The sequence below is a fragment of the Shewanella sp. 4_MG-2023 genome (assembly GCF_030548015.1).
Taxonomy (GTDB): domain Bacteria; phylum Pseudomonadota; class Gammaproteobacteria; order Enterobacterales; family Shewanellaceae; genus Shewanella.
Map to the genome: position 1 here is coordinate 57,672 of NZ_JAUORL010000003.1, position 57,671 is coordinate 115,342.

The 57,671-nt window shown below is 41.0% G+C and carries 53 protein-coding genes, 1 pseudogene and 1 riboswitch (2 of these 55 cut by a window edge); of the genes and pseudogenes, 41 read left to right on the forward strand and 13 right to left on the reverse strand.

Going from position 1 to position 57,671, the window contains the following annotated elements; genetic code table 11:
- The 30 genes and pseudogenes from bioB to Q4546_RS02330 all read left to right on the forward strand — a co-directional run.
- Nucleotides 1-657, forward strand: the 3' portion of a protein-coding gene (bioB, locus tag Q4546_RS02190; protein WP_102438017.1) for a biotin synthase BioB. It extends 396 nt beyond the left edge of the window; 657 of the gene's 1,053 nt are visible here — the last part of the coding sequence; its start codon lies off the left edge, out of view; it ends in the stop codon at nt 655-657.
- Between the two features lie 34 nt (nt 658-691).
- Nucleotides 692-1,876: an 8-amino-7-oxononanoate synthase gene (locus Q4546_RS02195; protein ID WP_303445603.1), complete on the forward strand. Its 1,185-nt coding sequence runs from the start codon at nt 692-694 to the stop codon at nt 1,874-1,876.
- Nucleotides 1,876-2,667: a methyltransferase domain-containing protein gene (locus Q4546_RS02200; RefSeq protein ID WP_303445604.1), complete on the forward strand. Its 792-nt coding sequence runs from the start codon at nt 1,876-1,878 to the stop codon at nt 2,665-2,667. The genes Q4546_RS02195 and Q4546_RS02200 overlap by 1 nt, the downstream gene beginning before the upstream one ends.
- A 45-nt stretch (nt 2,668-2,712) precedes the next feature.
- The gene (bioD, locus tag Q4546_RS02205) at nt 2,713-3,429 is read left to right on the forward strand and encodes a dethiobiotin synthase (protein ID WP_303445645.1); all 717 of its coding nucleotides are present in this window, start codon (nt 2,713-2,715) and stop codon (nt 3,427-3,429) included.
- A 699-nt stretch (nt 3,430-4,128) separates the two neighbouring features.
- Nucleotides 4,129-6,378 carry a TonB-dependent hemoglobin/transferrin/lactoferrin family receptor gene (locus Q4546_RS02210; protein ID WP_303445605.1) on the forward strand — a complete coding sequence of 750 codons (2,250 nt, stop codon included), beginning with the start codon at nt 4,129-4,131 and terminating at the stop codon, nt 6,376-6,378.
- A gap of 666 nt (nt 6,379-7,044) precedes the next feature.
- Complete coding sequence (gene htpX, locus Q4546_RS02215) at nt 7,045-7,908, forward strand: protease HtpX (protein ID WP_102438007.1); 864 nt, start codon at nt 7,045-7,047, stop codon at nt 7,906-7,908.
- 286 nt (nt 7,909-8,194) lie between these two features.
- Entirely contained in the window at nt 8,195-8,530 is a 336-nt protein-coding gene (locus tag Q4546_RS02220) for a cytochrome c3 family protein (RefSeq protein WP_102438005.1), read from the forward strand.
- A gap of 377 nt (nt 8,531-8,907) precedes the next feature.
- Nucleotides 8,908-11,712, forward strand: a complete 2,805-nt coding sequence (locus Q4546_RS02225) for a nitrate reductase (RefSeq protein ID WP_102531571.1) — start codon at nt 8,908-8,910, stop codon at nt 11,710-11,712.
- A complete protein-coding gene (gene cobA / locus Q4546_RS02230) occupies nt 11,712-12,569 on the forward strand; it encodes a uroporphyrinogen-III C-methyltransferase (protein ID WP_102438001.1) in 858 nt (285 codons plus the stop codon). Before Q4546_RS02225 ends, cobA begins: the two co-directional genes overlap by 1 nt.
- Entirely contained in the window at nt 12,562-13,737 is a 1,176-nt protein-coding gene (locus Q4546_RS02235) for a glycosyl transferase (protein ID WP_303445606.1), read from the forward strand. The genes cobA and Q4546_RS02235 overlap by 8 nt, the downstream gene beginning before the upstream one ends.
- A 4-nt stretch (nt 13,738-13,741) precedes the next feature.
- Nucleotides 13,742-14,386, forward strand: coding sequence for an ANTAR domain-containing response regulator (locus Q4546_RS02240; protein ID WP_102476412.1), 645 nt, complete (start codon nt 13,742-13,744; stop codon nt 14,384-14,386).
- 398 nt (nt 14,387-14,784) lie between these two features.
- The gene (nirB, locus tag Q4546_RS02245; RefSeq protein ID WP_102476411.1) at nt 14,785-17,400 is read left to right on the forward strand and encodes a nitrite reductase large subunit NirB; all 2,616 of its coding nucleotides are present in this window, start codon (nt 14,785-14,787) and stop codon (nt 17,398-17,400) included.
- A complete protein-coding gene (gene nirD, locus Q4546_RS02250; protein ID WP_102476410.1) occupies nt 17,397-17,723 on the forward strand; it encodes a nitrite reductase small subunit NirD in 327 nt (108 codons plus the stop codon). The genes nirB and nirD overlap by 4 nt, the downstream gene beginning before the upstream one ends.
- Before the next feature lie 600 nt (nt 17,724-18,323).
- Nucleotides 18,324-18,854 (forward strand): curlin, encoded by a 531-nt coding sequence (locus Q4546_RS02255; protein ID WP_303445607.1) that lies wholly within the window; start codon nt 18,324-18,326, stop codon nt 18,852-18,854.
- Between the two features lie 33 nt (nt 18,855-18,887).
- A complete protein-coding gene (locus Q4546_RS02260) occupies nt 18,888-20,471 on the forward strand; it encodes a curlin (protein ID WP_303445608.1) in 1,584 nt (527 codons plus the stop codon).
- 129 nt (nt 20,472-20,600) lie between these two features.
- The gene (locus tag Q4546_RS02265) at nt 20,601-21,233 is read left to right on the forward strand and encodes a LuxR C-terminal-related transcriptional regulator (RefSeq protein ID WP_102439587.1); all 633 of its coding nucleotides are present in this window, start codon (nt 20,601-20,603) and stop codon (nt 21,231-21,233) included.
- Nucleotides 21,230-21,883, forward strand: a complete 654-nt coding sequence (locus Q4546_RS02270) for a curli production assembly/transport protein CsgE (protein ID WP_303445609.1) — start codon at nt 21,230-21,232, stop codon at nt 21,881-21,883. The genes Q4546_RS02265 and Q4546_RS02270 overlap by 4 nt, the downstream gene beginning before the upstream one ends.
- A 15-nt stretch (nt 21,884-21,898) precedes the next feature.
- Nucleotides 21,899-22,306 carry a curli assembly protein CsgF gene (locus Q4546_RS02275; protein ID WP_102439588.1) on the forward strand — a complete coding sequence of 136 codons (408 nt, stop codon included), beginning with the start codon at nt 21,899-21,901 and terminating at the stop codon, nt 22,304-22,306.
- 2 nt (nt 22,307-22,308) lie between these two features.
- Complete coding sequence (locus Q4546_RS02280; RefSeq protein ID WP_076536135.1) at nt 22,309-23,160, forward strand: CsgG/HfaB family protein; 852 nt, start codon at nt 22,309-22,311, stop codon at nt 23,158-23,160.
- Between the two features lie 581 nt (nt 23,161-23,741).
- Nucleotides 23,742-24,098, forward strand: a complete 357-nt coding sequence (hinT, locus tag Q4546_RS02285) for a purine nucleoside phosphoramidase (protein WP_102439590.1) — start codon at nt 23,742-23,744, stop codon at nt 24,096-24,098.
- Nucleotides 24,099-24,108: 10 nt separating this feature from the next.
- Nucleotides 24,109-24,492: pseudogene (locus Q4546_RS19175) on the forward strand (PaaI family thioesterase); the annotation flags it as partial.
- A gap of 171 nt (nt 24,493-24,663) precedes the next feature.
- The gene (locus Q4546_RS19180; protein WP_347230783.1) at nt 24,664-25,134 is read left to right on the forward strand and encodes a PaaI family thioesterase; all 471 of its coding nucleotides are present in this window, start codon (nt 24,664-24,666) and stop codon (nt 25,132-25,134) included.
- Between the two features lie 88 nt (nt 25,135-25,222).
- Entirely contained in the window at nt 25,223-25,612 is a 390-nt protein-coding gene (locus tag Q4546_RS02295) for a YcfL family protein (protein ID WP_102531778.1), read from the forward strand.
- Between the two features lie 158 nt (nt 25,613-25,770).
- Nucleotides 25,771-25,879, forward strand: a riboswitch (TPP riboswitch).
- Nucleotides 25,880-26,027: 148 nt separating this feature from the next.
- Nucleotides 26,028-28,223 (forward strand): TonB-dependent receptor, encoded by a 2,196-nt coding sequence (locus tag Q4546_RS02300; protein WP_303445610.1) that lies wholly within the window; start codon nt 26,028-26,030, stop codon nt 28,221-28,223.
- A 170-nt stretch (nt 28,224-28,393) separates the two neighbouring features.
- Nucleotides 28,394-28,654: a hypothetical protein gene (locus Q4546_RS02305; protein ID WP_076536145.1), complete on the forward strand. Its 261-nt coding sequence runs from the start codon at nt 28,394-28,396 to the stop codon at nt 28,652-28,654.
- A 40-nt stretch (nt 28,655-28,694) separates the two neighbouring features.
- Nucleotides 28,695-29,345 (forward strand): nicotinamide riboside transporter PnuC, encoded by a 651-nt coding sequence (gene pnuC / locus Q4546_RS02310; RefSeq protein WP_102439594.1) that lies wholly within the window; start codon nt 28,695-28,697, stop codon nt 29,343-29,345.
- 14 nt (nt 29,346-29,359) lie between these two features.
- Nucleotides 29,360-30,370, forward strand: coding sequence for a phosphotransferase (locus Q4546_RS02315; RefSeq protein WP_303445611.1), 1,011 nt, complete (start codon nt 29,360-29,362; stop codon nt 30,368-30,370).
- A 44-nt stretch (nt 30,371-30,414) separates the two neighbouring features.
- A complete protein-coding gene (locus tag Q4546_RS02320) occupies nt 30,415-31,263 on the forward strand; it encodes a DUF6279 family lipoprotein (RefSeq protein WP_102531781.1) in 849 nt (282 codons plus the stop codon).
- An 80-nt stretch (nt 31,264-31,343) separates the two neighbouring features.
- Nucleotides 31,344-31,931 carry a DoxX family protein gene (locus tag Q4546_RS02325; RefSeq protein ID WP_102476402.1) on the forward strand — a complete coding sequence of 196 codons (588 nt, stop codon included), beginning with the start codon at nt 31,344-31,346 and terminating at the stop codon, nt 31,929-31,931.
- Nucleotides 31,932-32,069: 138 nt separating this feature from the next.
- Complete coding sequence (locus Q4546_RS02330) at nt 32,070-32,618, forward strand: NAD(P)H nitroreductase (protein ID WP_102439615.1); 549 nt, start codon at nt 32,070-32,072, stop codon at nt 32,616-32,618.
- A 187-nt stretch (nt 32,619-32,805) separates the two neighbouring features.
- On the opposite strand, the gene Q4546_RS02335 is transcribed toward Q4546_RS02330, so the two are convergent.
- Both Q4546_RS02335 and Q4546_RS02340 read right to left on the reverse strand, forming a co-directional pair.
- Nucleotides 32,806-33,012, reverse strand: coding sequence for a hypothetical protein (locus tag Q4546_RS02335; RefSeq protein ID WP_076536156.1), 207 nt, complete (start codon nt 33,010-33,012; stop codon nt 32,806-32,808).
- A gap of 202 nt (nt 33,013-33,214) precedes the next feature.
- A complete protein-coding gene (locus tag Q4546_RS02340) occupies nt 33,215-33,904 on the reverse strand; it encodes a glutathione S-transferase (protein ID WP_303445612.1) in 690 nt (229 codons plus the stop codon).
- A gap of 290 nt (nt 33,905-34,194) precedes the next feature.
- Here Q4546_RS02340 and Q4546_RS02345 point away from each other — a divergent pair, with 290 nt between their 5' ends.
- The 4 genes from Q4546_RS02345 (at nt 34,195) to Q4546_RS02360 (ending at nt 37,913) form a co-directional block, all read left to right on the forward strand.
- The gene (locus Q4546_RS02345; protein WP_102439599.1) at nt 34,195-35,175 is read left to right on the forward strand and encodes a rhodanese-related sulfurtransferase; all 981 of its coding nucleotides are present in this window, start codon (nt 34,195-34,197) and stop codon (nt 35,173-35,175) included.
- A gap of 249 nt (nt 35,176-35,424) precedes the next feature.
- Nucleotides 35,425-36,789: a molecular chaperone gene (gene yegD, locus Q4546_RS02350; protein WP_303445613.1), complete on the forward strand. Its 1,365-nt coding sequence runs from the start codon at nt 35,425-35,427 to the stop codon at nt 36,787-36,789.
- A 143-nt stretch (nt 36,790-36,932) separates the two neighbouring features.
- A complete protein-coding gene (locus Q4546_RS02355; protein ID WP_303445646.1) occupies nt 36,933-37,388 on the forward strand; it encodes a CreA family protein in 456 nt (151 codons plus the stop codon).
- Between the two features lie 42 nt (nt 37,389-37,430).
- Nucleotides 37,431-37,913, forward strand: a complete 483-nt coding sequence (locus tag Q4546_RS02360) for a zinc ribbon domain-containing protein (protein WP_102439601.1) — start codon at nt 37,431-37,433, stop codon at nt 37,911-37,913.
- A 122-nt stretch (nt 37,914-38,035) separates the two neighbouring features.
- On the opposite strand, the gene Q4546_RS02365 is transcribed toward Q4546_RS02360, so the two are convergent.
- Both Q4546_RS02365 and Q4546_RS02370 read right to left on the reverse strand, forming a co-directional pair.
- Entirely contained in the window at nt 38,036-39,517 is a 1,482-nt protein-coding gene (locus tag Q4546_RS02365) for a peptide MFS transporter (RefSeq protein WP_303445614.1), read from the reverse strand.
- A 398-nt stretch (nt 39,518-39,915) separates the two neighbouring features.
- Nucleotides 39,916-40,632 (reverse strand): YrhK family protein, encoded by a 717-nt coding sequence (locus Q4546_RS02370; protein WP_303445615.1) that lies wholly within the window; start codon nt 40,630-40,632, stop codon nt 39,916-39,918.
- A gap of 328 nt (nt 40,633-40,960) precedes the next feature.
- Here Q4546_RS02370 and Q4546_RS02375 point away from each other — a divergent pair, with 328 nt between their 5' ends.
- Nucleotides 40,961-41,305, forward strand: a complete 345-nt coding sequence (locus Q4546_RS02375; RefSeq protein WP_303445616.1) for a hypothetical protein — start codon at nt 40,961-40,963, stop codon at nt 41,303-41,305.
- 128 nt (nt 41,306-41,433) lie between these two features.
- Here Q4546_RS02375 and Q4546_RS02380 read toward each other — a convergent pair whose 3' ends face one another.
- The 3 genes from Q4546_RS02380 to pdsR form a co-directional block, all read right to left on the reverse strand.
- On the reverse strand, nt 41,434-42,630 hold the full coding sequence (locus tag Q4546_RS02380) for a cystathionine beta-lyase (protein WP_102439604.1): 1,197 nt from the start codon (nt 42,628-42,630) through the stop codon (nt 41,434-41,436).
- Nucleotides 42,631-42,710: 80 nt separating this feature from the next.
- A complete protein-coding gene (gene pdsS / locus Q4546_RS02385; protein ID WP_102439605.1) occupies nt 42,711-44,876 on the reverse strand; it encodes a proteobacterial dedicated sortase system histidine kinase in 2,166 nt (721 codons plus the stop codon).
- Nucleotides 44,876-45,568: a proteobacterial dedicated sortase system response regulator gene (gene pdsR / locus Q4546_RS02390; protein WP_303445617.1), complete on the reverse strand. Its 693-nt coding sequence runs from the start codon at nt 45,566-45,568 to the stop codon at nt 44,876-44,878. The genes pdsS and pdsR overlap by 1 nt, the downstream gene beginning before the upstream one ends.
- A gap of 217 nt (nt 45,569-45,785) precedes the next feature.
- Here pdsR and pdsO point away from each other — a divergent pair, with 217 nt between their 5' ends.
- The 3 genes from pdsO to Q4546_RS02405 all read left to right on the forward strand — a co-directional run bounded on the left by pdsO (nt 45,786) and on the right by Q4546_RS02405 (nt 49,600).
- Nucleotides 45,786-46,595 carry a sortase-associated OmpA-like protein PdsO gene (pdsO, locus tag Q4546_RS02395; RefSeq protein WP_102439607.1) on the forward strand — a complete coding sequence of 270 codons (810 nt, stop codon included), beginning with the start codon at nt 45,786-45,788 and terminating at the stop codon, nt 46,593-46,595.
- A gap of 81 nt (nt 46,596-46,676) precedes the next feature.
- Entirely contained in the window at nt 46,677-48,989 is a 2,313-nt protein-coding gene (locus Q4546_RS02400) for a marine proteobacterial sortase target protein (protein ID WP_303445618.1), read from the forward strand.
- A gap of 26 nt (nt 48,990-49,015) precedes the next feature.
- Nucleotides 49,016-49,600 carry a class GN sortase gene (locus Q4546_RS02405; protein ID WP_102476395.1) on the forward strand — a complete coding sequence of 195 codons (585 nt, stop codon included), beginning with the start codon at nt 49,016-49,018 and terminating at the stop codon, nt 49,598-49,600.
- Nucleotides 49,601-49,648: 48 nt separating this feature from the next.
- Here the strand turns inward: Q4546_RS02405 and Q4546_RS02410 are convergent, their stop codons facing one another.
- The 3 genes from Q4546_RS02410 to Q4546_RS02420 all read right to left on the reverse strand — a co-directional run bounded on the left by Q4546_RS02410 (nt 49,649) and on the right by Q4546_RS02420 (nt 52,439).
- The gene (locus Q4546_RS02410; protein ID WP_102476394.1) at nt 49,649-50,668 is read right to left on the reverse strand and encodes a GGDEF domain-containing protein; all 1,020 of its coding nucleotides are present in this window, start codon (nt 50,666-50,668) and stop codon (nt 49,649-49,651) included.
- A gap of 188 nt (nt 50,669-50,856) precedes the next feature.
- Nucleotides 50,857-51,744 carry a hypothetical protein gene (locus Q4546_RS02415; protein WP_303445619.1) on the reverse strand — a complete coding sequence of 296 codons (888 nt, stop codon included), beginning with the start codon at nt 51,742-51,744 and terminating at the stop codon, nt 50,857-50,859.
- A gap of 317 nt (nt 51,745-52,061) precedes the next feature.
- Entirely contained in the window at nt 52,062-52,439 is a 378-nt protein-coding gene (locus Q4546_RS02420) for a diacylglycerol kinase (RefSeq protein WP_102439618.1), read from the reverse strand.
- A 186-nt stretch (nt 52,440-52,625) separates the two neighbouring features.
- Between Q4546_RS02420 and Q4546_RS02425 the strand changes: the two genes are divergently transcribed.
- Nucleotides 52,626-53,540: a DNA ligase gene (locus tag Q4546_RS02425; protein ID WP_303445620.1), complete on the forward strand. Its 915-nt coding sequence runs from the start codon at nt 52,626-52,628 to the stop codon at nt 53,538-53,540.
- A 43-nt stretch (nt 53,541-53,583) separates the two neighbouring features.
- Entirely contained in the window at nt 53,584-54,111 is a 528-nt protein-coding gene (locus tag Q4546_RS02430; protein ID WP_303409991.1) for a low molecular weight protein-tyrosine-phosphatase, read from the forward strand.
- Between the two features lie 129 nt (nt 54,112-54,240).
- On the opposite strand, the gene ylqF is transcribed toward Q4546_RS02430, so the two are convergent.
- Together ylqF and Q4546_RS02440 are read right to left on the reverse strand one after the other, a co-directional pair.
- Nucleotides 54,241-55,185, reverse strand: a complete 945-nt coding sequence (ylqF, locus tag Q4546_RS02435; protein ID WP_076536189.1) for a ribosome biogenesis GTPase YlqF — start codon at nt 55,183-55,185, stop codon at nt 54,241-54,243.
- A 130-nt stretch (nt 55,186-55,315) separates the two neighbouring features.
- Complete coding sequence (locus tag Q4546_RS02440) at nt 55,316-56,155, reverse strand: isopenicillin N synthase family oxygenase (protein ID WP_102439613.1); 840 nt, start codon at nt 56,153-56,155, stop codon at nt 55,316-55,318.
- 184 nt (nt 56,156-56,339) lie between these two features.
- Here Q4546_RS02440 and Q4546_RS02445 point away from each other — a divergent pair, with 184 nt between their 5' ends.
- Nucleotides 56,340-57,254 (forward strand): bifunctional methionine sulfoxide reductase B/A protein, encoded by a 915-nt coding sequence (locus Q4546_RS02445; protein WP_102530768.1) that lies wholly within the window; start codon nt 56,340-56,342, stop codon nt 57,252-57,254.
- A 78-nt stretch (nt 57,255-57,332) separates the two neighbouring features.
- Here the strand turns inward: Q4546_RS02445 and Q4546_RS02450 are convergent, their stop codons facing one another.
- Nucleotides 57,333-57,671 carry the 3' end of a SulP family inorganic anion transporter gene (locus Q4546_RS02450; protein ID WP_076536194.1) on the reverse strand. Its footprint extends 1,221 nt past the window's final position, so only the last 339 of its 1,560 coding nucleotides appear in the window; its start codon lies off the right edge, out of view; the stop codon is at nt 57,333-57,335.

Consider the following 57,671-nt stretch of genomic DNA (forward strand, 5'->3'; position numbering starts at 1 on the left):
ACACTGGGTATGCTGTCAAAAGAACAGTCTGACGAACTTGCCAAAGCAGGTCTTGATTACTATAACCACAACCTTGATACCTCACCTGAATATTATGGCGATGTGATCACCACCCGTACTTATCAAAACCGTATTGATACTTTAACCAACGTGCGTCAGTCAGGCATGAAAGTGTGTTCTGGCGGTATTGTCGGTATGGGCGAAAAAGCGACAGACAGAGCAGGTTTATTACAACAGCTAGCTAATTTAGAGCAGCATCCTGATTCAGTACCGATTAATATGTTGGTTAAAGTTGCAGGTACGCCATTTGAAAAGATAGATGACTTAGATCCCTTTGAATTTGTGCGCACCATTGCCGTTGCACGTATTATTATGCCTAAATCTCGAGTGCGTTTATCAGCTGGGCGTGAAAGCATGACTGATGAATTACAATCTATGTGTTTCTTTGCTGGTGCTAACTCTATTTTCTACGGTTGTAAGTTACTGACGACACCCAACCCTGAAGAAAACGATGATATGAGCCTATTTAGACGTTTAGGGCTACATCCTGAGCAAGGACCATCAGCTGACATTGAATCTGACACTGCGTTATTGGCTAAAGCCAATGCAAAAAAAGATAAAGCAACGCAACAATTCTTTGATGCCGCGGCGTTATAAAGCGATGCACATTTGTCAGTAGAAGGCAGTATTCATGGCAAATCACCCAATATCATCACGAATAAGTCATCGTTTGCAGCAACTGCAAACCGATGGCTTGCTGAGGCAAAGAAAGTTAGCTGAGTTAGACAAGGCATCGGCTAACAACTTAGCTCGAACAATTCCCAATATTATTGATTTCAGTCACAACGATTACCTTGGGCTGGCCAATGATCCTGAGATGATTGCCGCTATTCATGCTGGCGCGATAAAATATGGTGTTGGCAGTAAAGCATCGCCATTAGTATCTGGATACAGTGAAGCCCACCTAAAGCTTGAACAAGGTTTATGTGAGCTGACCGGTCATGAAGCAGGGCTATTATTTTGCTCTGGATTTAGTGCCAATCAAGCGTTAATCAAAACCTTATTTGAAGCAGGCGATGTGATTATTGCTGATAAGCTTATTCATGCATCAGTGATAGACGGTGTAAAAGACAGCGGCGCTGCACTTAAGCGCTATAAACACAATGATATAACCCATGCAGAGCAGTTACTTAATCGATTTCCTAATAGCGCCTTATTTACCGAAAGCGTTTTTAGTATGGATGGCGATCGTGCGCCATTAGATGCGTTATCGAACTTGTGTAAGCAGCATAATAGTTGGTTAGTGGTTGATGATGCCCATGGTTTTGGAATCAATTATGAAGAGCTTGCTAGCAATCGCTTTAACGTCAGCAGAGCGGCAGTTACACCACAATGCGATATTCAAGTCATTACCTTTGGTAAAGCCCTCGGCTGCCAAGGCGCCTGCGTTTTAGCGTCACAGCAAATTATTGATTATATGGTGGCGCAATCACGGCATTACATTTATTCAACCGCACTGTCACCTGCCAGTGCTCATTTAGCGTTAACAGCGGTTAATTTAACTCAGTCGCAACCTGATAAAGCATCAACATTGTTTGCCAATATTGCCTTCTTTAGGTCGCTTTGTAATGCTAAAAACATTGCGCTAACAGAGTCAACAACCGCCATTCAGCCTGTAATTATCGGTGACAGTGAACGAACTTTAGCAATAGCAAAGGCATTAAAGCAACAAGGTTTACAGGTCGGGGCAATCAGGCCGCCAACAGTGCCTAAAGGGCAGGCAAGGCTGAGAGTGACCATTAATGCCAGCCATAATGCCGAGCAAATAACCCAATTAGTTGATGCACTAGCAGTGCAGTTACCAAGAGAATATTAATGAATCTAGATAACCCCGTAGCGGTTAAATTCTCCCAAGCTGCAGCTACCTATAAACAACACGATGTATTACAGCGCATCACGGCTAGCAGGTTAATAAAACTTGCTAATACTGAGTATAATGCCGATAAAAAAGCAGGTTTAACCGGGCATTTATTGGATTTAGGCTGTGGCCCAGGTACTGACTTTGAATCAAATCACTGCCAGCTAACTAAGGTCACGGCAGTTGATTTATCGCCTCAAATGCTAAATGTGGTGCAGCAGTCTTTTCCGCAATATCACACTGTTTGCGCCGATGCGGCAAACTTACCTATAACTGCAAATAGCATGGACAGTATTTATTCAAACTTAGTTCTGCAGTGGTGTGATGAATTAACCCAAGTATTTAATGAACTTAATAGAGTCATAAAACCTCAAGGCCAAGCCTTTATTAGCGTGGTGAGTGATGGCAGTCTTTCACAGCTTGAAACCCTAGGGCTAGGCCATAATAGTTTTCGTCATTTAGATGACATTATCGCCGCGATAGATACCGAAAAATGGCAAATACTCTCTGCTGAGACCACTACCGAGCAAGTATATTTTGCCGATTTAAAGGCATTACTTTACTCAATTAAAGGGGTCGGGGCGTCAGTGAATGAATACCAAGATAAAAACTTAACGGATAAAAATAGTAGCCGTTTACGAGGTCGTAAAGATTGGCTCGCGTTAATGGATAAAGCGGAAAGCTTACGTGAAGCAAACGGCTTACCATTGAGCTATAACATCAGCTATTTACAACTTGGTAAGCGTTAAATTTTTAGACAATTGGATATAAACAGTGAAGGGGTTATTTCGATGATTTATTTTGTTACTGGCACTGATACTGACAGCGGAAAAACCCTGATTTCATCGGCGCTACTTAATCTTGCAACAAGAAAAACGGCTCTAGCTAAAATAACTGTCGCTAAAACCACAGAAGCTAAAACCCTCGGCGTCAAACCTATTGCCTCAGGTTGTATTGAAACAGACTCAGGGCTTAGAAATAGCGATGCGCTAAGCCTAATTGAACAATCAACTATCACGCTCGATTACAATCAAATTAACCCTATCGCATTTAAACCCGCCATTGCACCGCATATTGCCGCAAAGCAACAAGGGGTGAGTTTAACTGCCAATGGCGTTGTTGATTTATTGCCACTTGAAGCACTAAACAGTGCCGAGTTTGCATTAATTGAAGGTGCTGGTGGCTGGAGATTACCTTTAAGTAAAGGCCAATATTTATCGCAATCAGTACAGCAGCTGGCTCAGCAAAATGATGTTGGGGTTATTTTAGTGGTGGGCATGAAGCTTGGTTGTCTTAACCATGCATTATTAACCCAAGAGGCCATTGAAGCTGACGGGCTTAATATTGCAGCTTGGGTCGCTAACCAAGTTGACCCTGAAATGAGTGAAATAGAAGAGAACTTATCAAGTTTAAAAGAGTTAATGACAGCGCCATTCTTAGGTTATGTGCCGTACTTAAGTGAGCCAACAGCTATAAATGCCGCTGTGCATATTGATAACTCGACCTTATAGAGACTTAAGTTTTGATTTTTAGCCTTTGTCTTTTCGCTTACAAGTAGTTGTTTTAGCATTTGATATTTTCAAGGAGAGAAATCATCGAATTTGCACCAGAGTTTACCAAGGCAGAAAAAATACGCAGGGTGGTATTGTATGCCTTGCTGGGCCTTTTCATTTATATCACCCATCAAAAGTGGCTATTTCCTTTTATTTCTTGGTATACGACTACCGCTCACTGTCACACGCCTTTTGGTTTTTCTGGCATCAGGTCAACTCATACCCACCAATGTATAGCGTTCAGTTCGCATGGGAGTATTTATATTATACGATTTTAGATTAGTCGTTTTATCAAGGTAAACTTACCCTTTAAACATGTATTTTGGCTTTTACTGTTCACTCCCCCGCATATTTTTAACATCGCTATGATCTTCTCTTTAAAACCTTATGGAAACCCTACGGCATTGGCCAACCGCTTTGGGTGTTGGGAACTTGAGTTGTTAATGATGCTCAACTGTTAATTATTGTTAGCTTTATTTTGCGGCTAATTAAATATCCGTGACCGCTGACAATGTAAAAATAAGAAAACCCTTAAGTTTGAATATCAACAATGAATATTGAGATCATGATCGCTATGTGAAAATTTGTTCATGCTAGAATCCTGCGCCATTAAAGATGAGATTAATTCCTATTAAGGTTTTTTTAAGGATAGTGTTGATGAAGCAACTTTCGATCAAGTTAATTAGTGCCGCGATTGCCGCGGCATTGTCCCCTCAAGTTATTGCGGATACTGGTGAAATTGTATCGCAAGAAGAAATCAAACAATCTATTTCAAATTTTCATGATGTAATTGTGATTTCTGGTTCTCGTATGGAGCAAACACTTGATCAAGTTGCCGGTTCGGTTGTGGTTATTGATGAAGAATCGATAGCGCGTAATATGAGCACCGACTTTGCTTCATTATTTAGAACAGAAGCTGCCGTTGATGTTAAAGGCGGCGCAGGTAAGCCAAGCTCGGTGACTATTCGTGGTATTGGCGGCAACCGCGTGATGATGGTTAAAGATGGCGTTCGGGTTAATAACCAGTATGCATCACCATTAGGCCCTGGCGCTGAAGGCACTGGCCGCGGATTAACTGAAGTTGAAGGCTTAAAGCAAGTTGAAGTGTTAAAAACTGCGGCATCGACTATGTATGGCTCCGATGCGTTAGGTGGCGTGATGGTCATGACCACTAAAGATGCGGATGATTACTTACGTGGCAGTGATTATTATTTCTCTGCAAATGGCGGCTACACAGGTATGAACGATGAGTTCAGCGGTGGCTTTACTAGCGCATTTGCAGCAGGTGATTTTGATAACCTAGTCAGTTATCAACGTCGTAGTGGTGAAGAACAGCAAAACTACTACAACACATTACCAGATAGTGACTTAGTCACTGACAGCTTATTACTAAAAAGTAAGTATCACTTTAATGATGATACTAATCTGCAGTTAACCGTTGATTACATGAACCAGCAGCTTGACCGCTGGGAAAAATATGCTGATAAAGATGAGTCAATTGATTATGACCGCCAAACTCAAGCGTTAAATACCTCATTACGTTTACGCTCAACGAAAGACCGTATCATTCATGACAATGTTGATTTCGTACTCTATTACGGTAAAACCGACCAAAGTGAGAAGCGTAACTACTTTAATGGTATCAGTGGCGCAGACCGAGCAATAACGCAGCACCGTGATTACCAGTTTGATGAATACCGTTTTGGTTTTGCCAGTACTTTTAGTAAGGCATTGTCACTACCCGGTCATGACCACAATATTATTTATGGCGTGGATGTAGAGCAGTCTGAAATGAGCCGCCCACGCAGCTATCAAGATATCGATGAAAATGGCAATTCAACGCCATCTGAAACCGATACCTTCTCATTTGCTGATACGAAAAGTTTACGCGCTGGCATATTTGTTCAAGATGATATGACCTTTTTAGACGGCAAACTAAACGGTATTGTGGGGCTGCGTTACGATTACTTCAAAAACAGCCCTGATCAACAGCAAGCTGAAGATGCTGGCCGTGATCCTGAAGATTTTGCCGCGATGAGTGATGGTTTTTGGTCACCTAAGCTTGGCCTTGTATACCACATGACTGAAAACGTGAATGTGTATGCCCAATATGCTTACGGCTACAAAATGCCAACCCCAGATCAAAAGTGGGGTGAGTTAGAAGTCAAAGATGGCGCTATGCCATTCCCTGTTATCATTGAGGCAAACTACGACTTAGAGTCAGAATCAAGTAACACCATTGAAGTGGGTGTTCGTGGTGATCATGGCGACACACGATATGAATTTACCACTTTTTATACTCAAGCTGATAATTACATCGATTGGGAATTTGTGGGGTGTGGCGGCAGGTTCGGCTGTGCAATTCCAAGTTCATTAGAATATCGTTATATCAACTATGACAAAGTGACTCTTTATGGCGCTGAAATGTCTATGAGTCATTGGTTTACTGATGAATTTGAACTATGGGGTAACATTGCTTACACCCATGGCGAAGATCAGAACGGCGATTACTTAAATAGCGTAAGTCCATTAAAAGGTAACTTGGGAGTAAATTATTATACTTACCTAGGTAACACTGAAGCTAACTTTGGCTTAACCATGCGCTTTGCTGATCAAATGGATCGTACAACGGATTTAGATATTTTCCCTATTGCACTGCCAGGTATGGATTTCAACGAAGTGTATAACACGGCAGGCTACGCAGTATTTGATTTGACGGCTAACTTCCATGTGAATGATAACTGGACGGTACGCGCTGGCGTATTTAACCTGTTTGATAAAGAATATATTGAGTATTCTGATGTAGCGGGTCAGTCAAAGTTCTTAATGGGTAATATGGGCGTGACTGAAGAGACTTATTCTCAACCAGGTCGCTACTTTAACGTTAAACTGAGCTACACTTTTTAATGAATTAGAGTCAGTTTACTGAATGAGTTCACTGGATTGAGTGATAAAGAAAGCGTTAAATTCTTATGGGATTTAACGCTTTTTTATTGGCTGATACTCTTATGTAGACATGAGTGCTCCACTCACTTAAATGGGTATTTATAAGTTGACGGCATGCTGATTAATGTCAATGACCGGGAAGCCCCATTATGAATGAATAGCCATTAGCTAAACTTAACAGTTAACTCACTCGCAGCGTTCAAGGTAAGGTTATGAATAAAAGGGATACTGGGCTGAATGAGGGTTATAAATTGCTAACTAATTAAATTAGTTATTGTTCTGCTCCTTAGTGACGATATTAACAAAGATTAATCGCCATCTATCCGCTAAACACTAGGCTTTCTAGCAAATGCTGGTTAGATTTAAGTTTCGATTAATACTAGCTGCCTAGACTCTGCCCGCTACTAAGTTAAGCATTTAGCTGAGGTTAGGCTTAGTGTGGTATTTTTAACTAATCTGTCATTTTATGTCATTTTATGTCAGTTTTTTCTATTAGACGCTTGAAATATCTTTTTTAGGACATATTATGTCGTTAAGTGTTTAATAATATTTTTGCGTTCAAGTCAGCTTGAGCATTGAGCTCAGGCGTTGAGTTTATGTCGGCATGAATGCCAGATAGGAGTTGTAATGTTACGTATCGGTTTACTAATCGCCACCAACTTAGCCATTTTGCTAGTTGCTTCGATTGTTATGTCTTTGCTAGGTGTAAGCACATCAAGCATGAGTGGTTTATTAATTTTTGCTGCAATGTTTGGTTTTGGCGGCGCATTTATCAGTTTAGCTATCTCTAAGTGGATGGCGAAGAAAACCATGGGTTGTGAAGTGATTACAAACCCTCGTGATAATACTGAACGTTGGTTAGTTGACACCGTTGCTCGTCAAGCGCAGCAAGCTGGGATTAAAATGCCAGAAGTGGCAATTTACCAATCTGAAGAGATGAACGCATTTGCAACGGGCCCAAGTAAAGATAACGCGCTAGTTGCTGTGAGTTCAGGCTTACTTTACGGTATGACCCAAGATGAAATCGAAGGCGTACTGGCTCACGAAGTTAGCCACGTGGCTAACGGTGACATGGTCACCTTGACCCTTATTCAAGGTGTCGTGAATACCTTCGTTATTTTTGCCGCTCGTGTTGTTGCAGGTATTGTGAATAACTTCGTTGCGAGTAATGATGAAGAGGGTGAAGGTCTTGGTATGTTTGCATACATGGCTGTGGTTTTCGTACTTGACATGTTATTTGGTATTTTAGCGTCTATGGTTGTGGCTTACTTCTCTCGTATTCGTGAGTTTAAAGCCGATGAAGGTGCGGCCAAGCTTGCTGGCAAAGATAAGATGATTGCGGCATTAGAGCGTTTAAAAACTGGCCCAGAAACGGGTGCAATGCCAGCGCAAATGTCAGCATTAGGTATTAACGGTAAACGTTCAATGACTGACTTTTTAATGAGCCATCCACCACTAGAAAAACGTATTAGCGCCCTTAGAAATAGTTAATAATGTGATCTTGGTTATAAAAGGAGCTTAATAGCTCCTTTTTTATTGCTTCCCTTTTTATTTTAACTCGTTAATATAACCTTCTTTTCAAGGTGATACATTATGTAACGCTTTTTAGGTGTCAGAGATGATGATTGAATTTTGCCGCTGACTATTTAGTGTTGCTAAATTAACCAGTGTTAGCTAAGTTTATAACTGAGCCTAAAAAAGTCGTTCTGAAAATTGATATCGATTAAAGGTCTCTCTATTAGAGCCTTTTTGACTATCGTAACTGGAGGGTATAATAGTGAGCAATAAAATACTTGTAGCAATGTTTGCAGCAGCTTTAGCTGTAGTAACTTTGTCATCAAATGCATTCGCTGCAGATGAAGTTTTAGCTGATTTCCACGCTGAAATGGGTGGCTGTGAAAGTTGTCATGCTGATGGCGAGCCATCTGCTGACGGTGAGCATGAGTTCGCGCAGTGTCAAGACTGTCACGGAACACTTGCGGAAATGGATGAAAACCATGCGCCACATGATGGCATGTTAATGTGTCAAGACTGTCACGCACCACATGACATGAATGTTGGTGAAAAACCGACTTGTGATAGCTGCCATGATGATGGCCGCGTTGCTAAATAACTGATGATTATTTAGCTTTAAGCAAAGTTTAAAAGCGCTGAAATTCAGCGCTTTTTTATTGCCCCAGTTTTGCTGTTTATAAATAACTTTTATATTTCCGCCGACATTAGCTCAAAGAATAATTCCACATGAATATTCAATTCATGGCTTAGCATTTATCACACTACCTATACGGTATACCTCTAAAGTGGTATTAATTTTCTTTTGTTTTCAACGACATGTGCGTTATTGGTGCGGCTTGGTGCACTTTTGTTGAACAAAAGTAGCGATTTTAAATTTGCCTTATTTGTAAACGGTTTGTAAATCATTAAGTTAGCAATTGGCACGAGATTTGCGACGTTATTGTCATTGAATTTGAGTCAGTGAAGGGAAGTTGCATGTCTAATATCCAATCTAGTTGTGCTTATTGCGGCGTCGGCTGCGGAATAAGTGTAACCCCTAGCAGTCTTAACGACATTGGATTTGAGCTTGAAGGTGATCGTACTCACCCAGCCAATAAAGGTCAGTTATGTGCCAAAGGTGAGCGTTTATTAGAAAGCTTAGTCCAGCCAAATAGTTTACGTTATCCCAAATATAAGTCTGGTAAGTCAGTTGCTTGGCCTGAAGCTATCACGACAATTGCTGACACCTTTAAACAAACTATTGCGCAATATGGACCAGACTCAGTTGCATTTTATTTATCAGGGCAACTTTTAACTGAAGATTACTATGTGGCTAATAAATTGGCCAAAGGCTTTATTGGCACGGCGAATGTTGATACCAATTCACGCCTTTGTATGTCTTCTGCTGTAAGTGCGCACATGCGCGCATATGGAGAGGATGTTGTAGCGGGTTGTTATGACGATTTTGAACAGGCACAAGTAATAGTATTAGTGGGTTCAAACGCAGCGTGGACCCATCCGGTTTTATTTCAGCGGATGATTAAAGCCCGCCAGCGTTATGGCACTAAAATTGTCGTAATTGACCCAGCTAAAACTGCTACGGCAAGCCAAGCAGACTTACATCTTCAAATCGCGCCGGGGACAGATACGTTATTATTTAATGGCTTACTGAATTTCATTGCCAAAAATGAAGCGTTAAATCAGCCATATATTGATGCGCACACTGAAAACTTCACTCAAACCTTAGCACACGTTGCCAGTCAAGCCACTGATGTTGAAACACTTGCCCAAGCGTTATTAGTGCCTATTGCTCAGTTGCAGGATTTCTATCAGTTATTTATCTCTCACGCAAAAGTCATGACAGCTAGCTGCCAAGGGGTAAACCAATCTATTGCAGGCACTGACACTAGCAATGCGATAATCAATTGTCACTTAGCTCTTGGTCAGGTTGGTAAGGAAGGTTGTGGTTTCTTTTCACTTACAGGCCAACCGAATGCCATGGGTGGGCGTGAAGTGGGCGGTTTAGCGACACAACTTGCTTGTCATATGGGGTTTTCTGAGCCGGAGCGTCAAGTGTTAGGAGATTTTTGGCAGTCTGAGGTGATCGCGACTGATAAGGGTCTCACAGCCGTTGAATTATTTGATGCTATGGCAGATGGAACAATTAAAGCGGTGTGGATTATGGGCACTAATCCAGTGGTGTCATTGCCTAATACTGCAAAAATAACTGCGGCATTAGAAACCTGTCCTTTTGTGGTGGTGTCTGAGATAACACAAGACTCTGCGACTGCGCAATTAGCCGATGTGTTATTACCTGCACAGGGTTGGTCTGAAAAATGTGGCACTGTCACTAACAGTGAGCGAGTGATTAGCCGCCAACGTGGCTTTATACAAGCTAAAGGCACTGCAAAAGCTGATTGGTGGGCCTTGGCAGAAGTCGCAAAAGCGATGGGTTTTGAACAAAGTTTTAGCTTTAAAAACAGTGCTGCCGTTTTTAAAGAATTTGCCCAGTTATCTAAGCTTGTAAAGCAATCTTTTCCAGGCAAGCAGTTTGATTTAAGCGGTTTGGCTGATTTAACGGATGAGCAATATGATGAGTTACTACCGACGCAGTGGCCTGCTGCTAACCATGGTGCCATAGGGGGCAATAAGCAAAGATTGTTTGCCGATGGCATATTCGCCACCGCATCATCAAAAGCGCAATTTATTGAAACCACTGCAGATTGCCAAATAGCCCCTTTGCCAGCTGGGCAAGTACGCTTAAACAGTGGTCGCAGCCGAGATCAATGGCACACCATGACCCGCACAGGTCATATTGCGGCGCTTAGAGCCAGTATCCCAGAGCCTGTTATTGCTGTTCATCCTTCGACTTTAGCGCAATTAAAATTAATTGAAGACGACTTGGTAACTTTTGCTGCCCCCAATTTATCAATAACCAATTTTGCCGTGGCAAGAGTGGTTGCAGATGACTCCCAAGCGCCAGACTTGGGGTTTATGTCAATGCATTGGTCTGAGCAGTTCTCGTTAGGTAAGGGCGTTAATACCCCACTTGATAGTCAGTTTGACCCTTACTCAAAACAGCCAGCGTTTAAATGCCAACCCGTGTCGTTAACTAAAGTTGCTGTGACATTGCAAGGGATCGTTTTTGGTCTGCATGATCCACACATGCAAGGCCTGAACTGGAATGTTCAGCAAACATTAACCACTGGCAGTTGTTATCACATCGGTTTTGAAAATACAGATGCAGCATTTGCTTATCAGTCAACGGTACACGCTTTAAAATGGACAATTTCCCTTGCTAGTCAGCAAATTATCCATGTGCATTGCAATATCAGTAACGGCTTGTTGGTATCACTGAAACTGTTAAGTCGCACAAAGGTCGCTGTTTCCCTTGAAGCGATGAATTTGCTTATTGGTCAAACAGTAGATGTTGCATTAATGCGTCAATTACATCAGCTGATTAAAGCTGGTAACAGCCCACTAATTTGCGCCTGTACCGGTGTCACACAAGCCAATATTGAATATGCCATGCTGCAAAAACTTGATAATGCAGTATTCAGTAAACGTGCTTTAGCATCTGATTTTACTAGCGCCACAGCGATTAACACTGATATCACACAAGCAGATTTTGATAAGGCGTTAGATGAAACCCAAACAGAGCTAGGCTGCGGCAGACAATGTGGTAGCTGCCACAGTGAAGTGGGTCAATGTGCCAATGATATTTGGCATATTGCTTTAGCTGAGATAACGACTGAGTTGTCAGAGCAAGAACGTAAATCAGCCCAAGAGGAGGTGGCGTAATGAGTCATACATTGAATAAGCTAATTAACTTTAATAGCGCAGCCGCTAATAATGATTTGATTTCGGGTGATGTCGAAATTGTCGGTGCAGGTTGCGGGCAATTAGATTTAATGACCATTAAAGCCGCCAGAATAGTGTCTCAAGCTGAGGCGCTGGTTTATGACAGCTTGGTCAGCAGCGATATTCTTTCATTAGTCTCTGCAGATTGTCAGCGCCACTTTGTGGGTAAACGTTGTGGTCAGCCAAGTTATAAGCAAGATGATATAAACGCTTTACTAGCAAAGCTTGCCACACAAGGACTCAAAGTTGTACGTTTAAAAGGTGGCGATCCGCATATTTTTGGGCGCGGGGCTGAAGAGTCTCTGTATCTTGCTAAATTAGGGATCGCTAGCCGATTTACCCCTGGTATTACAGCAGCTTTAGGCTGCGCCTCAACCACAGGTATTCCGCTAACGTACCGCGGCATGGCTCGTTCAGTCACGTTAGTCACTGGTACCCGCATTACAAATGATGGGCTAGATCAGGCTCCAACTCATTGGAAAGGCTTATTAGAAGCACAATCTACCTTAGTTTTTTACATGGGCAAGGAGCAAGCAGCAGCAATTTCAGCAGGACTTATGTCTGTTAAAGCTGAGGCAAACTTACCCGTGGCACTTGTCACCAATGGCGGCAGACCTAATCAGTTAATCACTTATGCCAATGTTAGCAATATGGCCAAGCAAGCGACATTAATTAAAGACAGTGGCCCAACCTTAATCATCATTGGTGAAGTGGTTGCAGTGGGTCAAGAATTAGCTGGCTTATTGTCTGATATAAAAGCCAAGCCAACAGATTTTGTGGAGGTGGCTTATGGTTGAGCAACAAACGCAAGATATGCTTAATGCCGCTGATTTTGATAGCCGTAAGCTCATCAAAGCAATGGGCAAAGGGGTTAAAGGTAGCCGCAGTTTGAATTTTGCTGAAGCCGCTTACTTGATTAAAGGTTTTGCAAGTGGTGACATTTCTACTGCGCAAATGGCGGCAGCGATGATGCTTATGCGAGTGCGAGGTGAGTCAGTTGAAGAACTTGCTGGTGTAGCGTCTGGGCTAAAGCAGTTGGTTTCTTCTCAGTGGAAAACTATTAAAGCAGATATTGATTGGCCGGTATATGCCGGTAAGCGCGAGCAGTTACCTTGGTTATTATTAGCGGCAAAAATGCTGGCTAAACAAGGTAAAACCATTGTATTACATGGAGATAGTCAATCATTACCTCATCGTCGTCATGTTGAATCATATATTGCGGCTTTAGATATTCCTAAATGTGACAACGCCGAAACCGCCGCAGAAATGTTAGCGAAAACAGGGCTGATTTACCTTAACAGCGCAGATGTTATTCCAGTATTAAATGATTGCCGCGCTTTACATCAAGAGTTGGGTTTACGAAGTTTTATTCAAATGTCTGTTCGCTGCGTTAACCCGTGTAATGCAGCATTTAGCCTACGCAGTTATTTTCATCCTGGATTAGATAAATTGCATCATCAAGTGGCAGCGCTTTTGGCAAAGGATAGCTGCCAAAGCGAAGCGGCAGATATTGCTATTTTTAAAGGCCTGCAGGGGGAGACAGAAATCAACCCTCGTGTCAGTACTCGGGTAGGTTTACTGCGTTTTAATGGCCAACATGAAGCTAACTTTGCAGAGATTAATCTGCCTACCCAACTTGAGGCATTTGTGGGGGCAAAGCTTGGTCAAGCTGATTTGTCTGCTGCTGTACTGGCGCAACTTTGGCGGGCTGAAGACATTGCTGAGGCCGATTTATCAACGGCACAATTACAGCAAGCGATAGCCAGTGTCACCGCCACGATAGCGCTGGTAAATGTGCTATGTAATAAAGGATTAGCTATTAGTGATGCCTTAGAACATGCCAAAAAAGTCTGGTTTGAGCGAAATAAATATGTCATTCAAGACTCAAATGTCATGGGGTCGTCCCTTTGGCAACATATTGAAAATAACGTTATTCCGTCAACTCGTCATGCAGTAAGGAGTTAAGCATATGGTTAATTATATCTATTGTGACCCATCATTTAATAACAATGCATTGCTGACAGATTATAAAATCCAACTAAATCAGTTTCAGGCATGTGTAGAAGTAACAAGCCTCAGCCAACTAGAACAAAATGTGCTTAAAGGAAACGGATCATGTTTAGTATTTCTAACCAATGAGTTACAACCCTTGCAGCAAGCATTTATTGAGCGTTTGTTATCGAATACGGCTTTACCCATTATTGTGAATGCTCAGCATTGGGATGAAAATCATCTAGCCAGTTTGTTACTTTGTGGCAGGGTGACTTTCGTACCCGAGCAGCTGTCAGCAAAACGCTTAAGCTCTTTAGTTAACCTAGCAAAAATTCGCTTTGATAATGCTTCAAATATGCTCGAAAAAGTGAAGCAATTAGATGAGAAATGTGTCGCGATGAAGCTGGTGTCAAAAGCCAAGTCGTTACTGCAATTGCAGGGTATTAGCGAAAAAGTAGCGCATGAATTGATCCAAAAACAGGCTATGAGCAAGGGGGTAACCGTAGCTGAAATGGCAAAAAGTATCATTGCAGCGGCAAAACAAATTGAAGCAAATCAAAGAGGGACGAACCGAATGCAACAATTTGGTGCGAGTGCGCCTGTGGTGACCAGTATAGCCTAGTATCTTTTTAGGCTAATACATTATTTTGTATATTTACAATGACTTATGATTTTATGTTTGTTGGCATAGTCAATGCTTAGTATTTGCTAGATCGTGTGAGCAATTAAGTTGTGTGAAGCATTAGCTGGCATTAATAAATCGCTGTGTAAATAAATAACCGTGGAAATAAAGAGTTTAGGTCAAGCGTTATCATCATGACAAACTGTAGCTTGAATCTCTAACTTCTAAATGCAATGGCGCGTGCACGTAATCGTCGTTAATCGAGACGCTATAACAGTGTAGTTTAAACAGTTTATAGTTAAAATTTGAAGGCTTTTGGCAATGGCGCCAGCTCTGTTAACCCAGAGGCTGGCGCTTTTTTGTTTTTAGGGCTTTAACAAAAATTCAAGGAGCCTTCTATGGCAAATGCAAAATCCAAGCTGGTAGTAATAGGTAATGGCATGGTGGGTCATCACTTTATCGAGCAATTATGTAGTCAAGGGTTGCAGCAGCAATTTGATATTGAAGTGTTTGGTGAAGAGCCCCGACCTGCATACGATAGGGTGCAACTGTCAAAATATTTTGAAACCGGTAGTGCCGATGAATTGATGCTAACTAGCGCTGAGGATTATCAAGATTGGGGGGTAAAGTTGCACCTTGATAGCCGAATTACCGTGCTAGATACCGCCAATAAAACCGTGACCACAGAAGCGGGCATAACGACAGCCTATGACAGTTTAGTCCTTGCAACAGGATCTTATCCATTTGTCCCACCTATTGCTGGTAACGATAGAGAAAGCTGTGTGGTGTACCGCACCATAGAAGATTTACAAGACATTGAAGCTGCGGCGAAAAAATCTAAAGTTGGCGTGGTAGTCGGTGGCGGCTTATTAGGCCTTGAAGCGGCAAATGCATTAATGGCCCTTGGCGTAACAACTCATGTTGTTGAATTTGCACCACAGTTAATGCCAGTACAATTAAATGATAAAGCGGGTGACTTACTTAAAAGTAAAATTAATGACTTAGGTGTATCAGTACATACCTCTAAAGCCACCACCGCCATTATCGATGGTGAGAGCGCACAGCACCGCATGACATTCAACGATGATAGTTTTCTTGAAACTGACATGATTGTGTTTTCTGCCGGTATTCGACCTCAAGATGCATTAGCGAGAAGCAGCGGTATGCAAATGGGTGATCGCGGCGGCATTGCAATTGATGATAACTGCTTAACCTCAGCTCCCGATGTTTATGCCATCGGTGAATGTGCATTATGGCAAAACCGCATTTTTGGCCTAGTTGCCCCAGGTTATCAAATGGCGCGAGTCGCTGTGTCGCATTTAGCGGCAGGAGTTGCTAAGGCGCCTGCGCCATCATTGGCATTTACTGGTGCGGATATGAGCACCAAACTCAAGCTATTAGGTGTTGATGTTGCCGCTATTGGTGAAAGCCGCGGTTTCGACAATGCGCAATTTGTGGAGTTATCTGACAATCAATCAGGCATATATAAAAAGCTGTGGTTAGATGAGTCGGGTCAATATCTTAAAGGCGCAGTATTAGTGGGCGATAACAGTGATTATGCCCGTTTACTGGATTTGTATTTATCGCAAGATGCAATTGAAGGCAATGCGGTTGAATTATTAATGACGGGTGATGAAACGGCGCTTGAATTAAAAGACAGCTCAATAGTTTGTTCTTGTCATCAAGTGACTAAGGCTGATATCGCCACTTCAGTGACCAAAGGCAATCATACCATTGCTGAAATCAAGACCTGCACCCGAGCCGCATCTGGCTGTGGTGGTTGCGCGCCATTGGTGAAGAAAATCATGGATGAAGCGCTCGTAGCAGAAGGGGTTGAGTGCAATACTGGCATTTGTGAGCATTTTGAACAGGATAGACAGTCTTTGTATCACTTGTGCCAAGTTGAAAACATTACTGACTTTGAGACGTTAATTACTCGCCATGGTAAACACGCTGGTACCAATGCTGGGTCGACGTTTGGTTGTGACATTTGTAAGCCCGCAGCAGGGTCAATTTTTGCTTCATTGCAGAATAAATATGTTTTAAACCAAGAGAGCAGTCATGTTCAGTTGCAAGATACTAACGATGCCTATCTTGGCAATATACAAAAAGATGGTACTTACTCTGTGGTGCCGCGAATTGCAGGTGGTGAAATTACCCCTGATGGTTTAATTGCCATTGGCGCCGTAGCCAAAGAATATGACTTGTACACCAAAATCACTGGTGGTCAGCGAATCGACTTATTTGGCGCAAAATTATCAGAGTTACCGAGTATTTGGGGCAAATTAATTGCTGCCGGGTTTGAAACCGGTCATGCCTACGGTAAATCGCTGCGTACGGTTAAATCTTGTGTGGGTAGCACTTGGTGTCGTTATGGTGTTCAAGACTCTGTGTCTACAGCCATTGATTTAGAGAACCGCTATAAAGGCTTACGTGCGCCCCATAAAATTAAGTTTGCTGTCTCGGGTTGTACTCGAGAATGCGCAGAAGCCCAAAGCAAAGATATTGGTGTTATCGCAACCGATAAAGGTTGGAACTTATATGTTGCTGGGAATGGCGGTATGCGCCCACGTCATGGTGATTTATTTGCTACCGATTTAGATACCGATACCTTAGTCAAATATATCGACAGAGTTCTGATGTTTTATATTAAAACCGCTGATAAATTACAACGCACTTCAGTGTGGATGGAGTCGCTTGAAGGTGGTTTAGCATATCTACAGTCGGTGGTGATACAAGATAGTTTAGGCCTTGCTGCAGAGCTTGATAGTCAAATGGCCAAAGTGGTCGCGGCTTATCAATGTGAGTGGAAAACCAGTCTTGAAAAACCTGAATATCTTGCCCGTTTTAATGAGTTCGTTAACCCTGATGCTCAGCCTGAAGGTGAAACACACCTGTATCATCGCGCCCGTCAGCAGCGTTTTCCTGCTATGTCGTCTACCGGTGCAGGAAACATTGCGATTAAAGAAATTGAATCAGAATTAGAATCAGAAATTGCGGAGGAGTTGGTATGAGTTGGGTGAATGTATGTAATGAGTCAAGCTTACCTCAAGGCACGGGGATTGCGGCGTGGGTTGCAGGTAAAGCCGTCGCCATTTTTGATTTAGGTAAACACGGTTTGTTTGCCATTGATAATATCGATCCGGCGACAGGGGTAAGTTTGCTTGCTCGCGGCTTGATTTGTGACGTTGAAGGTCAGTTATGTGTGGCTTCTCCATTATATAAGCAACATTACAACTTAGTGACTGGCGTGTGTATTGAAAATGAAGCGATGGTGGCTTCACCCTATGAAATTAAAAAGGAAGCTGGCCAAGTATTAATACTGGCTAAATCATAGGGGCATATTATAAGCGTTTGAAGCATTTAATTACTTTTTATGCAAACACGAGTAACACTCATCAGCGTTAACTCACTTTAGGGTCGGTAGTGCTGTTGAGTTTACGCTATTCATAAATGATAAGACTAATATTTTTAATTGTTTCTATGTTTTTCAATCCGCAAAGAAATTATAAATGTCGGGGATTACAAATAATGCTGGTAATTATTAATTAAGCATTTTTTACACTGTTCACTAATAACTTTCCTTATTTCACCTCATATTTTTCATTAAATTATTTACCACTTTAAAGTTTTTAATTTTATTTAGATTAAAGTTTAATGCTAAAAACAGCCCGGTTTAAGATTAATGGTTGCATAATCTTCTGAACTAATCTTATCAGTTTAATGGTCTGTTTTTATTAGTTAAATTTAAGTGAAAGGTTGGTAAGTGGTTTTATTTTTTTATACTAAAGTGGGGGGGGGGGAGGATTTTATAGCTATTAGTCTATGAGGTTTTAATACTCGTGGTGGATTTAGAATAGATTTTATTGAGCAATACTTTACCCACTGAAAATGTGAAGGGAATTCTCCTTTCAGTCAGTTGTTAAAGGCAGAAAGCATGGACGTATTAAAAAGTAAGTATTTACATCGCTTAACTAAGATAATAGCAATTTCATTTGCCTTTGTCGTCTGTCTAGCTTCATTTCCTACTTTCAGTCAGTCTGATTTAAGTGATTTTGATGAACTTGCCAGTGGGGCTAATTTAGCTCGAGTTTCACAAGATGGCAGTGATAGTTCATTAAGCTTATATCAGTCTGGTAGCGCTAATCGTTTTCAATCTCAACAATTCGGTTTTAATAATTCAATAAATGTTAATCAGCAAGGCTCGCAACATATTGCAGGCCTTAGGCAGTCTGGTGCCAATATTGAGGCTGAAATCTTGCAGATGGGTTTTGGAAATGCGGTTGTTTCGTTGCAACGCGGAGAAAATTTATACCTCGATGTGATGCAAACAGGAACTGGGAACCTAGCTTTAATTAAGCAAAGTGGTTACGACAATTCGATAGAGATCCAGCAGCACGGGTCTGGAAACGCAGTGGGTGTACTTCAATGGGGAAACTCACAAGATGTTGTGATCACCCAAAGATAATTTATCTAACTAAACGTATAGGGAAAGACAATAATGAAACATTCAAAATTAGCTTTATTAATTTCAGCGGTATTATTTGCTTCAACTAGTGCCCATGCCAGCGATAATAATAAGGCAACCGTCGATCAAGTTGGTAATGATAATGCTGTCATGATTACGCAACAAGAAAATAGCGAGTCAAACGAAGCTACAGTGGCTCAAACTGGTAACTTGAATAAAGCAGAAGTAACTCAAGCTAATACTCGCGATACTACAGCTTTTATTACTCAAGTGGGTAATGGGAATGAAGGGGCAATCTCTCAGCATAATTCAACCGCTACAGCATCAGCGACGATTGATACTGAAGGTAGTTTGAATAAAGCGAATATAGTGCAGAAATATTACAATGCCCAAGCTGCAGAAGCGGCAGTAAATCAAGTGGGTGATAGTAATACTGCAACTATTACGCAAGAAAATGCCGATGGCGCATCATCGACCATCAATCAGTTAGGTGATGGTGATACTGCAGAAATTAACAATTATGTGTCTGACTTTGCCGATGCCACCATTAATCAGTCTGTTGGCACTGGTAATGATGCCTACATTGAGCAGGATAATTCAGATGGTGCAGAAGCGACCATATCGCAGGCTGGAGCTGGCAATACAGGTAGCATATTTCAGCAAACAAATACGCTAACAGATAATGCTTTGGAAGAGACAGTCGCGGTAATTGATCAATCTGGCGATAATAACTGGGCAGATATTGTACAAACAGGCTTGTCGAATGATGCTGCAGTGATGCAAATGGGCAATGGTAACGAGGCATTTGTTACTCAATCTAATTTGAATAATGAGGCTGATGTTAACCAGACAGGTGATAGCGGTTTGGCTACTGTGATGCAAAGTGGTGTTGATGGTCAAGCTACTGTTGAGCAATCAGACTTTAACCAAACTACAACCGTAACTCAGTCTGGTGACGGTCAAATGGCATTTGTTAATCAAAGTAATGCTAACAATACTGCAATTGTTACCCAAAGCGATATGAGTAACTTAGCGACAGTTAATCAAGCTGGTAACGGTGATACTGCAACTGTTGTTCAAGCAGGTATTTCAAACGAGGCATTAGTAGATCAAACGGCTGGTAGCGTATCAAATACAGTATCTGTATACCAAACTGGTAATGAAAACTATGCTGGTGCAAAAACAGGGTTTAACGCTAACAACACTATTACTATCACTCAAACCGGTAATAATAATTCAGTGACAGATAATGCTAATGCAAGTGGTTTTTATGGAACGGGTTTTGGTGCCGGTGTTTGGGGAAGTGATAACACTGTGAATATCTCTCAAACTGGTAATGACAATACTGCTTATGCCGATGGTTCAAGTAATGGCTCTATGGTTGATATTGTACAGGTAGGCAGCATGAACGAAGCGATTGGAGAGTCTTGGTTTGGTTCAAATAATGACCTTGATATTAGCCAAACCGGTACAAATCACTTTGCTGATGTTTATATCAGTGGCAGTACAAATGTTATTGCAGTAACACAAACTGATATGGGTAATAATTCGTCAGTAAACACCTTTGGTAATGGTAACTCTGTGACCATTAATCAAGGCGCAGTGATGATGCCATAGTAGTACAAAAGTATATTTAAAATAATTTAAACACTCTTTTGGCTAATAGTATATGTCAGGTTGGCTTGCTAACCTGACTTTATACAATTTCTACAGGTTTGTTTAAGTAATAACATGGAGTGAAGGGTGATGTTTAAAGTTATCAATTGGATGATCGTTTCTCGTTCGCAATTGCTTGTTGACCTACTTGATTGTCGTTGGCCCCAAGAGTTTTTGGTCAAGCTAGCTAAAGCAACTCCAGCAACTATGAGTACTAAATTAAATTCACATGAAATCTCTTTAGTGGTGTTTGATTTAGCTACCATAGATTTACAACAAGCTTATCAATTACAGCGTTTAATCGAACGCGAACACAGCTCGGTGAAAACGGTATTTATTAATTTCCCCAAACAAGTTGATGCAAAATTTTTGATCCACCCAGCTACAACGTTTGGTGTATTTTACAGTGATGCTGAACTTACCGCTATTAGCAGTGGATTTAACGAAATACTTAAAGGTCGCAGCATTATACCCCATGATTTACATAAATCAGTCACTGGTGATGAAGCTGACGATGATAGTGAGCATTTAACCATACGTGAAAGAGAAGTACTTCAAGCGTTACTGGCTGGCAGTACAAATTTGGATATCGCCAATCAATTGTTTGTCAGCGAGAGTACAATTAAAACTCATTTATATCGCGCTTTCAGAAAAATTGGGGTATCCAGTCGCGGTCAAGCAATAGCTTGGGCACAGACTCACATGCATGAGGTTAGAGTATGAAAAGCATCTTATTGATGTTTTTTCTGTTCATCTTTTCAAGTCATGTCATTGCCGCTGGTAATTCAGTAACAAAACCTTTAGTTACTGAATCAAGGTTATCTACAGAGTCAACACTAGATATTAAATCAACTTTAGTGACTGAACCTTCTTTAAAGCAAATCAGCACTAAAAATAAACCGCCAATAGATCAAAGCCACGCAGAAAAGCTTAATAATGCCAAAGAGCCAACAACGTCAGCGACAGATAAGAATATTCAAAAAGCTCCCAAAACTAAGCCTATTAATATTAATGATGCCGTCCCTAAGGATGAAGCTGATTTAATTGATGGGTTAATCTTAAACCGTGCGATGACCCGACTCGGCCATCGCTTTTACCGTGAATTTGTCGCGGCATACAGAGATATTGGTGGCGAGTCTAAACATACCGGGCTCACCGTTATTGAACAAGCTACAGCAAGAAGTGGTAGCAAAATATTAATACAACAAAACAGAAAAACCGTTTTTGTGACTTTTGTGTCGCCTATTAGTCGGAATATAGATGACCAAGCCAATTATGCCGCTAAACGCGTTAACTCTGCGGTAGTTAAGCAAAATGAACAAGCCGTTTTAGGAGCGTTGTTTGACCCAGATCTCGCACCTGACGAATTCTAAGCATGGAAAGCCAAAATGAAAAAAATAACATTTACTTCAATATTGCTCATTCTTTCAGTTGATTGCTTTGCCACTCAACTTATTTATCAACCAGTAAACCCAGCCTTTGGTGGCAGCTATTTAAATGGCTCATATCTACTGGCTAATGCAGCTGCGCAAAATGACCATGAAAGTAGTGGTGGCTCAGGTTATGTGGCCCCAACAGCATTAGAACGTCTCTCAAGTTCGTTACAGTCTCGGTTGATGAGCCAACTTTTTAATGATGCCGCCAATGGGGGGGAAGGTTATCTATTAACTGATGATTTTGAAATTAATGTCGTTAATGAAGACGGCTCATTGATTGTTCATATTACCGACGTATTAACCGGTGAAACCACCATTATTGAAGTTGGCGGTATTGTTGATGACAGTGTCGGGGGTTAATAATGAAAAAATTAATTATTAGCTTGTGCCTACTATCTTTAACAGCTTGCTCATCAATTGATGAAGAATTTGAAAATATAGATGCCACTTCAAGTTTAATGCCTAAAGGTGAAACTTATTACGATCTAACCAGTTTACCTTTTCCACAAGGTGCGATGGTTGCTGCAGTATATGATTTTCGCGATCAAACAGGACAATACAAGCCCATTCCATCAAGTAACTTTTCAACGGCAGTGCCACAATCCGGTACGGCATTTTTAGCCCAGTCACTTAATGATTCAGCATGGTTTATACCCGTTGAGCGTGAAGGACTGCAAAACCTATTAACAGAACGTAAAATTTTACGGGCAGGACTTAAAGGTGATGCCAGTAAATTACCGCAACTTAATAGTGCGCAGGTATTAATGGAAGGTGGCATTGTTGCCTATGACACAAATATTAAAACGGGCGGTGCTGGAGCACGGTATTTAGGCATTGGCGCTTCAGGTCAATACCGAGTCGATAGCATTACCGTTAATTTACGCGCTGTGGATATTCGAACTGGCCGATTACTCAGTAGTGTTACCACCACCAAATCGGTGATATCAAAAGAAATTACCGCGGGTGTATTTAAGTTTATTGATGCACAAGATTTGTTAGAGGCTGAAGCGGGTTATACTTCCAATGAGCCTGTGAGTTTATGCGTAGTCGCAGCCATTGAGAGCGCTGTTGTGCATCTTATTGCCGATGGCATTTGGAAAGGGGCTTGGAGGCTAGGGGATGCCACTACAGGTTTGCAAAATACTACCTTGCAAAAGTATTGGTTAGAAGCCCATAAAGAAGCGCAAGTCAGTGCCAGAATTAAGCGTGGCTAATTATCCGTCCTGAATAAATAGCCCCTAATTAACAGTCCCTTATGTTTCAATCACGATAAAGGTGCCAATGGCGCCTTTTATGTTTTCTGGGGGTAAACTTCTAGATACACAGACGCAGCCCTTAAGGCGATAACCACATAAGCAGCTTAGCTTTCATTATGGTTAAGTTAATCCAAGCTTTCATTATGTGGTGATCAAAAAGATGCCTAAGAAGTCTAATTGCATAAGGTTTAAAGGTAACCACCAAGAAATATAGCGCTTTTTTTAGCGACTTCAATGTTAATTGCTGGGGATACTTCAAATAAATCCCCTTTAGCATTGATAACAATGATGTGATAATGCCTAGATAAACTCTAAGTAAGTGAGCGTTGCTATAGTTAATCGAGCTGTCAAAATTGGCTTGATAGTGCCAACAACATTCAACAGTGATTAATAGCAAAGTGTTAAACTTGCTTGGCTTAAGTGACAAATGCAACAGTAGCTATTATATAGTTAAGCAAGCGCTTAGTTGGCTGCTTGATTAGCGCATTCAACAATGATTTTCACTACTTCGATTATAATAACCAAAAGGATGATCAATCATGGCTGAAGAAACCATTTTCAGTAAAATTATACGCCGAGAAATTCCTGCCGACATTTTGTTTCAGGATGAGCTCGTCACCGCTTTTCGCGATATAAACCCACAGGCACCAACACATATTCTGATTATTCCAAACCATTTGATCCCCACAGCCAATGATGTAAAAGCATCTGACGAACTGGCATTAGGGCGAATGATGACAGTTGCGGCAAAGCTGGCTGATGAAGCGGGTATTGCACAAGATGGTTACCGCTTAATCATGAACTGTAATAAACACGGTGGCCAAGAGGTTTACCATATCCATATGCATCTACTTGGCGGTAAGTCACTTGGGCCAATGCTAAGTCGGTTGGATTAATACTAATAACATGAAAATAAACAGTGATTTTTTTCCGTTAACCGGCGTAGCAAGCCGATTTGTTAATCAGCTTGCCCATTGCCGTCGATTGAATATTAGTGCGTTAGAAGCCAGTGAACATCACGTATTACTGGAGTTGCCTTATAGCCAAGATATCATTGGTGACCCAGATACTGGGGTGATACACGGCGGTGTGGTGACTACGATCATTGATACCGCATCCGGCACTTCTGTTGTATGCGCTATTTTAGAGAAGTATAAATCCTTAGAAATATCGCCAACCTTAGATTTACGGGTTGACTACATGAAACCGGCTGAGCCAAACAAACCGCTGTATGCATTTGCAGAATGTTATCGTTTGTCTGCCAATGTGGCGTTTACCCGTGCGATTGCTTATCAAGACAGTATTGATGATCCTATTGCGCATGCTGTTGGCTCATTTATGCGTATTAGTCCAGAAATGGTGGGTGAAGAGTTTAGACAAGCTTTGATGGGCTGCGCTGATGAAGCAAGTGCAGTCAATTCAGCTGCTAATAACCAGCCTGATACTCAAAGTGTTGAAGTTATGCAGGCTGGCAATGCCAGTTTAACTGTGGGCGATATTAATGTTCATGATGTGGTTAAGCGGGCCATTGATTTAAATGACTATAGTTATTTATTAGAGAAAGTCCCTTATACCCAATTTATCGGGATGAGTGTTGATCGCTTTGGTGATGAAATGGTATTTAAGCTGCCAACTAAAGATGACAACATTGGTAATCCTATTCTGCCAGCCATACATGGCGGGGTTATTGCTGGATTTATGGAAATGTCGGCGATTGTGCAGTTAATGGTATTTATGCAAGCTAAGAAAGTGCCAAAAATTATCGATTTTTCAATTGATTATTTACGTGCGGGTTTACATCAAGATACGTTTGCTGAATGTAAAATTACTCGTCAAGGACGCCGAGTTGCTAATGTTAGCATTAATTGCTGGCAGAAAAATCGTAAGCAGCTAATTGCTACTGCGAGAGCGCATTTCTTGCTTGATCAGTAGAAGTAACACACAGTTGATGCATAGATGAGCAAGCTGTTTGACACTGAGCCGACCATTTATTTTTAATACTTAAAAAAAGGAATTAATGATGACATTAAGAGTAATAATGATATCGCTAGCGTTAATGCTATCAGCTTGTGCTAATCATACCGCGGGAGTCATGGTTAGCTCTAATAGCGAAGTGAGAGTTGATAATAACTCTTTTGCGAGAAAAGTCGCTGTTGAGCAAGTCAATGTCAGAACGCAAGCGGATTTATTGCAAGGTTCTGCATTAATCATTAGCAAGGTGTCAACGGATTTAAGGCTGCAATATAAGTTTACTTGGTTTGATGTTGGTGGCTTTACCATTGAAGATGAAGCAAGCAGCTGGAAGTCATTAAAGCTACATGGCAAACAACAAATGCAGGTTAGCGCCGTTGCCCCTAATGCCAATGCAAGCCGTTTTGAAGTATATGTAAGAGAAGCATTCTCTAACTAAGTGTATCTTTTAAAATATAAAACACGCTTAATTGCGTGTTTTTTGTTTTATAGGCTTAGCTAATCATAAAAATATCTATGTGATAATTTTTTGTACTTAAATAGTTAATAAAAAGTGCCTGTTAGTGCTGTTGCACAGATGAAGGATAGTTTATAATCCGCCGCGCCAAGGGGTGTTTATCGTGTTGATAAACTGAGATGTCTAAAGACAAACCCTTAGAACCTGATCCGGCTCATACCGGCGTAGGAATAGGCTGCATGCTTTGCCGTAAATGTTAGTCATTAACTCAGTCATAAACCAAGTCGTAAACGAAAAACGACACCAATTTAATAACTGATAATTGTAATGACAGTCATGGATGCACATAACTAATTCACTATGCTTGCCGGATCTCAAAATTATAATTTGAGGTCCTATGTCTGTAATAAAATCTAAATCGCCACTAGCGATTGCCATTCTTGCCGTTTTATCCACTTCCGTTGTCGCTCAAACAGAAAATGTTGAACGCGTGGCGCCCGCTGCTGAAAAAATGGAAGTCATAGTGGTTAACGCTGACTTTAGTAATATAGCGCTAGAAAAAGTGCCATCCAGTGTTACCGTCATCGATAGCCAACAATTGCAAGATGAGGGCGCTCAACATTTTGAAGATGTATTAAACTCTATTGCTAATTTTAACTGGTCTGGCGGCAGCTCTCGGCCAAAGTATTTCCAAATTCGTGGTGTGGGTGAGCAAGAAGAATATCAAGGCGCGCCAAATTCTTCTGTTGGCTTCATTGTTGATGATATCGATTTATCTGGGATCGGCATGGTGTCGAGCATGTACGATATACAACAGGTTGAAGTTCTTCGTGGCCCACAAGGTACACAATATGGCGCCAATGCGTTAGCGGGTCTTATATACCTTAAAAGTAACGATCCCACCGATGTGTTTGAACATGGCGCACAAGTCTCTCTTGGTGACGATGACTTACAAACCTTCTCCGGTTTTAGCTCTGGCCCAATAACTGACTCTGGTAAGCTACTTTATCGGGTGTCTTTAGAGCAGCATTCACAAAATGGCTACCGCGACAATACTTACCTTGAACGTGAAGATACCAATGGCCGTGATGAATTCACTGCCCGTGCTAAATTGCGTTGGTATGCTGCAGATGATGTGCAACTGGATTTAACCTTTTTACATGCTAATTTTGATAATGGCTATGATGCCTGGACGTTAGATAATAATGGCTTTGAAACTATTACCGATAAGCCTGGTGTTGATGCGCAAAAGACCACTGGTGCTGGCTTAAAAGCCACATTCAGCAGTTTTGAAAAGTTCGAACTCACCTCGTTAACTTCATTTGCACAAACCGATCATCACCATAATTATGACGGCGATTGGGCCAACCCTGATTACTGGGATTCGAAACAATGCAGCATTTATGATAATGACTGGAACGTGATTGGGACTGAGCCATGTGTTTATGATTACACCTGGGATAAACAGGGTGAGCGTAAAACCGTGTCACAGGAACTTCGTATCAGCTCAAACGAAGCTGGCCGAATTTTTAACGATTCGACTGATTGGTTAATGGGCTTATATGGCATGAACCTTCAAGAGGATAATGACTTATATTCTGAATACAATGGCTGGCCAGATGAAGTGCTGCAATCGGAGTATGAAGCGACCAACTATGCTATTTTTGCGCAAACAGATACCCAGTTTGGCAATGGCTATGTCTTTTCTGCAGGGGTGCGTTTAGAGCGCCGAGAAAGCGAATATTCAGACAGTAATGGTGATGAGTTCTCGCCTAGTGAAAACATGTGGGGTGGTCACTTAGCGATTTCTAAAAGCTTAAATCAAGATCACAATGCGTATTTTAGAATTGCCCGCGGCTACAAAGCGGGTGGTTTTAATATGACATTACCAGCAGAACTTGCTGACAAGAAAGATTACGATACTGAAATCCTATACAACTATGAGTTAGGCCTTAAATCAACATGGCTAGACGGTGCAGTTGCGACCAATATGGCGCTGTTTTACATGGACCGTCAAAATCAACAAGTTTCTGCATCACAGCAATATTATGATCCTATTACAGATACTAGGCCTTTTGCTTTATATATTGAGAATGCCGGTAGTGCTAAAAACTATGGTGCAGAAGCTGACTTTAAATACTATGCCACGAGTAACATTCAATTTTATGGCAGTGTAGGTTGGTTAGAAACTGAATACGGTGATTATCAATACAATGATACAAATGGCATTATTGTTGACTTAAGCGGCCGAGAGCAAGCCCATGCACCTAACTTCACTTATAGCGCGGGAATGAGTTACGTCAGCGATTCAGGCTGGTTTACCAATTTAAATGCTAGCGGTAAAAGTGATTTTTACTACTCTGATAGTAACGAATCAAAGTCAGACGCTTATACTATTTTCAATGCTCGAGTGGGTTATGAAACACAAATGTGGTCAGCGTATTTATGGGGCCGCAACTTATTTGACGAGCAATATGGCACCAGAGGCTTCTACTTTGGTAATGAACCAGACTTAGATTGGGCCGATAAGCAATATGTACGTTTCGGCGATCCACGTCAGCTAGGTATTACCTTAAACGTCAAGTTTATGTAGCTTGGCTGCAAACTATGTTAATTAAAGGGGGCTGTTAACCTGTTGGGTTACAGTTGATTTATTTAATAATAACAATACTTAACACTAAATTGCCGTCATGTTTTGAAAAGTTTTTTACCTTAAACTTTGATAGACTATGACGGTATTTTTATCACGATTAAGGAATTTCCATGAAATTGACTGCCGAAATCAGCATGTATCCATTTAATGAAAACTATTTAGACCCGATAAAGTGGTTTATTGGCCGAGTAGATAGCTACCCTAATATTGAACGTAAAACCAATGCGATGGCGACTCAGGTGTGCGGTGAATACGCAGATGTGATGGCCATGCTAGCAACCGAAATGGAAGCGGCCCATCAAAAATGGGGCAAAGCAGTATTTGTATGTAAATTTATTGGTGGCGAGCTTGATTTAAGCCACACCGAATAACCTGTAAATTCATCATAGTAATGAAATAGTAGCCAACGTTATGTTATCTGAGATCGTTCAATCAATACAAATTGCCATTACTGAAGTGTCTGTAATGACAGGCTGGGAAGCTGTTGCAGTGATTCTGGCAATTGCGTATTTGATATTAGCCATGAAAACCAATATTTGGTGTTGGGCGGCAGCCTTTGCCAGTACTGCCATATACACAGTGCTGTTTTGGAATGTGTCATTGTTGATGGAATCAGTGCTAAATGTATATTACATGGCGATGGCGATTTATGGCTTTTGGCTGTGGCGCTATGGTGCTGACAGTCGTCATCAAACTGAACTGCCAATTATTAGTTGGTCTCTAAACAAACACTTAGTGATTATTGCCGTTACTAGTGGTGTATCCTTGATTGTGGGCTACTTAATGGCCACAAATACAAGTGCTTCGTTTCCATATCTTGATGCATTAACAACCTGTTTTGCGGTGATGACTACTTATCTAGTGGCGAAAAAGGTAATAGAAAATTGGTATTACTGGATGGTGATTAATTCGCTATCAATTTACTTATACCTTCAAAAAGGTTTAATGCTAACTTCTGGTTTACTTATCCTGTATTTATTTATGGCTGTCAGCGGTTACTTTATGTGGCGTAAAAAAATGCTGCAAAATCATGCACCAGATGATGCAGCCTTAGCAAGCTAATGGCTATTTAGATAATGAGTCACTTTAACCCATGGCAATGGCTACCTTCGGATATTAAACGCCAATTACCGAATATATTAGCCGATGAGATCGAAGCAGATTGTCATGGGGTTAAAGTGTTATCTGATGGATTAAGTAACCAAAACTTCCATATAGCCTTAAGTGATAGCGATTGGGTATTACGGGTTAATCAAGATAATGCCCCGTGGTGTGAACGAGACAACGAAGTGAGCAGTTGGCGCTTGGTTGAAGCCATTAATCGGGCGCCTAAATTAATTTGGCTTAGTGATGATAAACGCTTTTACCTAAGTCAGTTTATACCTGAAAATAATCACTTATGGTCAAATTATGTCGCCGAGTTTAGTTTTTATGATAACAAGCGCCCACAGCAGTCGGTGTTTGCGGCGCTAGACCCTGTTGCTCACCTACTGGGGTTATTAACCCCGCTATCAAAATTACCTTTGCCGACGAAACAAATTACCATGACTCAGCAATGGCAAGTTTATGTAAACTCATTATCTGACTTAGGCAACTCAATTGCTGATGCAAGCGTCGCAAACAAAGGCGATGCTGATGAAACTCAGGCGTTAGTGACATGGCAGCAGCTTTATCGAAAATTAACCAATAAATATGCCCAAATGGCTATTTGGCTTGAACAACTAGAAACCTGCGTGATTTCGCCGCAGTTCTGTCACCGAGATTTGTCGCCGTATAATTTACTGTTTGATGGTAAACAACTTAAGTGTATTGATTTTGAATATTGCGCTGCCAGTCATCCGCTGTTTGATTTAGTCGCCGTGGTGGTGACGCATCAATTAACTCAAGAGCAAGTAAAACAACTGACGGAAAAATATCTACAACATCAGCTGAATTTGACTTATGATTGTACTGACTACCTTGCTGAAATGGCTCATTGCTTTTGGCTATTTGCCGCAGCTTGGGCTTTAATGATGGCAGCTAACCAGCAATTATCTCCTCAGCAATATTTTAACTTATTCAACAAATACCTATCTTTAGTGCCATAAGGCTATTATTCTTAACTTATGCTGTTTGTAGGGGAGAATGACCGTTGAAAAAGCCATTAATTCCAATATTACTTGTTATCTTTTTAGCAGGATGTTCCACCAAATTTAGTTACTTCTTTCTCGACTGGGCCATTGAGTGGCGCGTTGATGAATATGTAGAATTAGATAAATCTCAACAAGCTCAATTTGATAAGCTGCTAGATAAGTTTTTGCTTTGGCATCAACAGCAAGAATTGGCTCGCTATAGCGAGCAGCTGCAGCAACTTTCCGACAATATTAATAAACACACGCTCACCATTGAAATTTGGGAGCAACAAGTTACTGCAGCTAAAGCCCATTGGTTTCGTGTTTTTGAATTTTTACTACCCGATTTACTACCTATTATTACTAGCTTAAGCGATCAACAAGTTAAATCTATTATTACTCAGCTTAAACTTGATAATGATGAATTAAATGCCAAGTATGCAGGAAAAAACCAACTAGAATTAGTCGCCGATGCCAACAAAAGAACCATCAATCGGGTTGATGATTGGTTAGGAAGCACCACAGCAGAACAAGAAGTGTTAATTAAAGCGTTTAATCAACAGCGTTTAGCAACCCTTGATATGTGGCTAGAGTATCGACTTGAATGGTTACGTCAGTTTGAAACTGCGCTGAGTCAACGAGATGATACAGCCTTACTTGAGCAGAGAATGCGGTTATTAATGACCCAGCCAGATGAATTAAAATCGGCAATCTATCAGCAAAATGCAGATAGAAATACTCGATTGTTTGGTCAGTTAATGATTGAAATTAATCACAGTTTATCTAGCAAGCAGCGCCGTCATTTAAACAAAAAAATAGTCACGTTAATTGAGGATTTACAAGATCTGTCTGACGATGTGGAGCGTTAATTTATAGCTGATGTAAATAGATGAAATAAAACTTGTTATTCCAAGGTCTAATGATGTAATTATCGCAGCAAGGTTAAGGAATTATCATGGTGAACCTATATCAGCAATTTTTAAGTTTATTAAGGCACATTGAAGGCATAGCACCACTGGCTTTGCGACTTTATTTAGCCCCAGTATTAATGCAAGCAGGTTATAACAAGTTATCTAATTTTAGTGACACAGCGGCTTGGTTTGGTAATCCTGATTGGGGTTTAGGTATACCTATGCCTGAAGTCATGACCGCATTAGCTGCCGGCACCGAATTATTTGGCGGAGCGCTACTGCTGATAGGCTTAGCTACACGTTTAGTGGCCATCCCTATGATGGTAACCATGTTAGTTGCGGCGTTTGCGGTGCACATTAATAATGGCTGGTTGGCCATTGCTGATGCCAGTTCCTGGCTTGCTAACGATAATGTCACCGCTTCTGCTGAAAAGCTTGCTGCGGCTAAAGCACTTTTACAGCAACATGGTAATTACGAATGGCTCACAAGCTCAGGCAACTTTGTTATTTTAAATAATGGTATTGAGTTTGCCATAACCTATTTCATCATGTTGCTTGCGCTGTTATTTATGGGCGGAGGCCGATATACCAGCGTGGATCACTTTATTGCCAAGCGTGCTAGCTAGCGATTAATAACCTCATCTAACAATTTATCATGACATGTAAAAATCCCACTTTAATGTGGGATTTTTGTTAATATTCTTGAGAGATTAATTATCGGCGTGGACATGTGTCTGCGCAATGAAAAGACAGGGATTTTGCAATTGGACGCTTCAGAATTATTACTTACTCGCCAGTCAACACCTCGTTTAACAACGCCTGCGCCGAATGAACAACAATTGGACTTCATTCTTAATGCTGCTGCCAGAGTGCCAGATCACGGCGCTTTAACCCCTTGGGAATTTATTATCGCCACTGATGCAGGGTTAGAGACCTTAGCAGAGATATTTGTTACGGCGGCTAAGTCTAAAGGGGCGGATGAAACCTTTTTAACCAAAGTGAAAGGGATGCCACACCGAGCGCCAATGGTCATTACTGTCGTCGCCAAAAGTCAGTCACATCCTAAAGTGCCATTATTAGAGCAGCAGTTAGCCGCGGGCTGCGCCACCATGGCAATGCAACAAGCAGCGTTTTCTTTAGGATTGGGCGCAGTTTGGCGTACTGGTGACTTTGCTTTTAACGCGATGGTTAATCAAGGTTTGGGTATTGCCGCTGAAGATCAAATCGTGGGCTTTTTGTATATCGGCACCCCTGCGGTTAAAGCGCCGCTTAAACCGTTAAAACCAGGCCGACAATTCGCTCGATATTTATAACCTGTTTCTATGAAGTGGGCTTATCAACTTAATTGCTGAGCTCGAGAACAGTGCTAATTATAAAGGCGATCAAAAGCGTTAATAAAAATATAGTGACTCCAGTTGTGGAATCACTATATTTAATATTTTTAAATAAAAATGTTTGAGTTACCTAGGTCGGTGACTTTGCTCGTTATAATTAAATGTCTTAGTCGCTTGGGTCTAATGCATCTAACGGCAGCAAGTTCTGATATAAGTAATAGCCTAACGGGCCTAAAAATAGGCTTATTGTTCCCCATAGATAACGTTTAACGTTATCTATCTTTGCTGCTGTGTTAATCGCGCGGTAGCAAAACATAATATGCAATACGATTAACAGTGGTATGAGCACAAGCACCAAATCCATTTGTTCCATGTCTACATCCTTGGTCACTGCATGAGAGGATTACCTAAGCTTAATCCTATTTTGGAGATTAGCTGCTTAATCACTATAAAATCCATCTTATAGTTGACTTAACATAGCGCATTTACAGTACTTTTATCAATCATATATATGAATAACTATACAAAAGATTGATCTGTTGTTGCTAATATAAGCAGTTAGTAATATATCGACGCTATTTGAGGTAATGTTGCTGGGTTAAATCATCTAACCAGAGAGAGTGTTTTTTCATAACCATTTTAAATAAATCACTTTCTAGATGGATTTTGAGCCATTGTTTTACATTTTTATATGGGCTTTGCTGGAACCAGAGCTTATTAACATGTGCAAATTGTCTTACAAACGGAAAAATAGCGTAGTCAGCCATCGAGGGTGAGTCTGACAGCAGTTGTTTATTATCAGACAGCTTTTCTTCTAAAATTTCAATGAATTCACAGGCTTTAATGCGGTAATACTCTTCAGGATACTCAAGGTGTCTATCAGCATACTTGTATTTGTCTAGCCAAGGTTTAAATTGAAAATCATTCAATTCAATCAGATCAATTGCTGCTTTATCGGTTATAGAGCAGACTAAGCTTACATAAGCACTGTTGCATAAATATTCAGTATCAGCACAAGAATAATGACTTAATAAATACTTGAAGATATCAATGCTTTCGTCTAATACTTTAGGATGATTAATTTGCGGATCATTCAGTACTAATACTGGTACTGTGCCTTTTGGCGACAGCTTTAGCATTTCTGCAGGTTTATTACGTAACTCAATTTCTCTTAATTCAGGATTTAACGAACTTAAATGCAAGCCTATACGCGCTCTCATCGCATAAGGGCAGCGCCTGAAGGTATAAAGAATAGCGGAAGACATATATAACTAGACCTTGTTATCGTGAAGTAAACAATGAGTGAGCTTATTCTATGTTTTTTATCTGTGGGTGTGTGAACTTTTTGCTTAGGTTGTCGGTTGGTTTTGCGGGTTTGTTGAAACATATGTGTTTACTGACACGAACTGAAGACGCTGCATTACGCCTAGCTATGGTTGTGTGATTAAGTTACAATTTCGCGCCATAATTTGAGGTTGATCACTCTTTTGTGCTTATTTGTCCTTAATCGTTATTAATTGCACTGGAAATTAAGTTCCAGCTAGCGGAGATATTCATGTCACAAGTTGTCGTTTGCGCGTTATATAAGTTTGTTGCTTTACCGCATTTTGAATCAATAAAAGCGCCATTATTAGCCCATATGGAGCAACAAGAAATTAAAGGCACTTTATTACTGGCCAGTGAAGGTATTAACGGCACAGTAGCAGGCTCGCAACAAAGTATTGATAGCCTGTTAGCCTGGTTGGCGTCACAAGATGGCTTAAATGAAATTGTGTATAAATTATCCTTTGACGACAACATGCCATTTTACCGCACCAAAGTGAAACTCAAGAAAGAAATTGTCACTATGGGGGTTGAAGGGATTGATCCAAGGGAAGTGGTAGGGACATACGTTAAACCAAAAGATTGGAACAAACTGATCTCAGATCCTGAGGTGTTATTAGTCGATACCCGTAACGATTATGAAGTACAAATCGGCACCTTCAAAAATGCAGTTAACCCTGTAACTGAAACCTTCAGAGAGTTTCCTCAATACGTCAAAGAAAACCTCGATCCAACTAAGCACAAAAAAGTCGCCATGTTCTGTACCGGTGGCATTCGCTGTGAAAAATCCACCGCTTACCTTAAAGAGCAGGGTTTTGATGAGGTGTATCACCTTGAAGGCGGGATTTTAAAATACCTTGAAGAAGTGAACCAAGAGCAAAGCCTGTGGCAAGGTGAGTGTTTTGTATTTGATAATCGGGTGGCGGTAAATCATGATTTAGATAAAGGTATTTACGATCAATGTAATGCTTGCCGCATGCCAATCACACAAGAAGAAATGCAGACCCCAGCTTTTGTTCAAGGCGTCAGTTGTCCACACTGTATCGATAAAATTTCAGATGAGCAGCGTCAACGTTTTATTGAACGTGAAAGACAGGTTCAACTGGCTAAACAGCGTGGCGAAGCCCATATAGGTAGTGACGTTAAACAAGTTATTCAGCAAAGACGTCAACATAAAGAAAGCGTGAAGCTAGCCCAAAATGAAGCTAAATAATTAGAGTCACTAAAGGTCGATTAAGCCAGTTTGATGAAAGCATCCATTGTCATGTGGGTGCTTTTTTGTATTGATTTTAGCTTTTTGAGGCCGATGTTATTTTTACTGTGCCTAAACAAGTCATTATTATAAATGAAACAGGTTGCTGGATTTAGCAGCGAAAGATTTGTTATTGCTAAAGTGAATAACAAATCTTAATCAGCTTATGTTATTTTTAGCATTGATCTAGAAATATAAAGTTGGAAGTTAATGTTTATTGGTTTTGATTACGGCAGTGCAAACTGCTCAGTGGGTATCGAGCAAGATGGTCAGGTGACACTTATTCCGATTAATGGTGATAGTTGTTTCTTATCTTCAACCTTATATGCCATGGATAGAGAACTTATCGCTGAAGCTGTTTATCACCGCATTGCGGATGAGTTAAAACCACAATATGGCCACTTGCGTTCATCGCAATTAAGCCGCGCCAGACAAGTCCGCCATGAGTTGGATATTTACCCAGACGAGCAAGTGGTATTTGTTGGTCCAGAAGCAATTGAAGCCTATTTGGAATTACCCGATGAAGGTTTTTACGTCCGGTCACCAAAATCATTTTTAGGCGCTAGTGGTTTAAGGGTCGATCAAGTGGCGTTATTTGAAGATATTGTCACCTTAATGATGCTTGAAGTGATGTCTCGGGCTAAAGCAGTAATTAAAGAGCCGATCACCAAAGCTGTCATTGGCCGACCTGTTAACTTTCAAGGTGTTGGCGGTGAGGAAAGTAATCAGCAAGCACAAGCTATTTTAGAAACAGCGGCTAAAAGAGCAGGCTTTGAACAAGTAAGCTTTTTATTTGAACCTATGGCTGCTGCGATGGATTATGAAGCGTCAATGACGTCCCACAAAACCGTACTAGTGGTTGATGTTGGCGGCGGCACCACCGATTGCTCTATGGTAAAAATGGGCCCAGAGTTACAACATAAAACCGATCGTAGTGATGATGTGCTTGGCCATAGTGGTCAGCGTGTTGGCGGTAACGATCTTGATATTGCCGTTGCCATGAACTGTTTTATGCCGCATTTAGGCCTAGGCTCTACATTAAAAAATAACCTTACAGTACCGCGACAACCATTTTGGAATGGCGTTGCTGTTAATGACATTAGTGCTCAGCGAGAATTTGGCTCTATTGCGACGGCTAAATTAATTGACGAACTCATTAAAGATGCCGAGCAACCAGCGCTTCTTAAACGACTTAAATCATTACGCTTGCATCAAATGAGCTATCAATTTGTTCGTCAAGCAGAGCAGTGCAAAATTGGCCTGTCACAGCAGACAGACTTTGATACAGATTTATCCTTTATTGAAGCGAACTTTGAGATTAATGTGGTACTAGAAGCTTTTGAAGCTGCAGTTCAGCAACCTGTTAGCAAATTAATCACTATTATGAAGCAAGCTGTTGAGTCAGCAAGCGCCGAGCCTGATGTGGTTTATGTCACTGGCGGCACCGCAAAAAGTCCGGTGATCCACCATTGTATTTCAAGCCAATTTAGTGAAGCAGAAATTATTGTCGGCGACCATTTTGGCAGTGTAACCAGTGGTTTAGTGCGTTGGGCGGGTAAAGTTTTTCAGCACTAATTTTTTAGCTGTGATTTAACTGTAAGCATTTAAGCATAAGCCAGTTACAACAGGTGTTATTAATCGTGTTGTAGCCAGTAAGGATAAACATCAATATGGTTCGAGCAATGATTCAAAACACGCCGGTAAATAAAATAACTGCAATGGCATTAGTGCTAGGGACTAGCTTATTAACCATGAGTTGCAGTGACGATGTTGGCAAGGTGAGTTTAGGGATGTTTACCACCAAAGACATTAAACTTAATAAGATGGTTGACCCACTAGTACCTGGGGTAACTTGTCATGTTGCCAGTATCGAAGCGGATTTAAGCTTTTCAGATCCATCCGATTCATCTATTTCATGTCGTCAAACCGGTGAAATTACCTCGCAAATGATCGACACTATTGATAAGTCGGCATCAGGTGAGATTGTATTTAAAAAGTCTAAAAGTATTTTCTTTAAAACCATGAAAATCAGACGTATTTTAGATGCAGAAAATCAAACTCTGATGTATGTGTCTTATTCGACCAAGGAAACATCGGGTAGTTACAAACACAGCTTATCGACGGTGCCATTATGGGGCACTAAAGCTTATCAACAGCCACAAGCGGCGTACTAGTTTTTAAGCTAACTCACACGATTATTAGCATGAGGAGGGTAAATGGATTGTCCTTATTGTAAACAACAGCTTCATGTTGACGCACTAAAGTGTTGCCATTGCTTAGAATATCTATCTGATCATATTTGTCCAGATTGCCACAGTAGCTTGCCTAAAGATGCTGTGGTGTGCCGCCATTGTCATTATCGATTCAGCCAAATTTCAATCAGTGCGACTGAATTAACCATGGCATTTAAAGCCGAATTATTGGCATCGGTTTTATTTCGATTTAGATTGTTACCCCAAGAAATCGAAACTGATGTGGATAAAATTTGCATCAATGCACCGGGGCTATTTCGTTTGTGGAATAACACCGATGAAGTCCCGTGGAATAAAGTTGCCGGATTTAATTATCGCAGCGGCATTATTTGGGACCGCATCGAAATTGAAACCCGCGGTCAAAAGCCCAGTGTCATTTTGGGCTTGTCAAAGCACAATAGTGAGCAGTTACGAAAATTACTGCAATCTATTGTTAATGCTAATTAATTTTCTACTCGTCACATTATTATTAAGCGTGTTCAGATAATAATGTGACGGGGTTAAAGTGAAAATTGACAAGCCTCTCCATCCATAAGCAATGTTTTAAATTGCCGCTAAAAATGCATCCTTTAAACTGTCGTCTCTACTTCAGGGTGATTTACAGCATCATGTTGCTCTGCTCTACGTAGCATTAGCGCAATCACTTTAGAACACACTAAAGCCACTGCGACCATCACTACCGCCATGATAGTTAACATTTGAAAATAGTCACCATACATGTTTTGGGCGATGTCTTGGGTCAAGACTTGTCCTTTTTCAAGGGCAATATGAGTTGATAGCACCGCGCCCACAATCCCACTTAAAGCGATTCCCACTGAAAATAGGCTAACAGAAAAGTTTTCAATATGTGCGGGGGCAACAGACAAAATAAATGCCACTACCATTGAGCCGACAATCACTTCAGCAAGCGCTTGAAAAAAGTGCACTGCAAAAAAGACTTCAGGTCTAATGGTGACATCTGGGCCGATGTTTGAGATGAAATAGGTTAATATCCCAAATGCGATAGCTGTCATCACAAACGCCACCGACACCTTGGTTGCAGTCGACAGGTTAATGCCTTTTTTCTCTAAGGCAGAAAAAGCCATGGCGACCACAGGACCGCCAACCATACACCAGAGTGGGTTCATCGCCATTGCCGCTTCTGGTTGCAGTGGAATAAAGCCAAACAAATTGCCGCTCAGGGTATTAATGGCAACAATGTTCATTGATGTCATCATTTGTCCGTAATACACGAAAAAGCAGGTCGTTAAAAAAGTGGCAATTAAAATGGTGCCCATTCTAAGTTTTTCTGCGTGACCTACCTGAAACATCAAAGCAATGAAGTAACCAATTGCCATTAAGCCAATGGCATAAACGATATTTTGTCCAATTTCCATATTTGAGAACATGAAAAACACTAGGCCAACCATGGCGAAAGAAATAACAGCAAAGCCAAACCAGGCTTTAATTGATAGTGATTTTTGATCGATAGGTTTTCCTAAAGCTGAAAAAGGCTTTTTGAGCACCACAAGAACGAATAGGGCAACAGCTGCCAATATGGCAGAAAGCATGAAACCGCCAGTAAAACCAATATACAGAATTAACATCGGGAACAAATACTGCCCAGCAAAGGCGCCAATATTATTGACCGAGTAATTGATTGGGAAACCTTGTTCAAACTCTTTTTGAGAGTTAAATGTTCTTCTATAAAGGCTCGGGTAAGATGGCGACATTAACCCGCGGCCATAACTAGCGAGTGCTATACCAGCCATTGCGGTAGGGACATGTAATGAGGATGCGCCCACGACCAGTAGAATATAACCGGTAACAAATGCAGCATAACTAATGGTGAGTGAGCGATAAGCACCGAGTAATTTATCGGCGATAAAACCGCCTGCAATAGCAAATAATGGCCCGATAGCGGCGAATGCGCCGACAACCATCATGGTCTCGGATTCACCGTAATTGAGTTCTTCTAGAAAAAAGCGCGTAAGGCTGACGAGCACGCCATAAAAAGATAAGCCAAAAAGCATTTGGCAGACCATCATCGACTTGTTGAGTTTATTCCACATTTTTTAGGCCCTGATATTTGTATGTCGCTAACGACAATTGCCCACGAGCACTGTGACTCATGAGAGAAAGGTCGTTGTTCACACCTTGATTGCAGCAAGGGAATTGAGGGAAATTAGCAATTGTTTGATGAACTTCTGAATCGCTTATGTAGGACGCGACCCTACAAAAAGGGCTAAGGATTTTGATGCTGACGATCCAAAGTGATTGGCTTAAAATAGCGTATAGGTTGATTAATTCAGCAGTGACGCCATGGGGGCATTATAAAACAGTCACATAAGCTATTTTCATTGAGATATTTACTGACGATAAATCAGCTTGATGCCATAAAGCCGCACAGCAGAGAGCCCCTAGGGTATTGAAGCAAGCTTAGATATTTGTTTGATTAAATTAATAGGCTTTACACGTCTGGATGATTTTTCAGCGCATTTTGCACCAGTAAATAGGCGCGCCAGTAATTAAATATGCCACCTAGAAAGAACAGGATACTGCCCAGCATATATTGCCAAGCAAGAAAGTTGAGAATAAGCAGGTGATCATTTGGCGATTCAAAAGCCCACAGATAAGGGATAGAGGCCATACCATAAAGCACAGAGCCGACAATAAAGGTGATTGCGGTTAGGTTCATCAATTGCAGTAATTGCACAGATTCAGCCTTGATAATCAGTAACACATTGGCTGCAGCGCCAAGCACAAACAATGTGCTGCCAATGATAAACAACCAAGTGCCGAGGATCAGATCATCAACCGCAGGGAAATAAGATATTCGGCCAAAAACAAAACATAGGGTACCCAGCAGATAACTGATACCTGCAAAATATTCTAATTTTAAATCAATCCCGTGGGATGACTGGCTTTTCCAATGTCGCCTGATCTCAGCCATATCGTGAATATTAACCGCTAAGTAAATCAGCGAAGCTGCAAGAAAAAACCAACCGCCAATATGGGCATATTCAGCCCGACTAGGGAAAAAAAAGAAACTGCCAATAACAAAAAGAATACCACCGACTTTATAAGCTATCGCATTAATGGTTTCCCAGCGAAACTGTGCTCTAAGTTCTTTCTTATTTGCAGTTAAATTAAGAATACGTCGACGATTTGAAAATATATGCGGCATGTAAGTTTTGTCTCGGTTCTGGGGGGAAGAGGTTTCTTAAGTTAGTTTTGCTCATAATCTACAAGTACATCAATAAATGTGTTTTACTGACGTTTGTTTAACCTAGGTGCCTAAGCGTCTAAATTAACGCTTCGATTTAAAAATTCTGCTACAACTGCCAAAGGATGATAAACCACAGCTGTGAATAAGTGAAATATTCAACTCCACATCAGCCTAATTATAATCGCTAGTTACATTTATTGTTAAAACGAGTTGTCGCGACAAGAGTTGGCGGTTTGGATACAAGAAACCCTTGATAAATGGATAAAACTGGATTGATGTTCGTATTATGCACAATCAAGGTGTCCTAGCAGAGGATGATTGGCACTTAATCGCTTGGAGTAATGCCTTAACTTATAGTCCAATATTTTCAGAAAATATAGTAGATAAATTTTCGCAAATTAGTAGTGAAACCTTTCTAATCATCGGCACTAGGGATAGAACAGGCCCTGGCCGAGGTTGGTTAAAAAAAGGTGTTAATAGAAAACTTGGAGATGACCAAAACCTTGGCAAACAAGCTCAGGCAATGATTAAAGGTTCAAGCCTTATTGAGTTGGAAGGTTTAGGTCACATGCCAAAATATGAAAATTATAAAGCTTTTCATGCGGCATTTACTCAAGTGATTGATGAATAGTTTACTTTGTTAATTAGGGTGACTTATCTATTTTAGCCATTCAAAACATTAAAAAGGCCGAACATATTACACTGTTCGGCCTTTTTATTATCGATTATTTGTGTTGTTGATAAGCTCTAAATCAGGGCTTAGCGCTTAGATTCAACCTCGTTATAACGCTCAAATGCTGCGGTTAAGTCGGCTATAAGATCATCGGGATCTTCAAGGCCAATATGTAGGCGAATAAGCGGCTTGCTGGTGTCCCATGTGGTGGCAGTTCTAATTTTATCAATGCCAAAGACACCGAGAATTAAACTTTCATAACCACCCCAAGAAAAGCCCATTTTGAAGTGACGCATGTTTTCTACAAAAGCGGTCACAGAGGCTAAGTTGCCTTGTTTGAGTACGAATGAGAATAAGCCATTACCGCCACTGAAATCTCGCTGGTAAAACTCATGGCCCGGACAAGTTTCAAACCCAGGGTGGCGCAGGTGGTCTACTTCAGGTCTGGAGGCTAACCAATTAGCGACCTTTAAGGCATTTTTGTCATGTTGGGCCATTCTGACGCCTAAGGTGCGTAAACCTCTTGCGGCAAGATAAACATCATCTGGTGAAGTAGTTTGACCCATGATGTAACTGTTTTCACGCAGTTGTTCCCAGCAGGCTTCATTAGCGGTTGCTGTGCCCATCATCACATCAGAGTGACCAACAATGTATTTAGTGGCAGCTTGAATTGAAATATCAACGCCCATCTCAAATGGACGACAATTGATAGGCGAAGCCCAAGTGTTATCGAGCATGACGACCATATCATGTTCGTGTGCGATACGACTTAAAGTGGGAACATCTTGAATTTCCATGGTGATAGAGCCTGGTGATTCAAGGAATAACACCTTGGTGTTGGGTTTAATCAGCGCTTTAATCCCTTCACCAATTAACGGATCGTAATAGGTGGTTTCAATGCCAAAGCCAGCTAACAGCTTATTACATAAATCGCGGGTAGGTTCGTAAGCATTATCAACCATTAATAAATGGTCACCACTTTTTAAAAATGACAGTAACGCGCTGCTTATTGCTCCCGCACCTGACGGATACAAGGCGGTACCTACGCCACCTTCAAGTTCACTGATGGCTTGCTGAAATGAAAAATGCGTTGGGGTGCCACGGCGACCATAAAACATTTCGCCATTGGTTTTATTTTTAATGGCAAAACGCATGTCATCCATGGTGTCAAACACTACGGTTGAGGCGCGAAACACCGGTGGGTTAATAATCCCTTTGGTGTATTTTTTGTCTCTGCCGACACTGACGATTTGCGTGGCTAATTTGTCTTGCTGATTGCTCATAGATTCATTCCCAACTGGCACAACGGATGTTATGAATTATTGTTTTAGCCATCCTAACATCTATACGGCTAAAATAAAGGTTATTTTGAGTCTGCTAAGGGGAATATCAGCACGAACTTAACCCCACTGCCATCGGCTAGATTCTCAGCCTTAATGCTGCCTTGGTGAAACTCAGTCACTAATCTTGCAATGTACAAACCTAGCCCTAGATGCGGCTTGGCTTGCACGCCTTGTGGACGTATTGACACCATAGATTCAAAGATTTGCGCTGTCATGTCTGCAGGCAATAATGGCCCTTGGTTAGCCAGTTCGATAATCGCAGTTTTAGCGGTGCGTTTAAGTGTCAGCCTAATAGGATCATCAGTACTGAACTCAATGGCGTTATTAATCAGTTTATCCATCAGCTGCGCTATGTATTCAGGTACACCGAACATGATCATTGGGCCATCATCAATGTCTAGGGTAAATTGAGTTTCAGGGTAGGTATATTGATAACCTTGCATGCAGCCGCTAATGACTTCTGTTAAAGAAAACTGGCTTTGCTCTGCATGGGATAAACTGGCTTCTAAGCGGGTTGCTTCACTTAAGTTGTTTAAGATTAAATGCAAACGGCTGACACCTTCTTGAGCGCGAGCGACGTATTTTTCACTGCCAGGCTCAAGTTGTTGCAAGCTTAAATGCTCAAGGGATGAACGCACTACGGCAACTGGGGTACGTAGTTCGTGTGACAGCCTTGATGACATGTTCTCTAAGTAGTGGGTGTATTGACCTAAACGGCCAACAATATTGGCAAAGCTGCGAGATAAATCGCCAATTTCATCACGGGTTTTAGAGGGGACAATTTGTTGTCTCACTCGGCCTTGGCTATCGATAGCTTGTTCAGATTGATCTCTGAGTTTGCGAATGCGGCTTGAAATGCTGGATGCAAAGATAAACAGCGCCAAGGTGCCCATACTCATGATGGTTAAAATCACATTAAACAGTTTTTCTAGCGCGCGGTTACGCAGGGTACGAATTCCGTGGGTGGTTTCTTCAGCAATGACGGCGCCCATAACTTTATCATCAATCCAGATAGGACTGGCCGCGGCTAATACCACCGCTTTACTATCAGGGGTTAAGCGCCAGGTTGAGCCTTGTTTTCCATTAAGGGCTTGTTGTATATGACTGCCACTTAACTCGGTTGAGTCTTGCAATGAATCGACAAAATCCTGCGGCGGTTTAGTGAGGATTTTATAATATAGCGGCAATAGGTAATCAGTTTTAAATTGCCCCCAAATGCTAGGCTCACGGGTGTCATCTAAGCTTGATGACCAAAGATTATTGCTGGCGCGAATGTCACCCGATTTAGCTAATACCCGGCCATGATTATCAACCACCCAAATACGCGAGCTGTTATGACTCATACCTTTGATAATATTTTCAATTTCAGGTGATGGCACTAACACTGTGCCTAAATGCGCCACAGAATCGATAGCTGAGGTACCGATAATAGTATTCACTGTACGGGTTTGGCTGTCATCAACATTGTAAATGGCGAACCCGAGTTTACTGCCTAGCATATTTAGCGGCATTCTAAATTCAATGTTATAACCTCTATCGGTGGCAAGCCATTGTCCTTGAATGCGAATTTCTGGTGTTACGGGCATTGATTGAGTTGGATCTTGTGGCAGCTCAAAGGCACTTAACCAACCGTCTTGAGTGTTGGCGACAATATAACGCTTAAATTGGCCATCAGGTGTTTGAGTGGCAATCACTAAATGATCGTTTTTATCTACCCGTAAGCTATTTTTACTACGATAGACCAGATGCTTATCGGCAACCTCAAAAAATCCATATAAATAGCCGGCGTATTTACCCACCATGTGACTAAAGTGAATATCAACGACTTGGTTTTCATTACGATTAAAAATCACGTGATCAGTGCCATAATTGATCACTCTATGCTGATATTGCTGCCAATCAGTCAGTTTACCATCAAGTTGAATTGGCCCCGAAAGTGGATAGGCGTATAAGTCGCGGCCTTTTTCAACCTGACTTAAAAAACTGGCTTGGTGATTAAACAGTTTCGGGCGTTCATGCAATGCGGTGGCTAAGGCTTGAGTGGTGCCCACCAAGGTTTTTTCTTGGCCGTGGCGCAGGTATTTTTCCATTTCCCACACGTATTCATAGCCAAGCCAAGGTAAGCACAGCAAAAATAGCGATAAGATAACGACTTTAGCGCGCAGCCCTATGGGAATATTAAACATTAACTGACACTGTCCCAGCGGTAACCCATGCCATACACGGTATCGATGCAATTAAAGTCTTTATCTGCGCTTAAAAACTTTTTACGAATACGTTTAACGTGGGAGGTAATGGTACTGTCATCGACAAATATTTTAGCTTCTTGCATTAAGTCTTGGCGACTTCGCACATGACCTGGATGTTTTGCCATCGCGTGCACCATCCAAAACTCTGTCACGGTCAACTCTATAGGTTGCTGCTGCCAGTGCACCTGAATACGGTTGCCATCAATGGTGAGCTTGCCGTGTTCAATCAGGTTATCTTCAACGATGGCTGCGCCAATCAGTTCTGAGCGTCTAAATAAAGCGGCAATACGAGCAATTAAGTGCGGAAAGCTGACATCTTTTGATAGGTAATCATCAGCGCCTAATCTAAGGCCGCAAACGGTATCAAAGTCACTGTCTCGGGCGGTTAAAAAGATAATCGGTAAACTGCTAGACATAGATCGCAGCGACTGACATAAGGTAAAGCCGCCATCTATTTCGGTCTCAAGGCCAATATCAATAATGGCTAGGTCAGGTAAACGGGCATTAAAAGCCAACATGGCAGCAGGGCGGTTGGCATAACCCTGCACGCTATAGCCTTGTTGTTGCAGTAACTCTTTATAGTTTTCTCTAATGGCTACTTCATCTTCTACAATCGCAATTCTTTTCATATCACCATCTTTGTTTTGTCTTATATGGCTGACTATACATTATTTTTATGGCCAAAAAAGCGCTCCCTAGCAATTGCCATATTGTTGCCACATTTCATCGCTACATTGCCACTTTTACGCCCCTTAATTGCCATTTCAATGCTGTTTAATAGTTTCATCGAATGAGCAAACGCACTTCATTCAAATTAATTATTAATCTGAAATAAAGGACAACACCATGAAAAAGCAATTAATCGCCATCGCAATCATCAGCAGTTTATCGATCGCCAACATCACTCACTTACACGCAGAAGAAATGAAACCAGCGATTGATTCAACCATTGATTCAAGTGATGTTTTAGCACAAACACCAGAAAGAGAGCACACAGAAGAGTTAGTCGGCTTGTCATCTGGGGCCATATTAGGCGCTGTGGTAGGCGGACCTGTTGGCGCCATCGTTGGCAGCTTTGTTGGGGTACTTATTGGTAAGACTGTGGGTGATGATTCTGAGATTGAAACTCAAAATGAGTTACTCGCCAAGCAACAACAGGCACTCGAGCTGCAAACTTATGAACTTACGGCGCTACATGAAAAGCAACAGTCTTTGGCGGAGGTCAATGATGAATATATACAAGTGCAGACGCAATTAGCCGATTTGCGCCATGCTCAAGAGCAAAAAATGCAAGAGCTGGCCATCGGGCTAAATGTGCAATTCAAAACCGGCTCAGCGACTATCGAGCCTCATTTTGAACAACAACTCGATGATGTTGCTTATGTGATGGCATTATCACCAGATTTGATGTTGGATTTAACCGGTTACGCTGACCGCCGCGGTGACAGTAAATTTAACCAAGCACTATCAGAGCAGCGTTTAATAGCAGTGACCAAGTATTTGGCTAATCAAGGCATAGCTGATGAACGCTTACATGCCAAAGCCTATGGCGCGACAGCGCCTTTACATGAGCAACAAAATTTTGAAAACGACTTTTTTGATCGCCGCGTGACTTTAAAAATTATCCCTGTGGGTGAAGCTTTAGCCGCTAATTAATATGACGAAAATTCAGTGTAAACCTTGGACTGGTGAGAATGCTGGTTTTGAGGTTTACGCTAATTTCATGGAGAGAAAACAATGAATATTAGTGTTAATCGTCATAGGGTGCATTACCTTTGCTCGAGCTTAATTTTACTGGGTTTAGTGATTTTGAATGTGCTATTTCCAGTATATGCAATGCCAACAAGTAAAGCAGATGGGCGCTCTGCTGAGATAACCCAGGGTGTGCTTGAATATATACAAGAGGGTGAAATCCACTATAGCTTGCCTTTATCCACCGATGTGTCAATGAAAGTATCTGGCTGGGTTAATCGCGTTAAGGTTAAGCAAACCTTTACCAATAACACCCAAGGCTTTATAAACGGTAAGTATCATTTTCCGTTATCCCACAATGGAGCGGTGGATCAAATGCGGTTAGTCATTGGCGAGCGTATTATTGAAGGCGAAGTACAACCAAAATTACAAGCCAAAGCCACCTTTGAAAAAGCCAAAGCTGCAGGTAAACGTGCCAGTTTAGTGAGTCAGCAAAGGGTGAATATTTTTACCACAGAAGTGGCGAATTTAGCCCCTAACGAGACTTTAACTGTTGAGATAAGTTATCAAGAAAAACTTAATTATAAAGAGGGTCAGTTTAGTTTACGGTTTCCAATGACCATTACGCCGCGTTATTCGCCAACAGCTTTATCAGAGCAAGTTTTAGTCGGTAATAGTGCTAGCAGTCAGAGTTCTAGTGAAAGTCCTAGTCGGCAACAGCGCCATAACCATTTGGGCATATTTGATTCTATTGCTGAAATGCTACCTGAGATGCTAACCGGCTTTAATTTGAATAACTTTGCAGAAGGGGCTGTAACTGATGATGCCTCTTCGGATTCTGCTGGTAATATCATGGTTAATATTAATGTCGAATTAAATACAGGTTTTGAACTTGGTGCGGTAACCAGTCCGTATCACAAAATTAAAGCAGCGCCAGTGGCAGGCAAGCAACAATGGATGGTAGAACTTGATCGCGCTGTGGTCGCCAATCAAGATTTTGTATTGAATTGGAAGCCTGTTGATGCAGCTAAATCGCATGCTGCAAATCATGCTGAAGTTACGTTGCCGCTGCCATCAATGTTCATTCAACAAGGATTAACTCATCAATCAGCTGAACTTAGGTCAGCTAAAAATAGTATCAACAATCAAGATTATTACGGCTTAGTGATGTTAACGCCGCCACAAGTTAAAACGTATAACGGGGTCACTCCTCGGGAGTTAATCTTGGTTATTGATACCTCTGGCTCTATGGAAGGGGACTCTATAGTGCAGGCCAAACAGGCTTTACTGTCTGCGCTTGCAGGTTTAAGAACGAAAGATAAGTTTAATATTATTGGATTTAATCATCAGTTAACAAAACTATCTGCATCATCTTTGAAAGTTAACAGCCGTAATATTGCTAAAGCCAATCAATTTGTCCAAGGATTACAAGCCAATGGCGGCACTGAAATTAGCATGGCGCTTTCTGCCTCTTTGCTAATTCAAGATCAAAGCAATCAAATCGGGAGTGAAAACGCGCTACGTCAGGTGATATTTATTACAGACGGCGCGGTGGCTAACGAGCAAGGTTTATTTAAGCAAATAGAAGCCGACTTAGGTCAAAGTCGATTATTCACTGTCGGGATAGGCTCGGCCCCGAATACGCACTTTATGGAGCGCGCAGCCATGTTTGGCCGTGGCATTTACACCTACATTGGTAAAACGGCTGAGGTAAAACAAAAAATCGAAGGGTTACTGCAAAAGATTGAGCAACCAGTGGCAACAGATGTAAAAGTCACTTATCAAGACGGCACAATTCCTGATCATTGGCCTGCAAGAATCCCTGATTTATATACTGATGAACCAATCTTAGTCAGCTTTAAATCTCCGGCATACAATCAGCAAGATATTGTTATATCAGGCGAGACTCAGGGCGAATATTGGCAACTACAGATACCTAATCCACACCAGACTCGTCATTTAGATAATTCAGACATTGAGGCCCCAGGGTTAGATCTTATCTGGGCTAATGCGCAAATCAATGCCATTGAAGCCACCCAAACTAGGGCGAACAGTGAAAGAATAAAACAGCAAGTTAAAGCATTAGGAATGAAGTATCACCTGGTGACCTCACAAACAAGTCTAGTGGCGGTCGATAAAACCCCAGTTAATTTTACCCCTGAATTTAACGCTGATTATCAAGTAAAGCCACATTTACCAAAGGGATTACAAAAAGCAGGTGTCTTACCGCAAACAGCAACATCGAGCCGTTTGAATATACTCATTGGATTAAGCTTTTTATTGATTGCGCTTTTGCATGGACTTTGGCTTAAGCAGTGTCTTCCTGGTCAGCGGTTAACCATACCTAAGCATAAATAAGGAGCGCTGCGTTGATAAGTTTAAAAATGCTCATCCCTGGTTGTTTAGCCGTCTTAGGAGTCAGTTTTTTATCACATGGAGCCTATATGCAAGTTAAAGCGAATTTTGCGCAATATTTAATTGAGCAAGCATGGAATAAAACCTTGCAAGACCAAACACCCCATAAGCCTTGGAGCTGGGCTGATACGCATCCAGTTGGCAAGTTAATGCTTTATGCAGATAAAGAAACAGATGTTTATCCTGTAGGGGATCCTATGTTTGTGCTAGCGGGGGCTTCGGGCCGAAATTTGGCGTTTGGCCCAAGCTTGATGCTTAAAGGTGCAGGGGTTGGAGAGGTTGGTAATACAATCATTGCTGGCCACAGAGACACCCATTTTTCACACTTAAAAAATGTTAAAAAAGGCGACATCGTAGAATTAGAAACCGCAATTGGGCAAATACAAAGTTACTTAATAACCGGCATCGATATAGTACATGAAACGCAAACAGAGATACTCGATATGACGGCGGATAATCAGCTAACATTGATAACCTGTTACCCGTTTGAAGACTTGTCTGCAAGCAGTGATTACCGTTACGTGGTAACGGCAAAACAAGTAAATCACAGTTAGTTGTTTTAATTGGACGGTTTAATTTAACTCGCTACTTAATCGCTTTAACTATATAGGCATGACTCTATTACGCCCTAATCTTTTTGCTTGATATAACAACTGGTCAGCAGCCTCAATTAGCTGACTAGTTGTTTGATTTTCTTGCCACTGCACCACACCAAATGACGCATTGATATTATCAATTCGAGTGTCACTGCGCCTGTCTTTGACCCTGAGTTTTTCAATGGAGCGTCTCATGGCTTCGGCTAATTGTCTGGCGATCCTTAATTGGCTATTTGGGACGATAATGGCAAACTCTTCACCGCCAAAACGGTATAACTTTACCCCTTCTCGACAAGATTCCTGTAGCCGTTTGGCTACCACTCTAAGTACTAAGTCCCCAAGCTGGTGGCCATAAGTATCATTAAATAGTTTAAAGTTATCAATGTCAGCCATAATCAAGCAGCAGCCTTGGGGCGATTGTGCAATAACCGCATTAATATCGTCATTAAAGGCGCGACGATTTAACGTTTCGGTGAGTGCATCATACAAAACATCTTTTTCTGTTTTAGCCAGCTTTTGTTTTAAAATATTAATCTCGGACTGCGCTTTATTGAGTTGTTCAGTAAAACTCTTGCTACTTGATTGAATACGCGAAGATTCTTTAACCATACTGCGCACCACAGTGACCAATTGTTCCAGTGAAAAATCTTGGTTTTCAAACTCAGTTAATTTACGGACATTTTTTTGTATTTGAGATTGAAAAGTACGGGTGTCATGATGGGTATCTTTGATTGATTGAGATAACTCGCACACCATAGCATCAAGATTTTGACGCATAGTTCTGACATCTAACTCAACAGGATCGGCGATATGTTCTCGATACAGTAACTCACTTGAAACGGGTGAATATTGTTGATTTAGCTTAATATTTTCATCAAGTGCCAGATTTAGCTTAGGATTGGTTTCGCTAACATAGGCATACCAAAGTGCATAATTGGTTGGTGTTGTTGGAATGCTGTGTTTTAGCATTAAAGGTACGGCTTTTTTTAGATGAAGCGCGGCCGTTTTCAATAAATCGTTAGACATTCAATCCCTCAACAAAATAGGTAATAAAGCGAATGAACCAATTAGGTTTATCAATGAAATATAACAATTAATTAATGTGATAGATATTTTGTTAGTAAGTTTTTTGATAAACAGGCAAACCTTAAATAAAGTTTGCCCGTTTATTGATTGAAGATAAGATATTTTGCCGTGATTAAAAATGTAGTTGTTTAAAAGCGGTAGGACACTGCAAACATAGGGCCGGTGAAACCATAGTTTATGTTGTAATCTAGGGTACGATATTCTTCATCTATAATACTTCTAGATTGTTCAATATCAACATCGACATCATAATAGTTATACGCCAGTGCTAATTGCCAGTTATCGCTAATTTTTGCCTGCACGCCAGCCCTGATGTCGACTAACGAACCTTTAAAATTATCATATTTGATCGCAAAATATTGAACATGGGCGCCAAATGTCCAACCAGGATAAAATTCATAGTTACCATATAAGCCGATATTAGGCAGAGGCGCAGTGATTGCGTTATCAACAACTTTTGGAGTAAAGGTCGTCGTATCACACAAACTATTGGGGTCACTGTGACCTTCACATAAACTAATATTGCCTTCGAAAATGGTTTCAACAAACATGGTGTGCATACCAATCGATGCGCCGACAAAATATTGTTCACCTTGCCAAATATCATAACCATAACCTAAACGGAGAATATCGATATTTAACGTGGTGGAAATAGTGGCACTACCATCAATAAGGTAATTCTGATCATTATCGCCAAATTCAGGGATTTCAATATCAAACCCCAGTTGTGGGGTTTCAGCATCTCGATGTAGAGATTTCCAATCAAGGTAAATATTATGACGGTCTTTGAAGTGATAGCGGAATTCGAAAAAAGGTAGAAATTGATCTTCTGTTAAAAGTAAGTCGTCTTCAAAATCAAGCAAATAGTAATTACCTGTATCTCTGGCACTTTTAACTAACATGGTGGAATCTGTATTGGCATAAAAAGCCCCGAGAGTAAATTTATACTCGTCAGCAGACACACTGTTAGATATACATAGGGCTGTCAATAGACCGATAGGGACTCGCTTTAACATTATTTCTCCGCACTCTATGGGGCTCATTTGGGGTAATAAATGAGGGTCGTGCATTATTATTTTTTTAGTTTTACTAGGCTAATATCTTAGCACTGAAATATATTAGCATTATGTAAGCAAATGTGAAGTTTTTGTTGCTAAAGCGGTGGTTTTTTTGATCTAGTACAGGTTAACAAGCGTATTGGGCTAAAAACAAACGAAAGTCGCATTAAACCAGCTTGTTTAATGCGCATTTATAACCATACCTGATAATAACTACATCGTAGAGGGGCGCAGAATTGCTGTGGCTGATTGACAAGATTAAAAAGTAAAAGAGACTAATTCAGCACATAGGCATTAATCAAAATACATGCCCAAGTGATCCCACATAGGGCTAGGCTCATAAATACTGCTGCAGAGGCAGTATCTTTGGCTTGGCCACTTAAGGGATGAATTTCATCACTAATGCGATCCACTACAGCTTCAATTGCAGAGTTAACTAATTCGGTGATCAGAACAATAAATAAAGTCATGATTAACAGCAACTTTTCAATAAGGCTGACATCGACCATAATAGCCACTGGCAGTAAAATCCCCGCTAAAATCAGTTCTTGTCTGAATGCTGCTTCGTTAACCCATGCACTTTTAAGCCCTTTAAATGAAAAACCTGTCGCACGTAAGACACGTTTTAATCCATGATTGTTTTCAGGTTTCATATTGGCTGACTTAGTCCCTAAATGGTTTGGTGGATGATGGTCCAATTGATGACAAAAGTAGCCAAACATTGGCTAACTTATGGCAGTTTATTGATCATGCACTAAAATTGCTAATCAATTTGTTTAATTATTAGTTTACTTTTACGGCAACAGGATGTTGTTCCAAATACCAGCAAGGATGCAGCTATGTCTATTTTTTTATCAACAACTATTGCTACGCCAGTGTCAGCTCTGTCGTTGATAGTAATTATATTGGCTGATTTTATAAGGCGTAATATATCAATCATCATGACAGTATTGAGTCTCTTTGCGCCCCCCATATTGCTTGCTGCAGATAAGCCAGCAATCCAACTTGCTACCAAAATCACTGAAGGAATTGATATTAATCAATATTATGTCAGTGAAAAGTTAGATGGTGTACGTGGTTATTGGACTGGGGACAAAATGCTTTCACGTTCAGGTCGAGAGTTCATTTTACCGCAATGGTTCGTGGCAGATTTTCCCAAGCAGGTTTTAGAAGGGGAGTTATGGCTAGGAAGAGCAAGCTTTGAAGCCATGTCAGGGCTTGCACGAAAAAATATCCCAGACAGTGAAATGTGGCGGCAAGTGAAGTTTATGCTGTTTGACTTACCTGAACATGGGGGCATGTTTCGTGACAGATACATAGCACTGCAACAGCTGGCCAAGCAGTCTAAATATCTGCAAGTCATACCCCAAGAAACGATAACCTCTGACACCATGCTGTATAAAAAACTGGATTTAGTCGTGAGTGCCCAAGGTGAAGGGCTAATGCTTCATCGCAAGCAAGCTTTTTATAAAGTAGGTCGCAGCCAAGATATTATGAAATTAAAACCCAAATATGATGCTGAAGCCATTGTTATTAAGCATATTGAAGGCAAGGGGAAATATACCGGTATGCTAGGGGCAATAGTTGTCAGCATGCCCGATGGGCTTGAGTTTAAAATCGGTAGCGGCTTTAGCGATGAACAAAGGCGTAAGCCGCCCCAAATAGGCGCAACGATAACTTATCAGTACTTAGGTCTAACCAAAAATGGTGTGCCACGATTCGCTCATTTTTTAAGAGAAAGACCTAAAATGTGATAGACATAAAAACAATTTTTAATACGCTGAAAAAGGAACTTATGTGAATACAATTAACTCGGTACTATTCGTATGCCTAGGTAACATCTGCCGCTCACCTAGCGCTGAAGCTGTGTTTCGTAGTAAAGCGGCTGAATATGGCTTAGTCATCGAGATTGCCTCTGCTGGCACCTTAGCTTACCACCAAGGTAATGCGCCCGATCCGCGCGCGATTAAAGCGGGTAATGCCAGAGGGTTAGACTTTTCAGGCATGTATGCAAGGCAAATCGCTCAGGCTGATTTTGAAAAATTTGATTTAATACTGGCTGCAGATAATTTTAACTTAAAGGACTTGCAGGCAATATGCCCGCAAGAACATCAACATAAGCTTAAATTAATGCTTAGTTATATGAGTGACGATATAGCTGATTTTGATGAACTGAGTATGGATAAGTTTTCCCTTGAGCAAGTGAATCATGCCAAGGAAGTTCCTGACCCTTACTATGGCGGCGCTAATGGTTTTGAAACGGTTTTGGACTTACTGGAGTCTAGCCTTGATAATTTAGCAAAGCAGATAGCGAAAAACCGTTAATATTATCTATACATATTCGCTCTTTAACGGGTAAAAACAATAAAGGCTTAGCATTGCTGCTAAGCCTTTATTTTAAAAATGTCGTTTATCAAACACATTGCAGATAAGCTGGATGTTTTTGTTAAAGCCTTATTCGCCTTGGTGACGTTTACCTGATCGTTTCAGATTTTCTTGCTCTAATTTCTGCTGCTTAATAGCTTCTTTTTCAGCCAACACTCTAGCGACTTCTTCTTTCTCGATTTCGGCCATTTCAGGGGTTTCAAGGGTAAGTAGCCCTGTTTTGCCAGAGCGGAATTCATGTAACAGTAATTCTGATGCTTTATGTAAATCGATACGGCCACCAGGTCTTAGTGCTCCGCGCTTACGGCCAATTTCTTCAAGTAATTCAATGTCGGTTTCTGGCAATGATTTAAGCTTATAACGCTCACAAATTTCTTGTGGGTAAGCTTTTAAGAAATATTCAGCAGCAAACATGGCAACGTCTTCATATTCCATTGCGGTGTCTTTAATTGCACCAGTAACAGCAAGGCGGTAGCTACTGGCTTCGTTATCTACTTTAGGCCATAAAATACCCGGCGTATCTGATAGTACGATGCCATTTCGTAAATTAATTCGTTGTTGACGTTTAGTTACAGCTGGCTCATTACCGGTTTTAGCAATGGTTCTACCTGCAAGTGTATTAATGATGGTAGATTTACCAACGTTAGGGATCCCCATGATCATGGTACGAATATCTTTTTCGATTTTGTCTCTGGCAGGTACCAGTTTGCGGCAGATATCAGGAATGTTTTTGACCTGACCAGGTTGTAGCGTGGTGATAGCAGTGGCTTTTACGCCTTGTTCCTGCTCAAGGTACTCAATCCAACGCGCCGTGACTTTTGGATCTGCTAAGTCAGACTTGTTCAGTAGTTTGATACATGGCTTATCGCCCCTTAGCTTAGAAACCATTGGGTTTTCACTACTATAAGGAATACGGGCATCAAGCACCTCAATAACAAGATCGACTTGAGGCATTGCCTCTTCAATCTCTTTACGAGCTTTATGCATGTGACCTGGGTACCATTGAATTGCCATGATTTTGCCTTTTATAAATCTACTACTAACAAAGGGGGCATATTCTACCTTGTTATGAGTAAAAATGATAAAAAAAAGCGCCTATTGGCGCTTTAATATCATTAACGATGTCACTAAATAAGCAGTAGGGTTAAATAACCCCAAGCTCACGCAGTCTTTCCATTAAGTAGCTGTCAGCGGTGTGACGCTCTGACAATACTACTTCTGGATTTGGGTGTAAGAATAGTGGTAATGAAATTCTTGATTTAGTTTTATCACTGCCTTGAGGGTTAATCACCCGATGTGACGTTGAAGGGTAGTAACCTGCTGATGCCTCTTGTAGCATATCACCGATATTGATAATGATATTACCAAAGTCACTGGGTACATCAACCCAGTTACCTTCTTTGGTTTTAACTTGTAGTCCTGGCTCATTGGCAGCAGGTAGTACAGTAATAAGGTTTATGTCCTCATGTGCAGCAGCTCTGATAGCGCCTAACTCTTCATCGCCAAGCATTGGCGGGTAGTGCAGTACTCTTAATAATGTCTTCTGACTATTTTCAATCATTTGTGGTAATGGCATTGAGAATTTGTCAGCAATATCCTTAGGTGCGTACTCTTCAATCCAGCCGAGTAACTCTGCTGCTAGCGCGTTGGCATGTGCATAATAGGCTAAGATATTTTGTTTTAACGATTCAGGAATACGGCCCCAAGGATAAACGTGAAAATATTCTTTGATATCTTTTACGCTATGGCCTTTAGCGGTTTCAGAAATTGAAGCAGGGAAAAATCCATCTTGGGTTTCTGGTTTAAATAGATAATCATTTTTTTGTTCAGATTGAAAAAATGCATACCACTCTTGATAAATTTTTTCGACCAGTTCTTGACTGACTGGGTGGTTAGAAAGAACGCCAAACCCGGTTTCTCTTAATGAAGCGACAAACTGTTGTGGACAATCTTTTGCGCGGTAATCAATTGTTTCTAGTTTCATATTTTTCTTCTATTGTTTTTATTTGACCCAGCGCGATTCTAACCTTGGTCACACTTTGTCGCAATTTTTTGATGCGAAATATGTCTTGGTCAGTCGAAATAGTGATCTTTATTGTGCATACTGCCATAGTTGTAATACTTGCAGTACAGTAAACCTAATCAAAACAGAAGTAGAGATGGAACTCATGAAGCAGTTAACGGAATTCGAAAAGTATGTGATTGAACAAAAAGGAACTGAGCAACCTTTTAGCGGCGAATACGTCAAACATGATGCCCCAGGGGTGTATTTATGCAAAAAGTGCTTAGCGCCTCTGTACAAAAGTGAGCATAAATTTAATGCTCATTGTGGTTGGCCTGCTTTTGATGATGAAATACCGGGAGCAATTGACCGAACTCCCGATGAAGATGGCCATCGAATCGAAATCACCTGCCGAAAATGTGACGGCCACCTAGGGCATATATTTGAAGGCGAAATGTTAACCGCTAAAAATATCCGTCACTGTGTCAATTCTGTTTCGATGATATTTCAAACGGCAGATGAATTACAAAAAGTAAATAGTAATCAGTTTGCTACTTTTGGCGCGGGCTGTTTTTGGTGCATTGAAGCGGTATTTAATGAGTTAAAGGGAGTGATTGAGGTAACGCCAGGCTACAGTGGCGGTAGTGGTAGCGATGCAAATTATATGGCGGTATGTTCTGGTGATACTGGACATGCTGAAGTTATATTGGTGGAATTTGATCCTAGTATCATTAGTTACCAAAGCTTACTGGCGGTTTTCTTTGCCATTCACAATCCCACCACCTTAAATCAGCAGGGTAATGATAAAGGTCCGCAATACCGTTCAGTTATTTTTACTCATTCAACAGAGCAGGTTGATCAAGCGACCATCGCTATTAGTAAACTAATTCAGCAAGCCATTTGGCCTAAACCTATAGTGACCGAAGTTGCCATGTTCGAAGCTTTTTATCCTGCAGAAAGTGTTCACGAAAATTATTATGCTAATAATGCTGAGCAGCCATATTGTGAGTTAATTATTAAACCAAAATTTGAAATGGCGATGAAACGATTTGAGCAGTTGTTAAAGGACACTGATAAATAATGACTAGCTAAGGTTAGTTTACATCGGCAACAAAAAAGGCGAACTGAGTTCGCCTTTTTTAATGTGTAAACCTAACGATTAAGAGTCTAATGCGTCGTCAGCCACTTTGTAATGGGGATCTTCAATCACATTGACCTCGACTAACGCTCTAGCTTTATGGAGTAAATCTTTACAATCACCGCTCAAATGGCGCAAGTGTAACTTCTTACCGGCAGCAAGATAACGCTCTGCTAAGGTGTCAATTGCATCGAGGGCAGAATGATCTGCAACCCGTGAGTTTTGGAAGTCTACGATAATGTCTTCAGGATCATTCTCTGCGTCAAACAGCTCTAAGAAATTAGATACCGAACCAAAAAATAACGGTCCATTTAATTTGTAAACTTTCCAACCGTTGGCATCAATATTGGTTTCAACATT

Excerpts from the sequence above, each read along its gene's own strand:
- Q4546_RS02210 (WP_303445605.1), top strand. The coding sequence starts at position 4,129 with ATGAAGCAACTTTCGATCAAGTTAATTAGTGCCGCGATTGCCGCGGCA.
- Q4546_RS02405 (WP_102476395.1), top strand. The coding sequence starts at position 49,016 with ATGCTCATCCCTGGTTGTTTAGCCGTCTTAGGAGTCAGTTTTTTATCA.
- nirB (WP_102476411.1), top strand. The coding sequence starts at position 14,785 with ATGGCAAATGCAAAATCCAAGCTGGTAGTAATAGGTAATGGCATGGTG.
- pnuC (WP_102439594.1), top strand. The coding sequence starts at position 28,695 with ATGTTATCTGAGATCGTTCAATCAATACAAATTGCCATTACTGAAGTG.
- Q4546_RS02375 (WP_303445616.1), top strand. The coding sequence starts at position 40,961 with ATGCACAATCAAGGTGTCCTAGCAGAGGATGATTGGCACTTAATCGCT.
- Q4546_RS02265 (WP_102439587.1), top strand. The coding sequence starts at position 20,601 with ATGTTTAAAGTTATCAATTGGATGATCGTTTCTCGTTCGCAATTGCTT.
- Q4546_RS02275 (WP_102439588.1), top strand. The coding sequence starts at position 21,899 with ATGAAAAAAATAACATTTACTTCAATATTGCTCATTCTTTCAGTTGAT.
- Q4546_RS19180 (WP_347230783.1), top strand. The coding sequence starts at position 24,664 with ATGCAGGCTGGCAATGCCAGTTTAACTGTGGGCGATATTAATGTTCAT.
- Q4546_RS02370 (WP_303445615.1), bottom strand. The coding sequence starts at position 40,632 with ATGCCGCATATATTTTCAAATCGTCGACGTATTCTTAATTTAACTGCA.
- Q4546_RS02260 (WP_303445608.1), top strand. The coding sequence starts at position 18,888 with ATGAAACATTCAAAATTAGCTTTATTAATTTCAGCGGTATTATTTGCT.
- cobA (WP_102438001.1), top strand. The coding sequence starts at position 11,712 with ATGAGTCATACATTGAATAAGCTAATTAACTTTAATAGCGCAGCCGCT.
- yegD (WP_303445613.1), top strand. The coding sequence starts at position 35,425 with ATGTTTATTGGTTTTGATTACGGCAGTGCAAACTGCTCAGTGGGTATC.
- Q4546_RS02305 (WP_076536145.1), top strand. The coding sequence starts at position 28,394 with ATGAAATTGACTGCCGAAATCAGCATGTATCCATTTAATGAAAACTAT.
- Q4546_RS02225 (WP_102531571.1), top strand. The coding sequence starts at position 8,908 with ATGTCTAATATCCAATCTAGTTGTGCTTATTGCGGCGTCGGCTGCGGA.
- Q4546_RS02340 (WP_303445612.1), bottom strand. The coding sequence starts at position 33,904 with ATGTCTTCCGCTATTCTTTATACCTTCAGGCGCTGCCCTTATGCGATG.
- Q4546_RS02240 (WP_102476412.1), top strand. The coding sequence starts at position 13,742 with ATGGTTAATTATATCTATTGTGACCCATCATTTAATAACAATGCATTG.
- Q4546_RS02235 (WP_303445606.1), top strand. The coding sequence starts at position 12,562 with ATGGTTGAGCAACAAACGCAAGATATGCTTAATGCCGCTGATTTTGAT.
- hinT (WP_102439590.1), top strand. The coding sequence starts at position 23,742 with ATGGCTGAAGAAACCATTTTCAGTAAAATTATACGCCGAGAAATTCCT.
- Q4546_RS02380 (WP_102439604.1), bottom strand. The coding sequence starts at position 42,630 with ATGAGCAATCAGCAAGACAAATTAGCCACGCAAATCGTCAGTGTCGGC.
- Q4546_RS02360 (WP_102439601.1), top strand. The coding sequence starts at position 37,431 with ATGGATTGTCCTTATTGTAAACAACAGCTTCATGTTGACGCACTAAAG.
- Q4546_RS02440 (WP_102439613.1), bottom strand. The coding sequence starts at position 56,155 with ATGAAACTAGAAACAATTGATTACCGCGCAAAAGATTGTCCACAACAG.
- Q4546_RS02400 (WP_303445618.1), top strand. The coding sequence starts at position 46,677 with ATGAATATTAGTGTTAATCGTCATAGGGTGCATTACCTTTGCTCGAGC.
- Q4546_RS02280 (WP_076536135.1), top strand. The coding sequence starts at position 22,309 with ATGAAAAAATTAATTATTAGCTTGTGCCTACTATCTTTAACAGCTTGC.
- Q4546_RS02270 (WP_303445609.1), top strand. The coding sequence starts at position 21,230 with ATGAAAAGCATCTTATTGATGTTTTTTCTGTTCATCTTTTCAAGTCAT.
- Q4546_RS02365 (WP_303445614.1), bottom strand. The coding sequence starts at position 39,517 with ATGTGGAATAAACTCAACAAGTCGATGATGGTCTGCCAAATGCTTTTT.
- nirD (WP_102476410.1), top strand. The coding sequence starts at position 17,397 with ATGAGTTGGGTGAATGTATGTAATGAGTCAAGCTTACCTCAAGGCACG.
- htpX (WP_102438007.1), top strand. The coding sequence starts at position 7,045 with ATGTTACGTATCGGTTTACTAATCGCCACCAACTTAGCCATTTTGCTA.
- Q4546_RS02200 (WP_303445604.1), top strand. The coding sequence starts at position 1,876 with ATGAATCTAGATAACCCCGTAGCGGTTAAATTCTCCCAAGCTGCAGCT.
- Q4546_RS02425 (WP_303445620.1), top strand. The coding sequence starts at position 52,626 with ATGTCTATTTTTTTATCAACAACTATTGCTACGCCAGTGTCAGCTCTG.
- pdsS (WP_102439605.1), bottom strand. The coding sequence starts at position 44,876 with ATGTTTAATATTCCCATAGGGCTGCGCGCTAAAGTCGTTATCTTATCG.
- Q4546_RS02345 (WP_102439599.1), top strand. The coding sequence starts at position 34,195 with ATGTCACAAGTTGTCGTTTGCGCGTTATATAAGTTTGTTGCTTTACCG.
- Q4546_RS02195 (WP_303445603.1), top strand. The coding sequence starts at position 692 with ATGGCAAATCACCCAATATCATCACGAATAAGTCATCGTTTGCAGCAA.
- ylqF (WP_076536189.1), bottom strand. The coding sequence starts at position 55,185 with ATGGCAATTCAATGGTACCCAGGTCACATGCATAAAGCTCGTAAAGAG.
- Q4546_RS02335 (WP_076536156.1), bottom strand. The coding sequence starts at position 33,012 with ATGGAACAAATGGATTTGGTGCTTGTGCTCATACCACTGTTAATCGTA.
- pdsR (WP_303445617.1), bottom strand. The coding sequence starts at position 45,568 with ATGAAAAGAATTGCGATTGTAGAAGATGAAGTAGCCATTAGAGAAAAC.
- Q4546_RS02300 (WP_303445610.1), top strand. The coding sequence starts at position 26,028 with ATGTCTGTAATAAAATCTAAATCGCCACTAGCGATTGCCATTCTTGCC.
- Q4546_RS02255 (WP_303445607.1), top strand. The coding sequence starts at position 18,324 with ATGGACGTATTAAAAAGTAAGTATTTACATCGCTTAACTAAGATAATA.
- Q4546_RS02355 (WP_303445646.1), top strand. The coding sequence starts at position 36,933 with ATGGCATTAGTGCTAGGGACTAGCTTATTAACCATGAGTTGCAGTGAC.
- Q4546_RS02415 (WP_303445619.1), bottom strand. The coding sequence starts at position 51,744 with ATGTTAAAGCGAGTCCCTATCGGTCTATTGACAGCCCTATGTATATCT.
- Q4546_RS02295 (WP_102531778.1), top strand. The coding sequence starts at position 25,223 with ATGACATTAAGAGTAATAATGATATCGCTAGCGTTAATGCTATCAGCT.
- Q4546_RS02445 (WP_102530768.1), top strand. The coding sequence starts at position 56,340 with ATGAAGCAGTTAACGGAATTCGAAAAGTATGTGATTGAACAAAAAGGA.
- Q4546_RS02315 (WP_303445611.1), top strand. The coding sequence starts at position 29,360 with ATGAGTCACTTTAACCCATGGCAATGGCTACCTTCGGATATTAAACGC.
- Q4546_RS02410 (WP_102476394.1), bottom strand. The coding sequence starts at position 50,668 with ATGTCTAACGATTTATTGAAAACGGCCGCGCTTCATCTAAAAAAAGCC.
- pdsO (WP_102439607.1), top strand. The coding sequence starts at position 45,786 with ATGAAAAAGCAATTAATCGCCATCGCAATCATCAGCAGTTTATCGATC.
- Q4546_RS02420 (WP_102439618.1), bottom strand. The coding sequence starts at position 52,439 with ATGAAACCTGAAAACAATCATGGATTAAAACGTGTCTTACGTGCGACA.